At 48.9% G+C, this 57,087-nt stretch carries 55 protein-coding genes, 3 tRNA genes and 1 other RNA gene (2 of these 59 running past the window's edge); 31 read left to right on the top strand and 28 right to left on the bottom strand.

The window, feature by feature from the left end:
* Positions 1-1,548: the 3' portion of a phosphoenolpyruvate synthase gene (gene ppsA, locus AC3ISQ_RS10075; protein ID WP_489352816.1), read on the top strand. 831 nt of this gene lie to the left of the window's left edge; 1,548 of the gene's 2,379 nt are visible here — the last part of the coding sequence; its start codon lies off the left edge, out of view; its stop codon occupies positions 1,546-1,548.
* A gap of 81 nt (positions 1,549-1,629) precedes the next feature.
* On the opposite strand, the gene rprA is transcribed toward ppsA, so the two are convergent.
* The 3 genes from rprA to AC3ISQ_RS10090 form a co-directional block, all read right to left on the bottom strand.
* An RNA gene (rprA, locus tag AC3ISQ_RS10080) (antisense sRNA RprA) lies at positions 1,630-1,735 on the bottom strand.
* 159 nt (positions 1,736-1,894) lie between these two features.
* Positions 1,895-2,989, bottom strand: a complete 1,095-nt coding sequence (gene ydiK / locus AC3ISQ_RS10085; RefSeq protein WP_489352818.1) for an AI-2E family transporter YdiK — start codon at positions 2,987-2,989, stop codon at positions 1,895-1,897.
* A gap of 97 nt (positions 2,990-3,086) precedes the next feature.
* Complete coding sequence (locus tag AC3ISQ_RS10090) at positions 3,087-3,686, bottom strand: lipid-binding SYLF domain-containing protein (protein ID WP_489352820.1); 600 nt, start codon at positions 3,684-3,686, stop codon at positions 3,087-3,089.
* A gap of 198 nt (positions 3,687-3,884) precedes the next feature.
* Between AC3ISQ_RS10090 and ydiJ the strand changes: the two genes are divergently transcribed.
* Both ydiJ and menI read left to right on the top strand, forming a co-directional pair.
* Positions 3,885-6,941: a D-2-hydroxyglutarate dehydrogenase YdiJ gene (ydiJ, locus tag AC3ISQ_RS10095; protein ID WP_489352822.1), complete on the top strand. Its 3,057-nt coding sequence runs from the start codon at positions 3,885-3,887 to the stop codon at positions 6,939-6,941.
* Complete coding sequence (gene menI / locus AC3ISQ_RS10100) at positions 6,938-7,354, top strand: 1,4-dihydroxy-2-naphthoyl-CoA hydrolase (protein WP_489352823.1); 417 nt, start codon at positions 6,938-6,940, stop codon at positions 7,352-7,354. The genes ydiJ and menI overlap by 4 nt, the downstream gene beginning before the upstream one ends.
* On the opposite strand, the gene AC3ISQ_RS10105 is transcribed toward menI, so the two are convergent.
* The 5 genes from AC3ISQ_RS10105 to AC3ISQ_RS10125 form a co-directional block, all read right to left on the bottom strand.
* Positions 7,335-8,804 carry an MltF family protein gene (locus AC3ISQ_RS10105; protein ID WP_489352825.1) on the bottom strand — a complete coding sequence of 490 codons (1,470 nt, stop codon included), beginning with the start codon at positions 8,802-8,804 and terminating at the stop codon, positions 7,335-7,337. The genes menI and AC3ISQ_RS10105 overlap by 20 nt on opposite strands.
* Positions 8,805-8,870: 66 nt before the next feature.
* Entirely contained in the window at positions 8,871-9,239 is a 369-nt protein-coding gene (locus AC3ISQ_RS10110; RefSeq protein ID WP_489353221.1) for a hypothetical protein, read from the bottom strand.
* A 110-nt stretch (positions 9,240-9,349) separates the two neighbouring features.
* Positions 9,350-9,544, bottom strand: coding sequence for a hypothetical protein (locus AC3ISQ_RS10115; protein WP_489352827.1), 195 nt, complete (start codon positions 9,542-9,544; stop codon positions 9,350-9,352).
* 84 nt (positions 9,545-9,628) lie between these two features.
* Positions 9,629-10,672, bottom strand: a complete 1,044-nt coding sequence (locus tag AC3ISQ_RS10120; RefSeq protein ID WP_489352829.1) for a major capsid protein — start codon at positions 10,670-10,672, stop codon at positions 9,629-9,631.
* A gap of 31 nt (positions 10,673-10,703) precedes the next feature.
* Positions 10,704-11,063, bottom strand: coding sequence for a hypothetical protein (locus AC3ISQ_RS10125; protein ID WP_489352831.1), 360 nt, complete (start codon positions 11,061-11,063; stop codon positions 10,704-10,706).
* Positions 11,064-13,065: 2,002 nt separating this feature from the next.
* On the opposite strand from AC3ISQ_RS10125, the gene AC3ISQ_RS10130 reads away from it, so the two are divergent.
* The 8 genes from AC3ISQ_RS10130 to AC3ISQ_RS10165 all read left to right on the top strand — a co-directional run bounded on the left by AC3ISQ_RS10130 (position 13,066) and on the right by AC3ISQ_RS10165 (position 19,754).
* Positions 13,066-13,482 carry a hypothetical protein gene (locus AC3ISQ_RS10130; protein ID WP_489352833.1) on the top strand — a complete coding sequence of 139 codons (417 nt, stop codon included), beginning with the start codon at positions 13,066-13,068 and terminating at the stop codon, positions 13,480-13,482.
* 19 nt (positions 13,483-13,501) lie between these two features.
* Positions 13,502-13,708: a hypothetical protein gene (locus tag AC3ISQ_RS10135; protein ID WP_489352834.1), complete on the top strand. Its 207-nt coding sequence runs from the start codon at positions 13,502-13,504 to the stop codon at positions 13,706-13,708.
* On the top strand, positions 13,680-14,549 hold the full coding sequence (locus AC3ISQ_RS10140; RefSeq protein WP_489352836.1) for a hypothetical protein: 870 nt from the start codon (positions 13,680-13,682) through the stop codon (positions 14,547-14,549). The genes AC3ISQ_RS10135 and AC3ISQ_RS10140 overlap by 29 nt, the downstream gene beginning before the upstream one ends.
* A gap of 78 nt (positions 14,550-14,627) precedes the next feature.
* On the top strand, positions 14,628-15,221 hold the full coding sequence (locus AC3ISQ_RS10145; RefSeq protein ID WP_489352838.1) for a hypothetical protein: 594 nt from the start codon (positions 14,628-14,630) through the stop codon (positions 15,219-15,221).
* Positions 15,222-15,404: 183 nt separating this feature from the next.
* The gene (locus AC3ISQ_RS10150; protein WP_489352840.1) at positions 15,405-15,803 is read left to right on the top strand and encodes a hypothetical protein; all 399 of its coding nucleotides are present in this window, start codon (positions 15,405-15,407) and stop codon (positions 15,801-15,803) included.
* Positions 15,803-16,075, top strand: a complete 273-nt coding sequence (locus AC3ISQ_RS10155) for a hypothetical protein (RefSeq protein WP_489352842.1) — start codon at positions 15,803-15,805, stop codon at positions 16,073-16,075. The genes AC3ISQ_RS10150 and AC3ISQ_RS10155 overlap by 1 nt, the downstream gene beginning before the upstream one ends.
* A gap of 4 nt (positions 16,076-16,079) precedes the next feature.
* Entirely contained in the window at positions 16,080-18,149 is a 2,070-nt protein-coding gene (locus tag AC3ISQ_RS10160) for a tape measure protein (RefSeq protein ID WP_489352843.1), read from the top strand.
* 1,386 nt (positions 18,150-19,535) lie between these two features.
* Entirely contained in the window at positions 19,536-19,754 is a 219-nt protein-coding gene (locus tag AC3ISQ_RS10165; RefSeq protein ID WP_489352845.1) for a hypothetical protein, read from the top strand.
* Positions 19,755-19,824: 70 nt separating this feature from the next.
* Here AC3ISQ_RS10165 and AC3ISQ_RS10170 read toward each other — a convergent pair whose 3' ends face one another.
* Together AC3ISQ_RS10170 and AC3ISQ_RS10175 are read right to left on the bottom strand one after the other, a co-directional pair.
* Positions 19,825-20,208, bottom strand: coding sequence for a hypothetical protein (locus AC3ISQ_RS10170; protein WP_489352846.1), 384 nt, complete (start codon positions 20,206-20,208; stop codon positions 19,825-19,827).
* Positions 20,209-20,399: 191 nt separating this feature from the next.
* The gene (locus AC3ISQ_RS10175; RefSeq protein ID WP_489352848.1) at positions 20,400-22,127 is read right to left on the bottom strand and encodes a recombinase family protein; all 1,728 of its coding nucleotides are present in this window, start codon (positions 22,125-22,127) and stop codon (positions 20,400-20,402) included.
* Between the two features lie 551 nt (positions 22,128-22,678).
* Between AC3ISQ_RS10175 and sufA the strand changes: the two genes are divergently transcribed.
* From sufA to AC3ISQ_RS10210, 7 genes are all read left to right on the top strand, one after another.
* Positions 22,679-23,050, top strand: a complete 372-nt coding sequence (sufA, locus tag AC3ISQ_RS10180) for a Fe-S cluster assembly scaffold SufA (RefSeq protein WP_489352850.1) — start codon at positions 22,679-22,681, stop codon at positions 23,048-23,050.
* Between the two features lie 14 nt (positions 23,051-23,064).
* Entirely contained in the window at positions 23,065-24,564 is a 1,500-nt protein-coding gene (gene sufB / locus AC3ISQ_RS10185) for a Fe-S cluster assembly protein SufB (protein WP_489352852.1), read from the top strand.
* An 18-nt stretch (positions 24,565-24,582) separates the two neighbouring features.
* Positions 24,583-25,329 carry a Fe-S cluster assembly ATPase SufC gene (gene sufC, locus AC3ISQ_RS10190; protein ID WP_489352854.1) on the top strand — a complete coding sequence of 249 codons (747 nt, stop codon included), beginning with the start codon at positions 24,583-24,585 and terminating at the stop codon, positions 25,327-25,329.
* Entirely contained in the window at positions 25,304-26,590 is a 1,287-nt protein-coding gene (gene sufD, locus AC3ISQ_RS10195) for a Fe-S cluster assembly protein SufD (protein ID WP_489352856.1), read from the top strand. The genes sufC and sufD overlap by 26 nt, the downstream gene beginning before the upstream one ends.
* Positions 26,587-27,807 carry a cysteine desulfurase SufS gene (sufS, locus tag AC3ISQ_RS10200; protein ID WP_489352857.1) on the top strand — a complete coding sequence of 407 codons (1,221 nt, stop codon included), beginning with the start codon at positions 26,587-26,589 and terminating at the stop codon, positions 27,805-27,807. The genes sufD and sufS overlap by 4 nt, the downstream gene beginning before the upstream one ends.
* Positions 27,808-27,815: 8 nt before the next feature.
* On the top strand, positions 27,816-28,232 hold the full coding sequence (gene sufE, locus AC3ISQ_RS10205; protein WP_489352859.1) for a cysteine desulfuration protein SufE: 417 nt from the start codon (positions 27,816-27,818) through the stop codon (positions 28,230-28,232).
* A 280-nt stretch (positions 28,233-28,512) separates the two neighbouring features.
* Positions 28,513-29,526: a L,D-transpeptidase family protein gene (locus AC3ISQ_RS10210; RefSeq protein ID WP_489352861.1), complete on the top strand. Its 1,014-nt coding sequence runs from the start codon at positions 28,513-28,515 to the stop codon at positions 29,524-29,526.
* A gap of 120 nt (positions 29,527-29,646) precedes the next feature.
* On the opposite strand, the gene AC3ISQ_RS10215 is transcribed toward AC3ISQ_RS10210, so the two are convergent.
* The 6 genes from AC3ISQ_RS10215 to AC3ISQ_RS10240 all read right to left on the bottom strand — a co-directional run bounded on the left by AC3ISQ_RS10215 (position 29,647) and on the right by AC3ISQ_RS10240 (position 33,962).
* On the bottom strand, positions 29,647-29,883 hold the full coding sequence (locus tag AC3ISQ_RS10215) for a major outer membrane lipoprotein (protein ID WP_489352862.1): 237 nt from the start codon (positions 29,881-29,883) through the stop codon (positions 29,647-29,649).
* Positions 29,884-30,189: 306 nt separating this feature from the next.
* Positions 30,190-31,602 (bottom strand): pyruvate kinase PykF, encoded by a 1,413-nt coding sequence (gene pykF / locus AC3ISQ_RS10220; protein ID WP_489352864.1) that lies wholly within the window; start codon positions 31,600-31,602, stop codon positions 30,190-30,192.
* 517 nt (positions 31,603-32,119) lie between these two features.
* Positions 32,120-32,196: transfer RNA gene (locus AC3ISQ_RS10225), tRNA-Val, on the bottom strand.
* Positions 32,197-32,224: 28 nt separating this feature from the next.
* A tRNA-Val gene (locus AC3ISQ_RS10230) sits at positions 32,225-32,301 on the bottom strand.
* 28 nt (positions 32,302-32,329) lie between these two features.
* Positions 32,330-32,406: transfer RNA gene (locus AC3ISQ_RS10235), tRNA-Val, on the bottom strand.
* Between the two features lie 179 nt (positions 32,407-32,585).
* Positions 32,586-33,962: an MATE family efflux transporter gene (locus AC3ISQ_RS10240; RefSeq protein ID WP_489352866.1), complete on the bottom strand. Its 1,377-nt coding sequence runs from the start codon at positions 33,960-33,962 to the stop codon at positions 32,586-32,588.
* A gap of 213 nt (positions 33,963-34,175) precedes the next feature.
* Here AC3ISQ_RS10240 and AC3ISQ_RS10245 point away from each other — a divergent pair, with 213 nt between their 5' ends.
* Both AC3ISQ_RS10245 and AC3ISQ_RS10250 read left to right on the top strand, forming a co-directional pair.
* Positions 34,176-34,838 carry a riboflavin synthase subunit alpha gene (locus AC3ISQ_RS10245; RefSeq protein WP_489352868.1) on the top strand — a complete coding sequence of 221 codons (663 nt, stop codon included), beginning with the start codon at positions 34,176-34,178 and terminating at the stop codon, positions 34,836-34,838.
* Between the two features lie 15 nt (positions 34,839-34,853).
* A complete protein-coding gene (locus tag AC3ISQ_RS10250) occupies positions 34,854-35,150 on the top strand; it encodes an I78 family peptidase inhibitor (RefSeq protein WP_489352869.1) in 297 nt (98 codons plus the stop codon).
* A gap of 71 nt (positions 35,151-35,221) precedes the next feature.
* Here AC3ISQ_RS10250 and cfa read toward each other — a convergent pair whose 3' ends face one another.
* Positions 35,222-36,373 carry a cyclopropane fatty acyl phospholipid synthase gene (cfa, locus tag AC3ISQ_RS10255; protein ID WP_489352871.1) on the bottom strand — a complete coding sequence of 384 codons (1,152 nt, stop codon included), beginning with the start codon at positions 36,371-36,373 and terminating at the stop codon, positions 35,222-35,224.
* A 345-nt stretch (positions 36,374-36,718) separates the two neighbouring features.
* Positions 36,719-37,924 carry a purine nucleoside transporter PunC gene (punC, locus tag AC3ISQ_RS10260; protein WP_489352873.1) on the bottom strand — a complete coding sequence of 402 codons (1,206 nt, stop codon included), beginning with the start codon at positions 37,922-37,924 and terminating at the stop codon, positions 36,719-36,721.
* A 121-nt stretch (positions 37,925-38,045) separates the two neighbouring features.
* On the opposite strand from punC, the gene punR reads away from it, so the two are divergent.
* Positions 38,046-38,987 carry a DNA-binding transcriptional activator PunR gene (gene punR, locus AC3ISQ_RS10265; RefSeq protein ID WP_489352875.1) on the top strand — a complete coding sequence of 314 codons (942 nt, stop codon included), beginning with the start codon at positions 38,046-38,048 and terminating at the stop codon, positions 38,985-38,987.
* Here punR and purR read toward each other — a convergent pair.
* Positions 38,984-40,009, bottom strand: a complete 1,026-nt coding sequence (purR, locus tag AC3ISQ_RS10270) for an HTH-type transcriptional repressor PurR (RefSeq protein ID WP_489352876.1) — start codon at positions 40,007-40,009, stop codon at positions 38,984-38,986. The genes punR and purR overlap by 4 nt on opposite strands.
* Before the next feature lie 325 nt (positions 40,010-40,334).
* On the opposite strand from purR, the gene cydH reads away from it, so the two are divergent.
* A complete protein-coding gene (gene cydH / locus AC3ISQ_RS10275) occupies positions 40,335-40,424 on the top strand; it encodes a cytochrome bd-I oxidase subunit CydH (protein WP_489352878.1) in 90 nt (29 codons plus the stop codon).
* 62 nt (positions 40,425-40,486) lie between these two features.
* Here the strand turns inward: cydH and sodB are convergent, their stop codons facing one another.
* The gene (gene sodB / locus AC3ISQ_RS10280) at positions 40,487-41,065 is read right to left on the bottom strand and encodes a superoxide dismutase [Fe] (protein WP_489352879.1); all 579 of its coding nucleotides are present in this window, start codon (positions 41,063-41,065) and stop codon (positions 40,487-40,489) included.
* Between the two features lie 239 nt (positions 41,066-41,304).
* Complete coding sequence (locus AC3ISQ_RS10285; protein ID WP_489352881.1) at positions 41,305-42,132, bottom strand: C40 family peptidase; 828 nt, start codon at positions 42,130-42,132, stop codon at positions 41,305-41,307.
* Positions 42,133-42,522: 390 nt separating this feature from the next.
* On the opposite strand from AC3ISQ_RS10285, the gene AC3ISQ_RS10290 reads away from it, so the two are divergent.
* Positions 42,523-42,870: a Grx4 family monothiol glutaredoxin gene (locus AC3ISQ_RS10290; protein WP_489352883.1), complete on the top strand. Its 348-nt coding sequence runs from the start codon at positions 42,523-42,525 to the stop codon at positions 42,868-42,870.
* A 57-nt stretch (positions 42,871-42,927) separates the two neighbouring features.
* Here the strand turns inward: AC3ISQ_RS10290 and rnt are convergent, their stop codons facing one another.
* Both rnt and gloA read right to left on the bottom strand, forming a co-directional pair.
* The gene (gene rnt / locus AC3ISQ_RS10295; RefSeq protein ID WP_489352884.1) at positions 42,928-43,581 is read right to left on the bottom strand and encodes a ribonuclease T; all 654 of its coding nucleotides are present in this window, start codon (positions 43,579-43,581) and stop codon (positions 42,928-42,930) included.
* A gap of 100 nt (positions 43,582-43,681) precedes the next feature.
* Entirely contained in the window at positions 43,682-44,089 is a 408-nt protein-coding gene (gene gloA, locus AC3ISQ_RS10300; protein ID WP_489352886.1) for a lactoylglutathione lyase, read from the bottom strand.
* Between the two features lie 382 nt (positions 44,090-44,471).
* On the opposite strand from gloA, the gene idi reads away from it, so the two are divergent.
* The 5 genes from idi to AC3ISQ_RS10325 are packed head-to-tail and all read left to right on the top strand — an operon-like array spanning position 44,472 to position 50,071.
* Positions 44,472-45,020, top strand: coding sequence for an isopentenyl-diphosphate Delta-isomerase (idi, locus tag AC3ISQ_RS10305; protein ID WP_489352888.1), 549 nt, complete (start codon positions 44,472-44,474; stop codon positions 45,018-45,020).
* Positions 45,021-45,037: 17 nt separating this feature from the next.
* Positions 45,038-46,876, top strand: a complete 1,839-nt coding sequence (dxs, locus tag AC3ISQ_RS10310) for a 1-deoxy-D-xylulose-5-phosphate synthase (RefSeq protein WP_489352890.1) — start codon at positions 45,038-45,040, stop codon at positions 46,874-46,876.
* The gene (locus tag AC3ISQ_RS10315) at positions 46,873-47,850 is read left to right on the top strand and encodes an SAM-dependent methyltransferase (protein WP_489352892.1); all 978 of its coding nucleotides are present in this window, start codon (positions 46,873-46,875) and stop codon (positions 47,848-47,850) included. The genes dxs and AC3ISQ_RS10315 overlap by 4 nt, the downstream gene beginning before the upstream one ends.
* Before the next feature lie 12 nt (positions 47,851-47,862).
* A complete protein-coding gene (locus tag AC3ISQ_RS10320; protein ID WP_489352894.1) occupies positions 47,863-49,095 on the top strand; it encodes a terpene synthase family protein in 1,233 nt (410 codons plus the stop codon).
* Complete coding sequence (locus AC3ISQ_RS10325; RefSeq protein ID WP_489352896.1) at positions 49,058-50,071, top strand: Rieske 2Fe-2S domain-containing protein; 1,014 nt, start codon at positions 49,058-49,060, stop codon at positions 50,069-50,071. Before AC3ISQ_RS10320 ends, AC3ISQ_RS10325 begins: the two co-directional genes overlap by 38 nt.
* 39 nt (positions 50,072-50,110) lie before the next feature.
* On the opposite strand, the gene AC3ISQ_RS10330 is transcribed toward AC3ISQ_RS10325, so the two are convergent.
* The 4 genes from AC3ISQ_RS10330 to eptA form a co-directional block, all read right to left on the bottom strand.
* A complete protein-coding gene (locus AC3ISQ_RS10330) occupies positions 50,111-51,019 on the bottom strand; it encodes a GNAT family N-acetyltransferase (RefSeq protein ID WP_489352898.1) in 909 nt (302 codons plus the stop codon).
* A 208-nt stretch (positions 51,020-51,227) separates the two neighbouring features.
* Complete coding sequence (locus AC3ISQ_RS10335; protein WP_489353222.1) at positions 51,228-52,325, bottom strand: alkene reductase; 1,098 nt, start codon at positions 52,323-52,325, stop codon at positions 51,228-51,230.
* Between the two features lie 94 nt (positions 52,326-52,419).
* Complete coding sequence (locus AC3ISQ_RS10340; protein ID WP_489352900.1) at positions 52,420-53,019, bottom strand: TetR/AcrR family transcriptional regulator; 600 nt, start codon at positions 53,017-53,019, stop codon at positions 52,420-52,422.
* A gap of 94 nt (positions 53,020-53,113) precedes the next feature.
* Positions 53,114-54,751 (bottom strand): phosphoethanolamine transferase EptA, encoded by a 1,638-nt coding sequence (gene eptA / locus AC3ISQ_RS10345; RefSeq protein ID WP_489353223.1) that lies wholly within the window; start codon positions 54,749-54,751, stop codon positions 53,114-53,116.
* A gap of 240 nt (positions 54,752-54,991) precedes the next feature.
* Here eptA and AC3ISQ_RS10350 point away from each other — a divergent pair, with 240 nt between their 5' ends.
* From AC3ISQ_RS10350 to sodC, 3 genes are all read left to right on the top strand, one after another.
* Entirely contained in the window at positions 54,992-55,231 is a 240-nt protein-coding gene (locus AC3ISQ_RS10350; protein WP_489352902.1) for a DUF1289 domain-containing protein, read from the top strand.
* A 104-nt stretch (positions 55,232-55,335) separates the two neighbouring features.
* Positions 55,336-56,232, top strand: coding sequence for an aldo/keto reductase (locus tag AC3ISQ_RS10355; protein ID WP_489352904.1), 897 nt, complete (start codon positions 55,336-55,338; stop codon positions 56,230-56,232).
* A 98-nt stretch (positions 56,233-56,330) separates the two neighbouring features.
* On the top strand, positions 56,331-56,852 hold the full coding sequence (gene sodC / locus AC3ISQ_RS10360; protein WP_489352906.1) for a superoxide dismutase [Cu-Zn] SodC: 522 nt from the start codon (positions 56,331-56,333) through the stop codon (positions 56,850-56,852).
* Here sodC and AC3ISQ_RS10365 read toward each other — a convergent pair.
* On the bottom strand, positions 56,845-57,087 hold the 3' portion of the coding sequence (locus AC3ISQ_RS10365; RefSeq protein ID WP_489352908.1) for an FUSC family protein. Its footprint extends 1,785 nt past the window's final position; only the last 243 of its 2,028 coding nucleotides appear in the window; its start codon lies off the right edge, out of view; its stop codon occupies positions 56,845-56,847. The two genes, sodC and AC3ISQ_RS10365, sit on opposite strands and share 8 nt — an antisense overlap.

Below are 57,087 nucleotides of genomic sequence, written 5' to 3' on the forward strand. Positions count from 1 at the left end.
AAGCAAGTCCGTATTGAAGATGTGCCAGAAGAGCTACGCAATCGTTTCTCTCTCACCGATGACGAAGTGCAAGCGTTAGCGCACCAAGCCATGCTGATTGAAAAACACTACGGCCGCCCGATGGACATCGAGTGGGCGAAAGACGGTCACACTGGCAAACTGCTGATCGTACAGGCGCGTCCGGAAACCGTGCGCTCAAACGAGCAGGTGATGGAACGCTACCAGTTGAATGGCAATAGTCCAGTGTTGATCGAAGGCCGTGCTATCGGTCATCGCATCGGCGCGGGCCCGGTGAAAGTCATTCACGACATCAGCGAGATGGATCGCATTCAGCCGGGTGACGTGCTAGTTACTGACATGACCGATCCAGATTGGGAACCGATCATGAAGAAAGCGGCGGCGATTGTGACTAACCGCGGCGGTCGTACCTGTCATGCGGCGATTATCGCCCGTGAATTGGGTATTCCTGCTGTTGTGGGTTGTGGTCACGCGACCGACGTGCTGAAAGACGGTCAGAAGGTTACTGTTTCCTGCGCCGAAGGGGATACCGGTTTCGTGTATAGCGACATGCTGGATTTCAGCGTGCAGAGTTCAGAAGTGACCGAACTGCCGGAATTGCCGCTGAAGATCATGATGAACGTCGGTAACCCGGATCGTGCTTTTGATTTCGCGCGTTTGCCGAATGAAGGCGTCGGTTTGGCGCGTTTGGAGTTCATCATCAACCGTATGATCGGCGTGCATCCACGCGCATTGCTGGAGTTTGATCAGCAAACACCTGAGCTGCAAAGCGAGATCAAAGCGCTGATGCAAGGTTATGACCATCCGGTTGAGTTCTACGTCGGTCGTTTGACCGAAGGGATCGCGACGCTGGGTGCCGCATTCTATCCGAAGCGGGTGATTGTGCGTTTGTCAGACTTTAAATCCAACGAATATGCCAACTTGGTCGGTGGTGACAAGTACGAGCCGCACGAAGAAAACCCTATGCTGGGTTTCCGTGGTGCCGGTCGTTATGTGGCGGATAGCTTCCGCGATTGTTTCGCGTTGGAATGTGATGCGGTAAAACGCGTGCGTAACGAAATGGGGCTAACCAACGTCGAAATCATGGTGCCGTTCGTACGTACCGTGGCGCAGGCGGAAGCAGTGGTGGCAGAGTTGGCGAAGCAGGGGCTGAAACGCGGTGAGAATGGCCTGAAAGTGATCATGATGTGCGAGATCCCATCGAACGCCTTATTGGCTGACCAGTTCTTGGAACATTTCGACGGCTTCTCTATTGGCTCCAACGACATGACGCAACTGACCTTAGGGCTGGATCGCGATTCTGGTGTGGTGTCTGAACTGTTTGATGAGCGCAACCCGGCGGTGAAAGCGTTGCTTTCTATGGCGATTCAGGCAGCAAAACGTCACGGAAAATACGTCGGTATTTGCGGCCAAGGCCCATCGGATCACGAAGACTTTGCCGAATGGCTGATGGATGAAGGGATTGATAGTCTGTCTCTTAACCCTGATACCGTGGTGCAAACTTGGATTAATTTGTCGAAGAAAAAGTAATATTCCACTGACCGCTTAATGTTAAAAACCGCAATCGTAATAGGTTGCGGTTTTTTTATATTTTAGAATGATAAATTACAGATAAAAAAAAGCCCATCATAGGAGATGGGCAAAGACTACACACAGCAATTCACATGTATGGCATTACATATTTGGGTAAACTTGCTTTAAATCAGTCTATTAAAGCAAAGTATGGCAACCATACTAGATATTTTCGTTCAGTGAGTCATTAGGATTCGTCTTAATCAATTCAGTGGGTTAAGCTTATTTTTATTACTTTTTAATGACGGGTAAAATAAAACGGCGCTCATTTAATTGAGCGCCGTTGTTGGGGAAAGGCTTATTGTTACTCTTTACTGGTTTTGACCAAATCAGTATTCGTCGTCGGTGCTGGAGCTTCGGCTACCCAAGCGCTGACCAAACGATAAGAAACCGCCAGAACCACCGGGCCGATAAACAGACCAATCATGCCGAAGGCCAATAGCCCACCGATAACGCCAGAGAGAATGAGGATCATCGGTAGATCCGCACCCATGCGGATCAAAGCAGGGCGTAGGACGTTATCTAGCGTACCGACCACCGCACTCCACACCAACAGCACCGTACCAAAGGTGCTATCACCGGTCCAATACAGCCAGATAATTGCCGGTATCAGCACCAGCAACGGCCCCAATTGGGCAACGCAGCAGATGAACATCAATACCGTTAACAGCGTTGCCGCGGGAATACCAGCCACCGCCAAACCGATACCGCCAAGTACTGACTGCACCAGCGCAGTCACCACCACACCGAGCGCGACGGCGCGGATCGCCTGACCGGCCAGAATGACCGCTGCATCGCCACGTTCAGCCGCCAAACGAATGGCGAAATGGCGAATGCCCATAGCCAACTGTTCACCGCGTGCATACAGCAATGCACTGAATAACAACATCAAAGCACAGTGCAACAGGAAGCGGCCAATATGTGCGGCTTGCGAGACAAACCAAGTCGCCGTTTGTCCAAGATAAGGTTGAATTTTGGCAATCAGCGCCGCGCCGCCGGTATTAATCAGCGTATGGAAGCCGTTGTATAACTTCTCGCCAATCATCGGGACGGATTGCAACCAAGCCATATCGGGAATATGGAATTTACCCGGCTCTTTGGCCCAGGCGATTACCGGCCCACTATTATCGACTAGGCTGTTGATCAATAAGGAAATCGGTAATACAAACAGCAGGATCAGCAAAATCGTCATCACGATCACTGCCAATGAACGGCGGCCCCAAAATAGTTTTTGCAATTTCTTCAGCACTGGCCAAGTGGCGATGACCACCATGCTGGCCCAAGCGAAACCGAGAATAAAAGGTTGAACTACCCAGAAACAGGCGGCGATCAAGATGGCGATAATTAATACGCCAAAGATTATTTTTGGCAGGTCGTATCTGAACTGCGGTTGAGACATATGCAGGTTCTCATTTCTTGGATTCGAGTGGGTTATTATGCATATAGTTCGCAGTCCTGCGCACATTTTTACTGTGCGCAGGTAAAAAGTAGATGAATTATTTATTCAGTTCGTCATCTGGCCAATATTTAGAGCCATTCAGCATGGCTTGTACTGCCAAGCCTTTTTCGGTGATTTCATAAACGCTGACCTTGGTTTTCAGCGTTTTCAGCATTTCTTCAGAAGGGGCGACGGCACTGGCGGTTGCCCCTACTGGCGCAAGACCTTGGTCGTCATATTTTGCTGCTGCATTCGCATCGGCACCGACCACGAAGCCATCTTTAATGAAGTTGTTCATCGCTGTGCGATCGTGGAACACCATCACTCTTTTCAGCTCTTTAACGCCAATACCTAAACCGGCTCCAGCTTGTGCCATTTTCATGTAGGTATATTTGCCGCTTTTCAGGTCTTTAACTACGCCATAACCGCTACCGATACCGACGACAAAAATCTTGCTGCTGCTATTGGAAAATACGGCATAACCGACTGAATGGGCGATCTCATTGCGTACTTCTGGGTTGGTTTTATACAACTGAGTCAGTGTTGTCTCGCGCATTTGTTGGATGCTATTTCTTTGTTGGCTGGCAGTATCGCCTTTAGCGCTACAACCAACAGCCAGTACGATCGCCAAAGCGACCATTATTTTTTTAGCGTTCAATTTTGTTACCTCAAAAAGGTGAAAATTAGAATAATTAGCTGTTTGCTAAGGTAGTTTAAGCCTTTATCAGTGGCTTAGCATTAAGTAGTTATCTGCCGAATCGAAGTATGTTAGTTTTTAAGAATAACGATAAATAGGGGTAGGTCTGACAGTAGACCTGAATCAATAAAAACGAGACAGACAGGCTCAATAAAACGCATGATCCCACAGATTTCCCAGGCACCCGGCGTGACTCAAGCGGTGCTCGACTTTTTGGAAGCACTGAAGCAAAACGGTTTTAACGGCGATACCGCCACCAGTTATGCCGACCGTCTGACGATGGCGACGGATAACAGCATCTATCAGCTTTTACCTGACGCGGTGGTATTCCCGCGTTCAACCGCCGATGTGGCGTTAATCGCCCGATTGGCGGGGGAAGAACGTTTCAAATCGTTGGTATTTAGCCCACGTGGTGGCGGCACTGGCACCAACGGACAGGCGTTGAATAACGGTATCGTGGTGGACATGTCTCGCCATATGAATCGTATTCTGGAGATCAACGTCGAGCAGGGTTGGGTGCGGGTAGAAGCCGGGGTGATTAAAGACCAGCTCAATCAGTACCTAAAACCGTTCGGTTATTTCTTCTCGCCAGAGTTATCCACCAGTAACCGCGCTACGTTGGGTGGGATGATTAACACCGACGCTTCCGGCCAAGGATCGTTGGTCTATGGCAAAACCTCGGATCACGTGCTGGGTTTACGCGCCGTATTACTGGGGGGTGAGCTGCTGGATACCCGCGCTATGCCGACGGCAGTAGCGGAAACGATTGCTCAGGAAAATAGCGCCGAAGGGCGTATTTACCATACGGTGCTGAACCGTTGTCGTGAGCAACGCGCGCTGATTGTGGAAAAATTCCCTACACTCAACCGCTTCCTGACTGGCTACGATCTACGCCATGTGTTGAGTGACGATCTACACACCTTCGATCTCACACGTATTCTGACGGGTGCCGAAGGCACGCTGGCGTTTATCACCGAAGCGCGGTTGGACATCACACCGTTGCCGAAGGTGCGCCGTTTGGTCAACGTCAAATATGACTCTTTCGATTCTGCATTGCGCAATGCGCCGTTTATGGTGGCGGCCAAGGCGCTGTCAGTAGAAACCATCGATTCCAAAGTATTGAATCTGGCGCGTGAGGATATCGTCTGGCACTCGGTCAATGAGTTGATCACCAACGTGCCGGACAAAGAAATGCTCGGTCTGAATATCGTTGAATTTGCCGGTGACGACCTCGCGTTGATCGAACAGCAGATGAGTGCGCTTTGCCAACGGTTGGATGAATTGATAGGCGAGCAGCAAGGTGGGGTGATTGGCTACCAAATTTGTAGCGATCTCAGCGGTATCGAACGTATCTACAATATGCGCAAGAAAGCGGTGGGCTTATTGGGTAACGCCAAAGGGCAGGCCAAACCGATCCCATTCGCGGAAGATACCTGCGTTCCGCCGCAACATTTGGCAGATTACATCGTCGAGTTCCGCCAGTTGCTGGACAGCCACAACCTGAGCTACGGCATGTTTGGTCATGTGGATGCTGGTGTGTTGCACGTGCGTCCGGCGCTGGATATGTGCGATCCGCAGCAAGAAGTGCTGATGAAGAAAATCTCCGATCAAGTAGTGGCGCTGACGGCCAAATACGGCGGCTTGCTGTGGGGCGAGCACGGCAAAGGCTTCCGTGCCGAATACAGCCCGGCGTTTTTTGGCGAGACGTTGTATGAAGAATTGCGTCGTATTAAAGCGGCGTTCGATCCCGATAACCGTTTAAACCCAGGCAAAATTTGCCCGCCGCTGGGCGTGGATGCGCCGATGATGCAGGTGGATGCGGTCAAACGCGGCACTTTCGACCGGCAGATTCCAATTGAAACACGCAGCGCATTCCGTGGCGCGATGGAGTGTAACGGCAACGGTTTGTGCTTTAATTTTGATGTGCGCAGCCCGATGTGTCCGTCGATGAAAATCAGCGGCAATCGGATCCACTCGCCAAAAGGCCGTGCGGCTCTGGTGCGTGAATGGCTGCGTTTGCTGTCGGAGCAGGGCGTTGATCCGCTGGCGTTAGAGAAAGGTTTGGCGCAGCAGCGCCCGAGTTTGCGGGGGCTTATCGAGAGAACACGCAATAGCTGGCAAGCCAGCCAAGGGCAATACGATTTCTCCCATGAAGTGAAAGAGGCGATGTCGGGCTGTTTGGCCTGTAAAGCCTGTTCGACGCAGTGCCCGATCAAAATTGATGTGCCGGGCTTCCGTTCGCGCTTCTTGCAGCTTTATCACACTCGCTATTTGCGTCCGGCACGTGACTATATGGTCGCTGGTGTCGAAAGTTATACGCCATTGATGGCGAAAGCGCCGCAAGTGTTTAACTTCTTCTTCAAGCAACCGTTGGTGCAAAAACTGAGTCGCAGCACCATCGGCATGGTTGATCTGCCATTACTGTCCAGCCCGACGTTGCGCCAGCAACTTTCCGGCCATGCGGCGTTAAATATGACGCTGGAGCAACTGGAAGCGCTGAATCCACAGCAACGCGAGCAGCATGTACTGATCGTGCAAGATCCGTTCACCAGTTATTACGATGCCAAAGTGGTGGCGGATTTCGTCAAACTGGTGGAAAAACTCGGCTATAAACCGGTGCTGTTGCCGTTCTCGCCGAATGGTAAGGCGCAACATATCAAAGGGTTCTTGACGCGCTTTGCCAAAACGGCACGAAAAACTGCCGATGTACTTAATCGCGTGGCGCAGTTGGGAATGCCACTGGTCGGTGTCGATCCAGCATTGGTGCTGTGTTATCGCGATGAATATCAAGAGATCCTCGGTGATAGCCGTGGTGATTTCCAAGTTCAGTTAGTGCATGAATGGTTACAGAAATTAGTCGCCGAACGTGCAGAACAAGAAACTAGCGACGAGCCTTGGTATCTGTTTGGTCACTGCACCGAGACCACCGCGCTACCGGCCAGCGGGCAACAATGGGCGGCAATCTTCGCGCGTTTTGGTGCCAAGTTGGAGAACGTCAGTGTTGGTTGTTGTGGCATGGCAGGCACTTACGGTCACGAAACTAAAAACTTGCACAACTCACTGGGTATTTATCAACTATCATGGCAACAGGCGCTGCAACGTTTGCCCCAACAACGTTGCTTGGCAACCGGCTATTCTTGCCGCAGCCAGGTGAAACGAATTGAAGGTAACGGTGTGCGGCATCCATTACAGGCACTTTTGGAGATGATTGCGTGAAGCTGTGGAAACGTGAGGCAACACTAGAACAATTGAATAGCAAAAATGCAGACTGCATGGTCGGTCATGTCGGCATTAAGTTCACCAAATTGGCGGATGATTCTCTCGAGGCCACCATGCCGGTAGATCACCGCACCAAGCAACCATTTGGCCTGTTACACGGCGGTGCCTCGGTGGTTCTAGCGGAGTCTTTGGGCTCGATGGCGGGGTTTTTGTGCACCGAAGGAGAGCAGAAAGTGGTTGGGTTAGAAATTAACGCCAACCACTTACGAGCGGTGTTCGAGGGCGAAGTGCGCGGTGTGTGCCGCGCACTGCACGCGGGGCGTCGTCATCAGGTCTGGCAGATCGAAATTTTCGACGAAAAAGACCGCCTGTGCTGTACCTCCCGACTGACTACTGCGGTGATTGAATAACCGCTGGGCCTGCGGGTGCATCTGTCCGCAGGTCTTTTTGTTTCTGCTCGTTCTGTTGCTGTATCAACGTATAAGCCACGTAGTATTTGTAGATATTGCTGACGTATTGTACCGTTTCGCGCCCGATACGTGCGGCGGCCACGCGTTCCACGTTATTAAACCAGACGTTTCTATCCAACCCCTGTTTTTCTGCCTCATTGCGTAACTGCGCGATTCGGCGCGGCCCGGCGTTATAGGCGGCGAAGGTGAACAGCAGTTTATTCAGATTGGTCATCGGTTCGTTGGCAAAATAGCGGTCGACCATAAAACGGATATATTTCACCCCAGCATTGATATTAGGGTCGAGTTGGCGTACGTCGCCGACGTTCAGTTCACGCCCGGTGGCTGGCATCACCTGCATCACGCCGATAGCGCCCACTTTACTGCGAACTTTCTGGTTAAGACGTGATTCCTGATAACCCTGCGCCACCATCAACAACCAATCGATATTGTATTGGTCGCTGTATTTTTGGAACAGATCTCGCACTTGGATAAATTTTTTCAATTCGACGTCGCTGGTGGCGTTTTTCACCCATTGGGTGCTTTTCAGGTATTTCTTCAACTGGATATTGCCGAATTTACTGCCAATTTGATGTTTTTCACAAAATGCATCGAGCTGTGTTTTCAGTAATGGTGAGTCTTTACGCATTGCGAGTGCGATCTCGCCGTTGTCACGTAAAAACAGTTTTGGCTCTATCACGATATTCGGGAATATTTGTCCCCAGAATTGCGCTAGGTAGCGATCAACCACGCTGTATTGCACCAAACCGGCATTGAGCATTTCCAGCACGTCTTCCGGCTCGAAGTTACCCGGTGCACTTTGTATCAACACTGCAGGATGGTGCTCTTGCGCTAACGTTAGGTTGAGCTGTTGTAGGCTTTGATAGTAGCTGGTGGAGGGGTTAACAAACACTTTCTTGCCACTGAGATCGGATAACGCGGTGATGTCTGGCGCTTTATTGTGACGCACCAGTACCTCATGCACGCCACTCGCCAGTGGGGTGCTGAAGTCCACCAGTTTTGCGCGTTCGGGTGTGATGGTGAGATCGGCGGCAATTACATCGCCCCGGCCAGCGACCAGTTCGGGGATTAGGCGATCGCGTGCGGTGGGGATAAACAGCAGATGGATTTTTTCTGCCGGGCTCTTGATGCCTTTATTCAGCTGTTTGCCGAACTCTTGCATCATGTCGTACATCACCCCGCGCTGGGTGGTGTTGGCATCGAGAAAATAGAAAGTTTTGCTGTAGGGCACCAATACCCGGACGACGCGCCGCTTTTGCATCATGTCCAGATCGCCAAGGCGAACTTGCACGCTGGTATGCAATGTCAGCGGAGGCTCGGTTTCGGCTAGGGCAGGTGAGAATAATAGCCAGCATAATGCCAGCGGCAGACTATAGCGATACCAAGGCATAACCACCCCCGCAGGGTGAATAATCTGCCTTTGAGTATAGATGGTGAAAAACTAGCCTGCTGACTGTTATAGCTGGAAGGGAACCCGCTTGACGAAGTCTTTTTGAAAAGCGGTCGCCTTATCCCAGGTTCCTTCCAACGTATATTTCTGACAGATCAACCGTAAGGTATGGCGAGCAAAGTGATAACTCTGTACGCGAAACAGTTGGCAACGCTGTGGGTTGTTGATCTCGATAATCAAACGGTTATGCAGTTTGCTCAAGGAGTGTAAATAACTCTCGTCATCCCCATTTTCCAAGCACAGGTTAGCCATATTCAAACTGATATTGTTGTAACGTTTCAGATGGTTAACATTGCATTCTGGCCGTTTTAGCGCCGCTTCCGCCATAAAGAAATCAACTGTGGCGTCACGGATATTGAATTTGTAGTCATCGATCTTCGTTGATGTAACTTACACAACAATAGAGGATCCTTGGATTGCAGGCAACTGATCACTGAAATTCAGGCAACAAAAAAGGCCCCAACCATTACGGCGGGGCCTTCTTATTAATTCTGTTTGGCTTTCTTGGCTTGCTCTTTGAAGTGCTTCACGGCACGTTCGAAACCATTTTTCTTCTCGTACCGATGGAATTGATTTTCATCAAAACCCATCAGACGACACAGCGCGGAGCGGTTGATCACTTCTGGTGTGAAGTGCTGGAAGAGTTGGAAACCCAAACTATCATTAATTGAAATTTTCATTATTCACCTCGTTAATTAAAAGTATCAATGAATGAAGCCTAGAAACAACAGCGGGGGCGCTAGGCCCCCATCTGCACAAGAGAATTAAGCTTGACTCTCTTTGATGCTCAACTTCATTTGCATGTTAGGGCGTAGATTCAGCGGCAAGTGGCTGAATTCCTGTTCCATGTGGATCATGCCGTGGTCATCTACACGAGTCCAACCATAGCGAGCCTGAACGCCACCCTGTGCAACGGTTTGGTGACGACTGCAAGGCCCTTGAATCATACGCATTGGGTTTACATCAGTACGGGAGAACTTAGGCAACATTAGACCGGCTTTCTCGTCCAACTCGTAGCGGTCATCATCGATCAGGATGAAGCGCATGTTCTGCCAATCGAAGAATTCGAAGCCTGCGATCAGTTGGTTGGTGTATGCGTTCTTAGGAGCACCGGCGACATTGTACTGAGTCAGTTCGCGGTTGTAGGCGTTGGTGCGGATAGAGTCGTACAACTCAGCGCCAGCGAATACCACCAGACCCTCTACGAAGCTACGAGCGCCACGCAGTTCCCGGTTCAAGGCACGACGTGCCTTGTTAAACTGGGTGGTCAGTTCGTTGGTATTCAGAGCACCAAAGTCAATTTCTTGGCTGATCGGTGATTTACCGGTGACGGCAGAGAAGTCCACGTTTCCCGCATCGGTATGGATCGCCTCGGCCTTACCTTGGAACACTGCCATAGATAGATCTTTCTCAACACGCTCTTTGTAATCGATATTGAACCGATCCGCCCGAGCAGCGATACATTCTTCAATGGTCATTTCCTTGCCATCGATAGCGCTGATTTTGCCTTGCCAGTCGTGCGGACGGATGCTTGCGGTTTGGTGAACCACTGGAAGCTCCGCTTCGTACATGGTCGCCTTGTCGATAACAACGGCGTTGGTATCGGTGCCGTATCTGTCATTCTGTTCTAACTCTTTAGCTTCACTTTCCACAATATCCGCAACGCGTGCGCTCGGGGATTTGCTTGGCGATGTGGCGAACAGGTCTAGCTCTTGCAGCAGGAAGTTACCGCTACGTTCTTCTTTGAACGGTGCCACAAAGTCATAGCCTTCATAATCGCGTTTCAAGTCTTTTACAGTCTTAGCCATCTTGATTAATTCCTTCTAAAAATTGGGTTGATTACGCTTTGTAAAAATCAGCGTTGGTTGCCAGACGGATAGAGCCACTTTCTGTGAGTTTGGTCAGTGCTTCTTTTTTGGCGGCTGCGTCGGCAGCGTTCAGACGGAAATCAGTGATCACAACGTGGCGATCCACAATTCGGATGGTCTTTTCTGTACCGGCGGAGCGGTCAGACAGACAGACGATAGGATTAGCGTCACCAGCTTTGAACAGTTCCAAAGTGTCTTTAGACAAGATATCGCCGACGAAAACATCTTTCGGTAGGCTGACGCCTTTCAGTTCGGTACGGCTGAACAAGTCAGACGCGGTATCAACGAGAATGTCGCCCATAGTGGTAGGCTGATATTCAAACTTTTGCATTTGAGATCCTTACTATTGATTGAGGTTATGCCCGAACGAAACGGGCCTTTGTGGGGTGTGAGTCCACAGGGTGTGGCAGGGTGCCACCATTGCGAGTGCAATCAGGTTGAAGATCGTTGTGTAGTTTGTGGGGAGGGGGAGTTAGGTTCCCGTGGGCTTTTACACCCACAGGATTTATCACACCAACCACAACCAACAAGATCCCCATAGGGAGGGTGGCAATCTTTAGATATGCCAAGAGAAACCCACACGCCTAGCTGGCTGGCAACACTCGGAGAGAGCGGGCATGTGGGCTTGTCTTGGAACATAAAAAGAAGGGCTGTGATTAGCAGCCCTCAAAGGAGATTGAAACTAATGGTGAGTTGGTTTCTGTTGTATGCCCTCACCACTACCACCGGGGAAGCTTGGAAGCAAAGACACACACAGAAAACGGCGGGGTTACCTGCCGGAAACAGTTCAAGGTTTTGCGCCCGTCTGTTTATTGCTGTTGGATTATTGAATGGATCACCAACAACTACCGGCATTGCACCGGCTAGACTCTGTGAAGAAAGATTTGAAAGCTGCACACTTTTGAGGGGCAAGAATTGCCCTTTCTTGTGGTCACTCTTGCTGCTGAGTAAACAGAAGAAAGGGCGGGCCAGCGACGGCCCGTAACCTTGTCTATTAGGAGATATTCGCCTTGCGTAGGGGCAAACATCCTTAAACACTATGCTCGATAATGCTTAAGGATGTCCCCGGCGGGAGGAGACCCCGCCGGACATCCCCGGATTTTCACTGGCTAAAGCTATGTTTCCGTATTCCTCGATAAGGAGATATAAACGTAGAGTGCGTTACTGGTGAAGGTTTTTTCTCTCAGTCTATATATCTATTTTATCAAAATAATCAACGAATTGCAAGATTTTATGCAAAATATGTTGACGTAATGTGTTTTGTGTGTTTTTGGTGTGCGGCATAATCCAAGGGGTAGGGTTGTCAGCGCCGGGATAGTCCTATAGGTACGCCCGGGGCGAGTCCAAAGTGTGCCGTAGGCTTCCAAAGGTGGGAGGGATGATCCAAAGGTTGGAGGATTCCACACTTAGAGGATTCCACACTGGCAGGTTTCCAAAGTTGGGGAGGTTTCCAAAGTGACGCCTGAGAGGCTGACCAAGTAGACAGTTAATAAGCCAAGTCGACCCTTCAACTCAGATCATGAAGTGAAAATATTTCCCCATAACGGAAAAGATGAAGTGAAAATATTTCCCCATAACTACCCTCATGAAGTGCAATTTTTTCACCCTATAAGAACATTAATTAAAACACCAACACCATAACGGCATTAGAACACAAGGGCCAAGGTCAAGAGCGGGAGAGATTGAAAGGGATAATGGTTGATTGGTTTGTCTCTTGGTAAGCATCTTCCAGATGCGCCTCTTTGGAAGCGCTTGCTCCAGCAAGCAAGACCCTTTGGACACCGTAGCGATGCGAAGGTGACTCATGGGCGGCGGCGGGGGCATAACCGCACACGGTAACCGTATACGCCAGCCACACAGACAGAGGCACACCACAGGAAGAGCACAGCGGCCCACAGTGGCGTTTAAACAGCTTAACCCATCCAACCACGCCACCAAGACCAGAGAGCGCCGCAGAGGCTATTTCAGCGCGTTCTAGATAAACCCACACAGAGTACGTTCCAGAATATCCCACAGAGTGCGTTCCACGCTGATCTTCTCAGAGCTTACCTGTGTGGAGTTTTTTAGACAGAAGACTCTTACTTATGATCTCTACTCGCTCCTGCTCGTAGACGCTACGCTAACCCCTGATCTTTATAAATGATCATCAATTAATCACTCGCTAATATCGCTCGTAATTCTTTGATGATCATTTATGGCAAGAAGTCAAGAATAAATTTCAATTTTTGTTGACAGATGCAACAATGTATGGTAAAATGATCACTGTTGATTGAGATTCAATTAAATATAGTTCATCAATATTAGCATACCACACACAGAGGAGATTGCAAGCAATGAGTGATAAATATTCTGTATCCGCCGTGGCCCGCCGTTTGGCGAATGGCGATGTAACAAAACGTAGTTTGCAGCAGCAGGCTAGCCGATTCCGCCGTCAAGGTCGCCACGACTTAGCGGAAAACATTGTAGAGGCGATGAGCCAAGAGGTTGATCAATATCCGAACTTTACAGCTCAAGCGTTGAGACTGGCAGACCGGGCGGAACCAATGACAGCAGACGAGATATTACAACTGCGTCTGACTCTGGATATGTGGAACGGCTCAACCGTCCTGACTGACACGCTGGTTGCTTACCAGTCGTTCTTTGAGGCTCGAGGGATGGAAGTCAGCACAAGCGACCTGTTCACTATCTGGGCATTGGAAAAAGCCGGGGAGTTTGAAGAGTTGACCGGCGAATCAATCGCACGCCAATAACTAAGAATAGGGGGGAGATATGTTGGGCGAACGTAGACATAACAGCAACACCGGGAAAAATGAATTTGTCGTTTCCTGCAATGTGGGCCTAACCAAGGCCCTGCACACTTTAGCCGCAGCTAAGGGTGTTTCAGTTCAATCATTAATCCGTGACGGTATCCGCCACATCGTAAACATTAACTCAGAAGAGGCCAACAATGACCACAGCACCACAAGCAGTAAATAATTCACCAGTAGTTACAGTTTCAACCACAGTCTCCGAGAAGTACAAACGCAGCGACTTTATCAAGGTTGACCAGTACATCCTCCACGCTACTGAAGTTAACGGCATCAAGTTGACCGGAAACATGAAGTTGGTATACATGGCGATGCTGAGTTATCAGCGGGACAATAAGAAGGTTTTCTACACAATGGAAAAGATTGCCGTCATGTGTGGAATCACTGACCGTTCAGCTAAAACCTTAGTCCAGACCATGACTGACGCCGGACTTATTAATGAAGTTCAACGCCGTGCAAGAAAAGCTAACGTATACAATCTTAACGAGTACGTGATCCAAGAAGCTGTGAGGAGTGAACAAAATGCAAGCCATCCAACTGCAAAGCGTAAACCTAAGCTCTCTATTGTGGAAAGTGAAGAACAACCTAACGATGCTGATCTCTACAACGGCGGGGATGATGTTCAGTCTTGCGATCCTCTTCCAGTTATCACCGATGTAATTGATTCAGTCCAACCAAAAGAAGAGAAGGCAGCAAATGATTCTGTTTTACCTGTTGATGGTAGTGATAACGATAGGAGCGATGAAGTGATTACAGTAGACGTTAAAGACGATTTGGATCTGTATACACAGATAGCGGATAACTTCGGGGTTAAATACAACCTGCCCGAGATTATGCACATGTGCCGTGGTGACCGTGTAAAGGCCGCTAAGCGATTGAAGGGGGAGATCGATACATTCCACTTTAACGCCAAACAAAGTGAACAGCAGCCCGCACAGCTCGTTATAGATGGTGATTTTGATTATGACCTAGACGAGGAGACAGCGGACGAGGCTGGTTATGCCTTTTAACGGATTCTTTTAACTTTTCTAGGTTTCGTTAGGTTAAATTTCTACAAATTAATCATACCACAATGGGAGAGGGGCGCAATGACTAATCCAGTAATTTCAGCAAGTGAAGAGAACGCGATCGATAACATGGCTAACCGCCTGATCTGCAAGCCACTGACCAAGACCAAGGTTAGAGGAATGAACCTGTCGCCACAACAGATTGAACGGATTCGCCGGGCCTGCATCTGGGGTTACACACCGGAACAGATTTGCAATATGTTCCACGCTGATTTGGCTTTTGTGTTGGAACAACGAAAAAGCTTTAACCACCGCCTCCGTGCCCGATTTCAGATACCCGTTGGGTGCCGTGTTCACATGTGTATGGTGATGAACGAGGAAGGGAAGAGCATCGCGGAGATTGCAAAACTGATGAGTCTCAATATCAAGACTGTGGAACGCTACCTCACCGAATACCCATATTCTCCGGTACTGGCTCGCACCATGCGTCATTGGTCTGAAATTTTGGAGTCGCTGAACGGCCCCCGCCCGTTGAATGTAAGTTCACCGATTTATAAACCAACCAAGGCAGCTAAAGCCGATGAGAAGAGCAGTAAGCTGGCTACAAGTGGTTTTGATAAGGATCAGAGGATTAAGCGAGCTACAAAACGCAGATTATCGGCAACACATCATTAATCACTTATTTTGCGATATGTGGCTAAGGGCATTCAGTCCGCGCCACATCGTGATCCTGTACATAGCCTATCAAGCTCTCTCCCAGCTCTACCCGCAGTAATCCCAACACAAGCGCCACCCTAAGCACCATAACAGCACTAACTCCCATAAGCACCCTACACCTAATTTTAAGGAGCATTACCCATGTTTAAATCATCAATCGCCGACCTGATCAAAACTGTGGAAATCCACGTTCAGGCCCACCGTAAAGCCGCAGAGGCGGAAATGGTAGACAAGCCCCGCCAAGACCTCGAGAAGAGCACACAGGACGCTCTAGCGGCCCTGATTGAACGTAACAAAGACCTATTGAATGATGATCTGCCAGAGGATAAAGGCCGCAAGGTCAAATCCCGTGGGATTGCACTCTGTCATGTGGATCAGGGTTACAGCGCCAACCAGCGCCCTGTATCACTACTGACCAAATCTAAGGAAAGAATGGTCAAGGTTGAGATCTGCAAGGCCGGGATAACCGTTTTGACACCAGAGCAAGAAGCCAACCTAAAAGGCATCCTCGCAACTCTGAAAATGAAGGGTACAAACTAATGAAATCAAATCCCTACATTAATTTTGATGTGGTTTGCCCGGTCCAACTCTTCAACCTTACGCAACCAGACCCGAAAGTTGATCAGTTGCTCCCTCGTGTACTGGGTAAGCGTCCTACTCAGATTGTGGATTCTGTAAAGCGTCACCTGATTACCCTGGCTGATTTGGAGTTGATCCGATCTGACCTAACCATGAATCGACCACAGACCAAGATCAATAAGCTGACCGCCGCATCTGTGGGTTTGGCTATTTCAGAGATTAAAGGAGAGTAACCAAATGGCAGGGAACAACGTAGTTGTTAAAACAGTGAACCGCGTAGTATATGAAAGTGATAAGAATTCCTACGCCAGAACTGTAAAACAGATCCGCAGCATCAAAAAAGAGTGGGAGAAAGCCGGAAAGGTGATGGGTAAGACCACCAACGGGACCCGCCCAACAGGTGGGGAACGATTCAAACAATCCGAGTATACCCGCCGAACCAAGGCAGCAAGGGCAGAAGCGGCAGCAGCCAAACAAGCAGCCCGTGAACAGGTTCAGGCAGAACGTAAGGTTCAGCAGATCCGCGCCAAGTCTATTCGATTCAATACAGCCGCATCAGCTTATAACCTGACCGGTAAACAGCGTACAGAATCCCTTTCCCAATTTGGTGATCTGACTCGTCAATTCCACCAAGGCAAGCTTGCGGTGGGTGAGTACAACGCAGCGGTTAGCAAGCTTCAATCCACCATGCGCCGCCAAGGCAAGGTTGGTATGAAAGGGCAGATTCTGCCTGTGACCGCCCGGGTTACCAAGTTGGACACCTCACTTATTCAGAGTGCAGGTGGAGCAATCACCATTGCGGCAACTGTGGCGCTTGGTGGTTCCATCATGAATACAGGCCAAGATCTGCAATCAATGGAATCAGGGCTAACAGCCGTCACCGGGTCAGCAGATAAAGCCGCCAAAGAGATGCAATATCTACGTGATCAGGCTAACCGTTTAGGCTTGGATCTTATTGGTACAGGCAAGGATTACACCAAGTTCCTAGCCGCCGTTGGTGATAAGGCTACACAGAAGCAAACACGGACACTGTTTGAAGGCGTTTCCGAGTATGGCACTGTACTAGGAGCCACAGCAGACGATCAGAGCCGTGCACTGAAAGCCCTTAACCAGATGTATTCTAAAGGCACTGTGCAGGCCGAAGAATTGAAAGGTCAATTGGGTGATGCGATCCCGGGCGCTGTAAGCGTTTTTGTTAAGGCGCTACAGAAGACCCAGAACAACGCCAACCTTACAGAGAAAGACCTCTTCAAGATGATGGAAACGGGTCAACTGTTGGCTAAAGACATACTCCCGGCTGTTGGTGATGAGTTCAAGGCATTGGCTCGTAACGGCGGGGCACTGGATAAGGCTATTAACTCCAACCGTGCTAGCTACCAACGCCTTAAAACTGCCATGCAGGCATCTATGGGGGCATTCTTTGAAGGTGGGTTTGGGTCAGCCCTTACCAACGCTTTTGATACCATATCAGCCGCGCTGAACAACAACGCAGACACCTTTAAATTCTGGGGTGACCTTGCCGGGAACGTAATCGAGGGCGCTACTGATGCATTTGGATTGCTGTACAACACAATCGTATTTGTGGCGAGAGCCGGAGCAAGTTACCTTGAAGATATGGGCGTCTCATTCGAAAGCCTAAAAGGTTGGGGAGAAATGGCGGCTTATGCGCTTGGTGTAACCCTGTTTGCCGGTAGCATCTGGAAGCTTGGCGGGGCCTTGAAGTGGATTATCGGATTTATCAACCCACTGACTAAGCTACTTGGGGTCATGAAAGGCATTGCAGCTTTAGGCGGCATCGAGGCGGCTACCTCTGGCGGCGTCTCTGGTAAAGACCCTAAGGGAACCAAGCCAACCAAACAACCATCTAAGTTTGGTAAGCTTGGCAAAGGTGCTTTGCTCGCTGGTGGTAGTGCTGTAGGTGCGGCAGCTATGAACCCTTACACCTATCCTGTAGCTTTAGGCGGATATGCTCTGGTTTCCGCTGACAACGCCACCAGAGAGGCAGACGGGTTAGGCTTGCTGGATTCTATCGCGGCTCGTTGGAAAGCTGGCGGGTGGGCCAACTTTGATGCCAACAAGATTGCAGCGGATGCGCTCAAACCAACCATTAACCTTGATCCGGTTACCTCAGGCAGTGCTCTAATGAATAACTACCGTAACCCTGTGAACCCACTACCACAAACTCACAAGCTGGAGGTAACAAGCAGGGTCGAAGTTGTTGACGGTGCTGTTAAAGGTCTGGTGCAGGGCGTGATGGATGATCGAGAGACACAGCAGATCAACATGCTATTACAAGGCAGCAATTGACAGTGAACTTGGGGCTTACTAATTTTAAGGCTTACCTGTGAAAGGGTAGGCCTTTTCTTTTGCCTATAGCTCGGCTAATTATTGAGCAAGACCAATGTCCATATTGTGGGTGGAACCTTGAATTATGGGTGAAACCTTGAAGGTATCCAGCGGTAAAACCGCCATGTCTAATTATCGGATTAAATCGCATTAAATCGAATTAAATACAGTTTAATCGTGGTAATGATCTGGCTAATTGAACGTAAAGTAATCAATCTTATTGTGTGGACCTGCACCCTCAAAACTGGTTAGACTCTCCCGGAAGGTTTACTATGTGGAAGAAAATCCAATGCAATTAATAACATATGTAGTTATCTCATGCGGAAAATATACCGTGCAAAAATAATTGCAGAGGGGTATAAAAAGGGTGTGGTGTAGCAAAACACGCTTTTCGCTCTTATTGTTTTTTCTTGCCCAAAAAGGGCCTTTTCAGGCCAAAAAGGGATACGCTGGCAGTCTTGCCCGTTTACGGGTGCAAGCCTACGGCATTGCAGGGCGTGGCCCCTTTAGGCGCACCAAAGGCCAAAAAGCAAATGGCAACCACTCGCATTAGCTTAGAGAGTCGAACCGGCTACGGGCCGTTAGGGAAGGTTTTGGAGGGTTGGAAGCATAAGCGGGTGAAGTCCCTAAAAGTATCAATATCACGATTTCGGGTTGGACTTACCCACAGCCTGATCGACTTATCCACATTTCAAGTTATCTCTGTTAAATCTGGCCTGTTCTGCCCTTGGTTGTTGTCTCAGAATTGGCGTAGCGTTACCAAATGGATTTAGAGGGTAGAAAGGCAACTGGTCGGGGTTGTTGCAAAGGTGCGCTTAAGAGTCATTATGTTAAATAGCCATTCAAAAAGTAACCAATCACCAGATCAAAACCCAGTGTTTACGCGGTCTGCGTGGGTAGGGAGCCTTTAGCGGGGCTACTCCCTGCATCGCACCGATGCACCCGTGTACAGGCGGCAGTAGAGGCTAATCAGCTACCTACCAACTGTGCACCGGCAGCGGCAGCGGCACCAGTAAGCCAGACACGCTAGAGCGCTCTGTAACGGCTTGTGTGAGATTTAAAGTTTAAGGTATGGATTGGTATTCAGGTTCAAGATGGATTCAATACGGAGGTGTACAGGAGGCCTGATAGGGTGTTAGAGCATTGCCCTGCTGATATTTGGAGAACATAAGGTAAATAAGTAGACCCCCCCATTCTGGGTGCCTAGCAGCTCGGTTTGTACACCGATAAATACCCGGATAATCATCAGAAAGTCCCCGGATATTTCCCCATACACCCACCTGAAGAGGTGGCCCGTTTTAACCGGGTACCCCATACAGAGAGAAAGAGATAGGGAGTTAGAGCACTATGAAAATGATCACTGTGAGAATGATCATGCTGTTGGCTGGCGTGATGTCCGTATCGTCCGCATATGCCGGTAAGATCACCATGAGCAATCCGACAAGTGAGAAGCTCTCCAACGGCAAAACGCTTTGCATCTACGAGGATTCGATCCGCAGCTTCCAGTACGTCACAAAGGGTAAATGCCCTTACGCTAAGACATTCGACACTGAAAATGGGAGTTAGGGAAAGCCAATCATACCTGATTGGCCTATGTGATTATTGTTCGTAATCTGATGCTTAATTTTTATTCTTACTATTTATGATCGTCTTCAATGCTTAGGCCCAGTTGATCAGATACCCATGGTTGAGATCTTCCAGAAAACGCGCCGATCACTTTTTGAGTGGAAAGTGAGGAAACCTCCTCTAAAGCTTCATTGGCTGTGCTACCGGAATTTCTGAAAACTAAGTGTGTTGTATGTTCTTTCTTAATCACCATTAGGCCATCTGTGGATACTGTTGCGGTACCTGAAGCGTCTTGACTGAAATAGGTGCCATCGGTAAAACGCGCTTCACATATGCCTTGTTGCTGCATATCTTGAATTATCGATTCTCCTTGCTCGACAGCGACTGTTGGCTCAACACCATTTACGGTTGTTTTTAACACGGCAGGTCTAGGCTGATCATTATCATCCGACATTAAATATCTCCAGTTCACCACTTTATTGCGATCTGCATCTTAAAGATCCCAATATTAGAAATGTTTGTCAATCATATGGTGTGAGCCTGATCTACATATCAACCTATACAATCAACCACCGGTAATAATTCTTTCAATGGTGGCCTGTGGGTATATCTTGATGTAATCCCTAGGGCCTGTGGGCTGGATAATTACCTCCTCGCCCACATCAAGCCCCCGTCTATGGGTGGTAGTCCCATCTCATCAACTATCTTAGTTATGGCGACATCAAACTTGTGTGGGTCTCCAACGTCTGGGAGTGGCTGACCGTCGGATCCTATGCTTACTACAGTTTCCTTGTAGTGCCCTTTGTTGGCGGCAACAAACGCGTGCACGGTACGGAACGGACTCCCCTTGATGGTGTAAACAATGGCTAGCCCTCTATCCTCCCGTTTGTGGATTGTGCAGGACTCAATAACAGCCCTTACAGCTTCACGCAGTTGCAAGCGTAGCGGGTGATTCAGGTCTGCTAGGACGTTGGGCCGGATCTGTAGGATAAAGTCTGTAATCTTGTCGATTGCTCCGCTTTCAGACTCAGAGAGGAGGGCCAACCTGTTCAGCCTTTCCACCTCCAACAATTTGGAATCCTTCACTTTGGATAATGCCCCCATACGCTCAACCAACGGGGCCAGATTGCCGCCTAACGTGATTGCGTTGGTGATGTTTTCAATCTGTGACTCAATCGCCTGTAGGGCCTCCTGTGCGCTCTGTATTGATTCCTTGATGTCGTCACCCTTGGCATTGCCGCCTAACGTGTAATCCATATAGCCGCGTACCAGTGCCGGGACTAATGTCCGCTCCAATATATCCAACCCAATAGACCACGCTTTGCAGTTGCCGATCCGGTCCTTGCCGTTGGCGCACATGTAGCGAATCTTTCCTTTAGTGCCGATCATGAATGTCATAGCGCCCCCACAGTGCCCGCACTTCAATACCCCCAACCCAGAGAGCAAAGTGATCCGGGTTTTCTTAGGGCCTTGCGTTAGCTTGTTGTTCTCGTTCAAGTCTTGCAACAGAGCAAACTCTGTAGGGCTGCACAGTGCCGGATAGTAGTTCTCTAGGGTGTAGGTAATATCACCCGCGTTAATGGTGCGTTCACCGATCAGCGTTCTCGAGGTTTTCATACGGCGGAGCAGGGGATAGGACCACTTTCCCAGATTGTCCGGGTTGTTGGTTGCTTTGGTGACTCGTACAGGCGGGGCGTCGTAATGCTCATTGAGGTAATCACACACAGCATGGGCTGAATACCCATCTAGAAACAGCTCTACGGCCTTCCTAGCAGCTTCCCACAGTGCGGGGTGGGGTTGTACTGCTGTATGCTTGTCGCCGCTGGCATCGACCCACCAGACGTGTGATCCGGCTGTTTTAATGGTGGTTGGCAAGCCTGCTTTGTGGCGCTCCACTAGTGCGGCGATATTGCCGTACACGCGTTTCTGTTTGGTGGCGGATTCCTCATTGGCTCGACTGAATAGCAGGATTGACAACATTAGATCGGTAGGATTGGCTGTAACTGATTGCCTTGTGTATATCCTGCCATCCATCCCGGTGACAACCGTAAGGCCCAGCTCCAGAAGGTGGGAAAATAACTTGTTGGCGGTTAGGATATCTTGACGGCTCAGGCGGTCGAGGTTCTCCACAAATAGATAGCTGTCGTTTGGTATGGCTCCACTTTCTACGGCCTGTATGAAGCCGCCTAAGGCCCCCTGTGTGGTGTTCTTGCCACGATACGCAGACAAGCCAGCGTCCAGCAGTTCCACAAGCTCCAAATTGTGGGAGTGGGCGAACTCTTTCGCCTTGGCTGTCTGCCTATCGAGGCTTGTCCCTTTGGATTGCCTGTCAGAACTCCAGCGGACATAGCTATATAATTTACGTTTGGTCATGTGGGCCTCTTTCGTCATTTGCCTAGCTTAATCTATTTAGTTTTCTAAATCACACTAGGTTTACTCAGCAGCCACGCATTGAACGAAGTATTCATTTATCCACGCCTGAATCAATCTTAATGATAATCATTATCATATTTATGTTCACTGAAACGATCAATCGCTAAGTGAAGATTTTTTATCGGATCTCGCGCAGAAGCCCAATTTGACCAGCAGCGACTAAACTTAAATGAGTGGGCTGGCAGTTTTTTAGCCAGCGAGGGGCACGTTTAAATCTAGACAACATGCAGAAATAGGTATTTTCTATGAATGTTTAAAACGGAGATTAACGACCGTAGTGGACTAAGCGAAATAGCACGAATATATCAATAAATTCATAGGGATATTGGCTATCATTCTTACTTGGGGTTCGGCTGTGGTGGTTCGAAAACGATCGCCAAACTGCATACCCGCGTAAAACAAACGGTTGAAGTGATAATTGTTATCACTAACATAGTCAGTAACTGGAAGATAATCAGTATCTGGGTTGGCATCACGACGAGGTAAATCTTATGCAAACGGAAACTGTCGGTACTTTTTCCCTAGATGAAAATGTCTGGCAAGGCGTTGCGCTTAGCGACAGCGCGGTAAAGCAAATTATCAAACTGATGCAGCAAGACTCGCAGGTCAAAGGGCTGCAACTCGGGGTGAAGCAATCGGGCTGTGCCGGGTTTGCCTATGTGTTGGATCTGACACGTGAGCCTGCTGCTGACGATCTGCTGTTTGAACGTGACGGTGCCAAATTATATGTGCCGTTGAAAGCGATGCCGTTTATCGACGGTACCACGGTAGATTTTGTCCGTGATGGGCTGAATCAGATATTCAAATTCAATAACCCCAAAGCCCAACATGCCTGTGGGTGTGGTGAGAGTTTTGGCGTTTGAGCGATGCAATCAACATGACACGAAGCAATGTAGAAACAACCGATGATGTGCAGGCTTGGGTCAGCGATGGTCGCTATAAAGAAGGATTCTTTACCCAACTGGCAACTGATGAGTTGGCCAAAGGGATCAACGAAGAGGTGGTGCGCGCGATTTCTGCCAAGCGTAACGAACCTGAGTGGATGCTGGAATTCCGCTTACAGGCTTATCGTGCATGGCTGGAGATGGAAGAGCCACATTGGTTGAAAGCGAATTACGACAAGCTGAATTATCAAGATTACAGTTATTACTCCGCGCCGTCCTGTGGCAGTTGCGACGATGCTTGCGGTTCGCAGCCGGGAGCGGAACAGCAACCCGGTGTGGCACTCACGGAAAATAATTATCTGACCAGCGAAGTCGAAACGGCGTTCAATCAGCTGGGCGTTCCGGTGCGCGAAGGTAGCGAAGTGGCGGTGGACGCGATTTTCGACTCGGTTTCTGTTGCCACCACTTATCGCGAAAAACTGGCAGAGAGCGGGGTAATTTTCTGCTCGTTCGGCGAAGCGATCCAAGAATATCCCGAACTGGTGCGCCAATATCTCGGCCGCGTCGTTCCACATAACGACAACTTCTTCGCCGCGCTGAATGCTGCTGTGGCCTCAGACGGGACTTTCGTCTATGTGCCAAAAGGCGTGCGTTGCCCGATGGAACTGTCGACCTATTTCCGTATCAACGCCGCTAAAACCGGCCAGTTCGAACGCACTATCTTGATCGCCGATGAAGGCAGTTATGTCAGCTATATTGAAGGCTGTTCGGCTCCGGTTCGCGACAGTTATCAACTGCACGCGGCGGTCGTGGAAGTGATCCTGCATAAAGATGCCGAAGTGAAATACTCCACGGTGCAAAACTGGTTCGCGGGGGGCGAAAGTGAAGGCGGTATTCTGAACTTCGTCACCAAGCGTGCGCTCTGTGAAGGTGCAGGTTCTAAAATGTCTTGGACGCAGTCCGAAACCGGTTCGGCGATTACCTGGAAATACCCGAGTGTGATCTTGCAGGGCGATAACTCGATCGGCGAATTTTTCTCGGTGGCGCTGACCAATGGGCGTCAACAGGCCGATACTGGTACTAAGATGATCCACATCGGCAAAAACACCAAGTCGACCATCATTTCTAAAGGCATCTCCGCTGGGCACAGTCAGAACACTTATCGCGGGCTGGTCAAGATCCTGCCCGGTGCAGAAAACGCGCGTAACTTTACCCAGTGCGACTCGATGCTGATCGGCCCCAATAGCGGGGCGCATACTTTTCCGTATGTCGAAGCGCGTAACAACAGCGCCCATCTGGAACATGAAGCCACCACCTCGAAAATTGGTGATGACCAACTGTTTTATTGCTTGCAGCGTGGCATCAGCGAAGACGATGCGATCTCGATGATCGTCAATGGTTTCTGTAAAGACGTTTTCTCCGAGCTACCGTTGGAATTCGCGGTGGAAGCACAAAAACTTTTGGCCATTAGCTTAGAACACAGCGTCGGTTAAGCACCCCAAGGACACAGCATGTTAAGTATCAAAGATTTGAAAGTTAGCGCAGAAGGGACGGAGATCCTTAAAGGTCTGAGTCTGGAAATTAAACCGGGCGAAGTTCACGCGATTATGGGGCCGAATGGTTCCGGTAAGAGCACGCTTTCCGCTACGCTGGCTGGCCGTGAAGAATATGAAGTGACCGCCGGTGAAGTGACCTTCAAAGGCAAAGACCTGCTGGAGTTAGATCCAGAAGATCGCGCGGGCGAAGGGGTGTTTCTGGCGTTCCAGTATCCGGTGGAAATTCCCGGCGTCAGCAACCACTTCTTTTTACAGACCTCGGTCAATGCGGTACGTAAATATCGTCAACAAGAACCGCTCGACCGTTTCGATTTCGCCGATTTTATCGAAGCTAAAATTGAGTTGCTGAATATGCCGGCTGATTTGTTGACTCGTTCGGTCAACGTCGGTTTCTCCGGCGGCGAGAAAAAACGCAATGACATTCTGCAAATGGCGGCGCTGGAGCCGGATTTGTGCATTCTGGATGAAACCGATTCTGGGTTAGATATTGATGCGTTGAAAATTGTCGCCAATGGCGTTAACTCGCTGCGTGATGGTAAACGCGCTTTCATCATTGTCACTCACTATCAGCGTATTTTGGATTACATCAAACCCGATTATGTCCACGTACTTTCTCAAGGGCGTATTGTGAAATCCGGTGATTTCTCACTGGTGAAACAGTTGGAGGAGCAAGGATATGGCTGGCTTACCGACCAACAATAACTCACATGCCTTGCAGCAGCTTTACAGCCTGTTTGAAACCCGTGGTGGTGAACATTCCGCTCATGCGTTGGCGCATTGGCAACAGGCGTTGCGTCTGGGATGGCCAACACGTAAGCATGAAGATTGGAAATACACCCCGCTGGAAGGACTGTTGGAGCAACGTTTCTTAACGCCGCAAGTGCCAGAAATCACCGTAGCTCAGCGTGATGCTTTGGCATTGCCGATCGAAGCTTATCGGTTGGTGTTTGTTGATGGATGCTTCAATGCAGAGTTGAGCGATCGAGATCTGGGCGATTACCAGTTCGAAATCGCTAACTATGGCAGCCTGCTGGCTTTGCCTGATCCGATACAACCAGAGATTTTCCTGCATCTGACCGAAAGCTTGGCGCAGGAAACTAGCCTGATCCGTTTAGCGGCAGGTAAAGCACCTGCACGTCCGTTGTATTTACTGCATATCAGCAGTGGTCATGGCGGTGAAGGGGAAATCAACACCGTTCATCATCGCCATCATTTGGAAATTGCCCGTAGCGCACAAGCGGAAGTGATTGAGCATTATGTCAGCCTGAACGATCGTGCCCACTTTACCGGTGCACGCCTGACCGCCAGTGTGGATGACAATGCGCAACTGCGTCACAGCAAACTGGCGTTCGAAAGCCAGACAAGTTACCACTTCGCCCATAACGATCTGGTGATTGGTCGTGACGCGCAGGTGAAAAGCGATAGCTTCCTGCTGGGCGCGGGACTAACGCGACATAACACCAGCGCACAGTTGAATGGCGAAGGCGCTAATTTGGTGATCAATAGTCTGGTGCTGCCGGTTGGGAAAGACGTGTGCGACACCCGCACCTACCTGGAACACAACAAAGGTTATTGTGAAAGCCGTCAGTTGCATAAAACCGTGGTCAGCGATCGCGCCAAGGCAGTATTCAACGGCATGATTAAAGTGGCACAACACGCGCTGAAAACCGACGGACAGATGAACAACCACAACCTGTTGTTGGGCAAAGTGGCAGAGGTAGATACCAAACCTCAATTGGAGATCTATGCCGATGACGTGAAATGTAGCCACGGTGCGACCATTGGGCGTATCGACGAAGAACAGATGTTCTACTTGCAGTCACGCGGTATTGACCGCCAAGCGGCGCAGCAGATGATTATTTTCGCCTTTGCTGCTGAACTGACCGAAGGCATTGAAAACGAAACACTCCGCGAATGGGTGTTAGCGCGTATTGCTCAGCGCTTGCCGAAGGAGGTTGCATGAGTTATCCGATTGAACGCGTGCGGGCAGACTTTCCTATTCTGGCGCGCGAAGTTAACGGCCAGCCATTGGCCTACCTCGACAGCGCTGCCAGCGCGCAGAAACCGCAATCGGTTATCGATCGCGAGCTGAATTTTTATCGTCACGATTACGCGGCAGTGCATCGCGGTATTCATACACTGAGTGCCGTCGCCACGCAGCAAATGGAAGCGGTGCGTGAGCAGGTGGCGAGCTTTATCAATGCCGCCTCGGCGGAAGAGATTGTGTTCGTTAAAGGCACCACCGAAGGCATCAATTTGGTGGCGAACAGTTTTGGCCGCCATCTGTTGCAAGTGGGCGACAGCATTATCATCACCGAGATGGAGCATCACGCCAATATCGTCCCTTGGCAGATGTTGGCAAAAGAACGTGGCATTGAATTACGCGTGTGGCCGTTACAGCCAGATGGCACCTTGGACTTGGCTCTGTTGCCAGCGCTGATTGATGACACCACCAAACTGCTAGCTATCACCCAGGTTTCTAACGTGTTGGGCACGGTTAATCCATTGGAGCAAATTATCCCCGTGGCGCAGGCCGCTGGGGTAAAAGTGTTGGTGGATGGCGCGCAGGCGGTGATGCATCAAAAGGTGGATGTGCAGGCGCTGGGATGTGATTTCTACGTGTTCTCCGGCCATAAGCTGTACGGGCCTTCCGGTATCGGTATTTTATATGGCAAGCAAGATCTGTTGCAGCAGATGCCGCCGTGGGAAGGTGGTGGTTCGATGATCCAACAGGTTAGTCTGACTGAAGGTACCACCTATGCCGCGCCGCCGTGGCGCTTTGAAGCTGGCTCACCAAATACTGCCGGTATGATGGGTTTAGGCGCTGCGATTCAGTATGTGGATGAGTTAGGGTTGGATGCGATCCACGATTACGAACAATCGCTGATGCACTATGCGCAAGAAGCTTTGCAGCAGGTGGCGACGTTAAAAATCTATGGCCCCGCCGAACGCAGCGGAGTGATCGCGTTCAATCTGGGTAAACATCATGCCTTTGATGTTGGAAGCTTTTTGGATCAATATGGTATCGCCATTCGCACGGGGCACCACTGCGCGATGCCGCTGATGGCGTATTATCAAGTTCCGAGTATGTGTCGTGCTTCGCTGGCGTTATACAACACTCGCGAAGAAGTCGATCGGTTAGTGGCTGGGTTGCAGCGCATCGAAAAATTATTAGGTTAGAGGGTGTTATGGCAAATCTGCCAGACAAAGAGAAGTTGGCGCGTAATTTTTCCCGCTGTCTGAATTGGGAAGAAAAATACCTGTATGTGATTGAGCTGGGGGGCAAACTACCCGCGCTGGAAGACGCGGATCGTTTGGCGCAGAACCTGATTTCTGGTTGCCAAAGCCAAGTGTGGATTGTGATGCGTAAAGATGAGCAGGGCGCAGTGGCGTTCCACGGTGATAGCGATGCGGCGATCGTCAAAGGATTGCTGGCCGTGGTGTTTATTCTTTATCAACAAATGACGCCGCAACAGATTGTCGATTTCGATGTACGTCCTTTCTTCGCCGAGTTAGCACTCAGTCAGCACCTCACGCCTTCTCGCTCGCAAGGCTTGGAGGCGATGATCCGCGCAATCCGCACTAAAGCCGCTCAAATACGCTAAATCCTATTCGGCTTGCTTATGTCAGCAAGCCTTTACATTCCCCAGATTAACAATCTGACAAAGCCTTATTTATAGGTTTTTCAAGCGTTTGCTTGTTTACAGTGTATTGACAATCTACGTAAATAATTACGTTATAACATGTTGATTTCTAGACAACTTATTGCCATTGGTAACATTGTTGCTACTATGGTTCGGGTGTTTGTCTGATTTTTCCGATTTACCTGATGGCAAGTGCTCGTTAGCCTTGTGGCCAAACCGTAATAAGACTGTAGGGAAGATAATGAAACGTGCGTTGACTTTAATGGGTGTGTTATTGGCTACGGCGCTGGCCGGTAGCCACACGGCCAGTGCAACGGAGTATCCGTTGCCACCGGCAGATAGCCGTCTGATTGGTGAAAATACCACTTATACCGTGCCGAACGATGGCAAGCCTCTGGAAGCCATTGCCGCCAAATATGAAATTGGCTTGTTGGGCATGCTGGAAGCCAACCCAGGTACCGATCCTTTCTTGCCGAAACCCGGTACGGTGCTGACTATTCCAACCCAGATGCTGCTGCCCGATACCAAGCGTGAAGGGATTGTGGTCAACCTGGCGGAACTGCGCCTGTATTACTATCCGAAAGGCGAGAACAAAGTGATTGTTTATCCGATCGGTATTGGCCAGACAGGGATGCACACGCCGCTGAAGGTGACTTCTGTGAGCCAGAAGATCCCGAACCCAACGTGGACACCAACGACCAATATTCGTAAACGTTATGCCGCTAAAGGTGAAATCCTGCCTGCGGTGATCCCGGCAGGACCGGAAAACCCAATGGGACTGTTTGCTATGCGTCTATCAATGGGGAAAGGGCAATATCTGATCCATGGTACCAACGCCAACTTCGGTATCGGTATGCGCGTTAGCTCTGGCTGCATCCGTCTGCGGCCAAATGACATCGAAAATTTGTTCAACATGGTACCGAAAGGCACTCGTGTGCAGATTGTCAATAATCCGGTGAAGATCTCGGTCGAGCCAGACGGCAAACGTTATGTGGAAGTCCATCAGCCGTTGTCGAAGACGGAAAATGATGATCCACAGACCATGTCGATTACCCTGTCTAAAGCTGATAAGAGTTTTGTGGCAGACGCACTGACCGATAAAGCGATGTTCGATAGCGCACTGGAGCGTCGCTCTGGCATGCCGGTATTGGTGAGTGAAGGGCAGAACCCTGCAGATGTCTCTCTGACGCCTACAGCGGCTCCAGAGGCGGCTAAGAGCACATCAGAAGCAGCTGGTATCACTGAAGTGAATTAATTGGCTAGAAGGCTTACAAGAGCTCAGCAATTGCTGGGCTTTTTTTATCGTCAAAGAAAGGGTAAATAGCAGGCAAAAAAACGGCGCACAATGTGCGCCGTTTCAATTACCAGATCAAACTTACTTTTTGTAAGATTGAGCTTGGTTGTCCAGACGCTGGTTAGCACGTGCTGCGTCGTCTTTAGCTGCTTGAACGTCAGAACGGATTGCGTTCACGTCGTTGCTCAGTTGGTCAACTTTAGCGTTCAGAGTCTGAACGTCTGAAGACAGTTGATCAATTTTAGCGTTGCTTGAGCAACCAGCCAGCAAAGTAGAACCCAGGATTACCGCGCCCAGTACCAGTTTAGTACGATTCATTATAACACCCTCTAGATTGAGTTAATCTCCATGTAGCGTTACAAGTATTACACAAACTTTTTTCGAAAGAGAATAAATTTTTTGTATTGATGCGCTTTATTTTGATCGTTCGCTCAAACTTGCATCTTCTTTTGCAAATTAGTTAAAAAAACGAGGCAAAACAGCCGGATTCTATCGGACTGCTCCGATTTGTAATGAGTCAAATAATGAGCAATTCATGCGGAATTTTTAGGTGATGAGTTTATTGTGGTTAAAAAAAACGCCGCGAAGCGGCGTTTTGGTCAAAAAACTTCTGTCACTTTTTGATTACAACACGTGAACTGAAGCAGTATTAGTGGTGCCGCTTGGTACTAATGCACCAGAAACCATTACCACAACGTCGCCTTTTTGTGCCAAACCGCTAGCCAACGCCGCTTCTTTACCCAAACGATAGAAATCGTCGGTAGAAGCAATTTCTTTGACCATCATAGGAACCACACCTTTGCTCAGAATTAACTGGTGCGCGGTGATTTCGTTGGTGGTCAGAGCCAAGATCATGGCATCTGGGAAGTACTTACGCACGGATTTAGCTGATTTACCGCCGCTGGTAGCAACGACGATCAGTGGTGCTTCCAGTTTCTCGGCAGTTTCTACTGCGCCGCGGCAAACCGCTTCGGTGATACGCATTTTACGGTTGTCGTTAATGCTGTCGATGCGGCTAGGCATCACGCGGTCAGTACGCTCACAGATGGTTGCCATGATGGTCACGGATTCCAGTGGGTATTTACCCTTGGCGCTCTCACCAGACAGCATCACTGCGTCAGTCCCATCCAAGATGGCGTTGGCCACGTCACCCGCTTCTGCGCGAGTAGGACGTGGGTTTTTGATCATGGAATCCAGCATCTGGGTGGCAGTAATGACCACTTTGCGTGCGCGGTTACATTTTTCGATCATCATCTTCTGCGCGAAGATCACTTCTTCAACCGGGATTTCAACACCCAGATCGCCACGAGCGACCATGATGCCGTCAGAAGCTTCGAGGATTTCGTCGAAGTTGTTCAGGCCTTCTTGGTTTTCAATCTTGGAGATGATTTGGATGTGTTCGCCACCGTGAGCCTTCAGGTGCTCGCGGATTTCCACTACGTCGGAACGCTTACGGATAAAGGAAGCAGCAACAAAGTCGACGCCTTGTTCGCAACCGAAGATCAGGTCACGTTTGTCTTTTTCAGCCAATGCTGGCAGTTGGATAGAAACGCCTGGCAGGTTAACGCCTTTGTTTTCGCCCAGATCGCCGTTGTTCAGTACTTTACAAACCACTTCTTTGTCGGTCACGTTAGTGACTTCCATACCGATCAGACCATCGTCGACCAGCACGGTGTTACCGACTTTTAGATCAGCGGTGAAGCCGCTGTAGGTCACAGCCACGCGCTCAGCATTGCCGATCACCGCTTGATCGGTGGTGAAGGTGAAGGTTTGACCTGCAACCAGAGAGGCATCTTTGCCGCCTTCCAGTTTCATGGTACGAATTTCTGGACCTTTGGTGTCCAGCAGGATACCGGCGCTTTTACCGGTTCTTGCCATTACGGCACGCATGTTTTTAATGCGGTTGCCGTGTTCTTCGTAGTCGCCGTGGGAGAAGTTAAGGCGCATGACGTTCATGCCAGCATTCAGCAGGTTGGTCAGCATTTCTTCCGATTCAGTTTTTGGGCCGATAGTACAAACGATTTTGGTCTTTTTCATGACGTTTTTTTCTACAAGTTGTGATGGATTAAAAAATGATAAAACCGAGGGTTAGTAGCCTGTGGGGATAGGTTTTAAACCGCCAGTATGGAATTTGATACGAACCTGATGGTGCAAAACATTGTCTTGCTGGTACAAAACATAGTTAAGGATAGGTGACCGCAGTAGAAATGGGGTGGAAAAATTCAGCCCGAGTTTGGGCGCGAGGTGACTGCGCAAAGTCGTGAGATGAAATGTGGTTGTTATTGCGTTTTCGCAGATCAAGGGCTGAAACCATTCAACTGAAAGACGTTGCGCATTATAAAGGCTAACCAGCGGGAAACAAAATAAAAAACCTGCGAACAAAGCAGGACAAGTCAAAATAGCAGCAAATGTGGCGCAAATGCAAAGCAGAAGAGGGATGTTGTTGCGCAAATAGCCTTGCTGTAAATCAGGCTTATTGTTTTGGCGAATAATAACGATGATTTTTATCAGTAAGGAAAATATAAATAGGGAAGGAGGAAACGGTAAGTAAGAATGGTGCGTTCGAATGGACTCGAACCATCGACCCCCACCATGTCAAGGTGGTGCTCTAACCAACTGAGCTACGAACGCATCGGGTATTTCAATTACTGCAGAGATATGGTGCGTTCGAATGGACTCGAACCATCGACCCCCACCATGTCAAGGTGGTGCTCTAACCAACTGAGCTACGAACGCATCGGGTACTTCAATTGCTGCAGGAATATGGTGCGTTCGAATGGACTCGAACCATCGACCCCCACCATGTCAAGGTGGTGCTCTAACCAACTGAGCTACGAACGCGATGTCTTCCTGGCTATCATGGCTGACAGCGGGGACGAATATTAACGGGCTGCCCGGTTGCTGGCAAGGGGAAAAACGCAAATTTACTCGGTATTTCACGCGATTGCTGCGCTTATGTGCAGCATGGTGGATTTTGCGACAAAGAAATAGCGGCTGGCGTCGAAACCAGCCGCCGGAACTTAACGCGCTGCGCGTTGCATGATCAATGCAGGGGATTGTTTTTGCAACCAACGCATACGCAGCGCCATCATAATTGCCGAGAAGGTCAACCCGATGATAAAACCGAACCAGAAACCGCTTGGCCCCATCGCCGGGACGATATAATCGGTCAGCGCCAAAAGATAGCCGCTTGGTAGCCCCAGCACCCAATAGGCGACAAACGTAATATAGAAGATGGAACGAGTATCTTTATAACCACGCAGTACACCGCTACCGATGACCTGAACGGAATCCGAAATTTGATAGATTGCCGCTAACAACATCAGGTGCGAAGCCATCGCGACTACCGCCGGACTGTCATTATACAACAGAGCGATCGGCTCACGCAGGCTGGCGGTGAACAGTGCGGTGCAGCAGGCCATCAAGATACCCACGCCGATCGCGGCATAGGAGGCAACGCGAGCGCCTTCCACCGAGCCCGATCCCAAGCTGTGACCGATACGGATAGTGGCGCTAACGCCCAACGATAGCGGCAGTACAAACATCAATGAACTGAAGTTCAGGGCGATCTGGTGACCTGCCACCGCGACGATCCCTAACGGCGAAACCAACAACGCCACGATGGCAAACAGTGTCACCTCGAAGAATAGAGCCAATGCGACTGGCATACCGATGCCAATCAAACGTTTCAGCACCGCCCAATCTGGCGCACGGCTGCAATCTGCTGGGGCCTTAATATCACGTTGTGAAGGTGCGCGGCTGACATACCAACGCATCATCAAGAACATCACCCAATACACGCTGGCGGTCGCGACACCACAACCGACACCGCCGAGCTCCGGCATACCGAACTTGCCATAGATAAAGATGTAGTTAATTGGAATGTTGACCAATAGACCAAGGAAACCAATCACCATACCGGGTTTGGTTTTTGACAAACCTTCGCATTGGTTACGCAAAACCTGGAAGCATAGATAACCCGGTGCACCCCACATTAATGCGTGCAAATAACCGACGGCTTTACTGGCCAGTTGCGGATCGATGTTATGCATCATGCCGATCAACAGATGGCTGTTATACAGTACGGCAATAATTAGCACCGAAACACCACAGGCCAGCCAAAAGCCTTGATGCACCTGATGAGCGATGCGGTCGCGTCGTCCTGCCCCATTAAGTTGGGCAATGACCGGAGTGAGAGCCAATACCAAACCGTGGCCGAACAGGATCGCCGGTAGCCAGATTGAGGTACCCACCGCAACGGCCGCCATATCGGTAGCGCTATAGGCACCAGCCATAATGGTATCGACCACGCCCATCGCCGTTTGTGATATTTGCGCGATGATCACTGGGATAGCGAGGGCTAATAAACTACGCGCTTCAACGAAGTACTTCTGCACGCATACACCTTATTTCGAATAATTGAAGGAAAAAGGGTTGCCAAGAGGGGACAACAATAAAAAGTAGCGGGATAATCTCAAAAAGATTGTACATTCTTACTGATAGTAAGCAAATGCTACGAGGTTTTTATTGCGTCAGGATTTGGTTTTCTGCTCTAACTGGGGCAAACTTGTCATAGATGATTTTGACGCATTCAAGTAAAAGAGGTACACATGTTTACCGGTATCGTACAAGGCACCGCGCCATTGGTTGCTATTGATGACAAACCCAACTTCCGTACCCATGTTGTTGAGTTACCAGATGAACTTTTGCCTGGCCTAGAGTTAGGCGCTTCGGTAGCGCATAACGGTTGTTGTTTGACCGTCACCGCCATTGAGGGCAATCGCGTTAGTTTTGATCTGATCAAAGAAACTTTGCGCCTGACTAACTTGGGCGATCTCAAGCTAGGCAGTGTGGTAAACATTGAACGAGCCGCAAAATTCAGTGATGAGATTGGCGGGCATATAATGTCTGGTCATATTATTTGTACCGCAGAAATCAGCAAAATTTATACATCGGAACATAATCGCCAAATTTGGTTCAAGATAGCCGATGCTGAATTAATGAAGTATGTGTTACATAAAGGTTTCATTGGTATTGACGGTATCAGTTTGACCATTGGTGAAGTGGTCGGTAAGAAATTCTGCGTGCATTTAATCCCGGAAACATTGGCTCGAACCACTCTGGGGAAAAAACGACTGGGTGATAAAGTGAATATTGAAATCGATCCACAAACTCAAGCGGTGGTGGATACAGTGGAGCGCGTACTTGCTAGTCGTGAAGCGACGTTGGTAGCCGCAGCCAAACATGATGAAGTGCATATTGATGGTCAATAATAAGGAGGAAGGATAATGAAGTTATTTGGGAAAACATTGATGTTGGCGGGTGTGTTTGCGTTGGCAGCTTGTAACAGTACACCAGAAAAAACCGCTACTGCGCAGCCCGTTGTTGATGCCGATGACACTTGTGGTGCAGCACAGTATCAAAGCTACGTAGGCAAATCACTTTCTGATTTGCAAGGTGTTCAAGTGGATGGTCAGGTGCGTGCCATTCCGTATAACTCGGCAGTGACAATGGATTTCAATTTAAAACGCCTGAACTTCTTGGGTGATAAAGACGATAAAATTAGCCGCGTTTATTGCGGCTAATTAATCGCAACAGTAAAAACAACCCCGGAATATGGAAAATCTGCACCGGGGTTTATTGTTTCATGGTTGGTTCAGCGTGGAGTGCGTAATCCGCCCTCAACACCTTTCGGGCTGAATAACACTTGCCAAAGCTGAATATCACGAGCGCGAAACGCGCCGGCGCAGGCATTCAGGTAATAACTGAACATGCGCTCGAAACGCTCGGAGTAATTATCGACCAGCTGTGGCCATGCCTGTTTAAAACGTTCGAGCCAAACCATCAACGTGCGATCGTAATCAGCACCGAAATTGTGCCAATCTTCCATCACAAAATGTCCTTCGCTGACATTGGCAATATGACGCACGGACGGTAAACATCCATTCGGGAAGATATATTTGTCGATCCACGGATCAACATGCATATCTGTCCGATTAGAGCCAATGGTATGCAACAGGAACAGACCGTCTGGTTTTAAATTACGTCCGACAACGTTGAAATACGTCGGGTAATTTTTCGGCCCTACATGTTCAAACATACCGACCGAAACGATACGGTCAAACTGACGGTGCAAATCGCGATAATCTTGCAGTAAGATCTCGACGTCCAATCCCGTACACCGTGCTTGCGCCAGCTTTTGCTGTTCAGCAGAGATGGTGACGCCGACCACGGAAACGCCGTAGTTTCTGGCTGCATATTCAGATAATCCGCCCCAACCACAGCCGATATCTAGCAACGTCATGCCCGGTTTTAACTGCAACTTCTCGCAGATCATCTGCAGTTTGGCTTCCTGCGCTTGCTCCAACGTCGTGGCATCTTTCCAAAAGCCGCAGGAATATTGCATGTGGCTGTCGAGCATTCGGGTAAACAGATCATTTCCCAGATCGTAATGCTCTTTACCGACGATCCAAGCACGTTTTTTCGATTGCAGATTGGTTAACCGTGCAGCGGCAACGCGTAGGATGTCTTTAAAGCGGTGGGGGATTTTTTTCTCTAACCCGGCAGCGACCACATGTTGGAAGAAAATATCCAACCGTTCACACTCCCACCAACCATCCATATAGCTTTCGCCTAACCCCAGAGAGCCCTCTTGGAGCACACGCTTAAAAAAATTGGGATTTTTGACCTGAATATCGAAGGGACGTGAGCCGTTAATTTCAATATTGGCCTGGCCGAGCAGTTCATAAACAATAGGGTACCATTGGTTATCTTGAATGCTCAGGTCTTCTATACACGATGAACTCATAGCTTCTCCACCACCTTTCTTCCGACTTTATGACCCGCCAGGAAAAAGCTTAGTCTATTTCTGCGGGCACATGCGTATACCTACGAGAACTGAGCCCGTGGCGTCCGATATCCGACATGAACAGAGGGAAAAGTTAAGAATGCTCCCTGAGCAATATACGCAGGGTAAACGCATTCTTAAATAAACCGTGATACGGCAAGCGTACACAGTGGCTACTTGTGATAAAAGTATTCTAAAAGTGTTATTTTGAAAGATCAGCTTTGAGTATATGCCTGCCGGAGTACTGACTCAACCGTAAATCGCACTGGGCAGACATATACATTAAGTGATTATTAATGCAGGTAATTATGACGCGGAGTTAGCATGCTCTTGCTGAGTTACCATTTTTGACTCAACCACTTTTCCCCGTTGGATAACATAACCCAACGCGGCTAAAACAACGGTAGAAACCATCACTGTTACCGTCGCCAATAAAGGTTGGGCGATAAAGGCTGAAACCACCATACTGGCGACGAAACACAGCCCCAACTGCAAAGTGTTCTGCAATGCGGCGGCTTTACCGGTACTTTTTGGGAATGGCATTAACGCGTTGGACACCAAAATAGGGTAGCTCGCACCGTTGACCAGAGCCATCAAACAGAATGGGATCAGCAATGTCGTCAAGGTTGGTTCAGTCATTACGGCGACCAGATATAATGCAACCATACTGATACCGTAAGAAACCAATAGCCATGGCAGTAATGCATTACCGTTGATGCGGCTCAATGCCATACGGCAGCCATAACCCCCCAACAGGAACGCCAGCGTTTGTGGTACATAGCTCAAACCGATATCACTCGGGCTATAACCCATTTCACCGAGGATAAACGGTGAACCCGTCAGCCAAGCGAAGAAACCGGCAGAACAGGCAGCAAAGACCATCACGTTGCCACTAAAGACTGGAGACTTCAGCAATTGCATAAAACTGATGTTGGATTTTCTCTCTGCTGCGGTCTGCTTTTTAGCGCTTTCTTTTAGCAGTAACGTCGGAACCATTAACAGAGCGGTGATCCCAAGCAACACGGCGAAAATGACGCGCCAGCTAAAGTGGTTCAACAACCAAGCACCTACCAGCGGAGCCAACGCTGGTGAAAGCGCAACCAACGGCATAATGGTTGCGAACATGCGGCTGGCTTTATCATCGCGGTAACGGTCAACAACGATCGCCTGCCAAGTTACTGCCGCAGAACACACGCCGATCGCTTGGACAAAACGCAGTGACCACAGTTGAACAGCGGTTTGTACCCACAGCATGCCCAAACAACCCACAGCGAACAGTGACAAACCGATTAACAGTACCGGTTTGCGGCCTAATTTATCGGAAAGCGGCCCCCACAACAGTTGTGCGAAAGCAAAACCTGCTAGGAAGATACTTAAGCTGGCGCTAATGGCTCCAGCAGAAATTTGCAGTTCCTTTTGCATCGCGCCGAAAGCAGGCAAATACATATCGGTGGCTAAGTACCCCAACATACTCAGCCCGGCAAGGTAAAACATGAATCCAAAGTTCTTCATTTGTTTCTCGTTAGAATTAATGGTGATGCAGGTTTGCGACGCGGCAGTGTATATGACTGGATCTTTGCTTGTGAAACGGTAATATTCGCACAGTGCTGTGAAAAAAATTGAAGGCAATATTATGTGGTCCGAATACTCGCTAGATGTTGTTGATGCCGTAGCGCGAACCGGTAGCTTTAGTGCCGCTGCGCAGGAATTACATCGTGTACCTTCCGCAGTCAGCTATACGGTACGCCAATTGGAACAATGGTTGGCCGTTCCGTTGTTTGAGCGACGCCATCGAGACGTTGAATTGACGCCTGCTGGCGCGCTATTCATCCAGGAATCACGTGCTGTTATCAAAAAAATGCTCGAAACACGTCGACAGTGTCAACAAGTGGCGAACGGTTGGCGTGGTCAATTGAAAATAGCGGTAGATATCATCGTTAAACCACAACGCAGCCGTCAACTGGTAGTGGATTTTTATCGCCAGTTTCCTGATGTGGAGCTGTTAATTCAGCCCGAAGTGTTTAACGGTGTTTGGGATGCGTTGGTCGATGGGCGAGCGGAAATGGCGATTGGCGCGACCCGAGCCGTGCCGGTTGGTGGCGGTTTTGCCTTCCGCGATATGGGATTTATGAATTGGTTGTGTGTGGCGAGCCCGCAACATCCATTGGCCGCGATAGCAGGGGAATTGCATGACAACCAATTGCGGCCTTACCCGGCATTAGTACTGGAAGACACGTCGCGCAATCTGCCAAAACGCGTGACTTGGACGTTAGATAACCAGCGACGTTTGATTGTCCCTGATTGGTCATCGGCGATAGATTGTCTACGTGGTGGTTTGTGTGTGGGGATGGTTCCGGCTCATTTGGTTCTGCCGTTGGTACAAAGTGGTGAGCTGGTGGCGTTGCAACTGGGTCAACCTTTTCCTCCGAGTTTGTGCTGTCTGACTTGGCAGCAGAATGCTCAATCACCGGCGATGGAATGGTTGTTGGAGTATTTGGGAGATAGCGAGACGTTAAATCAGGAGTGGTTTAATGAACGGGAGCCGGGGGAGATGCTCCCCCAACCTAACAATTAACGGCGGTAATCGATAAATGGGCCGTCGGTCACTGAACGACGCTCGACCAACTTAGGATGGACTTCGATCACCTGTGATTCTTCACGTTTGCTGATAATGCGATCCAGCAACATAGTAAAGGCCATTTCACCCAGACGTTCTTTGGGCTGATGAATTGTCGTCAGCGCTGGGGTGAAGTAGCGCGCATTGCGCACGTTGTCATACCCGATCACCGAAATATCTTGTGGTACGCGCAAACCCAACTCATCGGCGGCACAAATCGCGCCCATCGCCATAATGTCACCGCCGCAGAATACCGCGGTTGGGCGATGTTTTTGCGATAAAATTTGGTGCATGGCTTTGTAACCAGACTCCGGTTCGAAGTCACCCTGAACAATCCATTCGTCCCGCACTTCAATATGGGCTTCTTGCAGCGCCTTTAAAAAGCCCTGATGACGGCCACCGCCAGTGTTACGGGATAATTGGCCGGGAATTGCGCCAATGTCGCGATGACCACGTTCGATCAAATAACGACCGGCCAAGTAACCACCGGCAAAGGCGTTATCAATAATGGTATCGGTGAAATCGCCGCGCGCCGCGCCCCAGTCCATCACCACCATTGGGATATTGCGATAATCCTCCAGCATGCCGAGCAGTTGATCGGGATATTCCGAACACATCACCAACAGACCATCAACCCGCTTTTGTGCCAGCATTGCTAAATAAGCCCGCTGTTTGTCGAGGTTGTTGTGGGAGTTACACAGGATCAGCGTATAGCCTTTGCTGTAGCAGCTATTTTCAACCGCTTCGATCACTTCGGCAAAGTAAGGAGCTTCGCTGGAGGTTGCCAGCAAACCGATCGATTTAGTGTGGTTAACCTTCAGGCTACGTGCGACCGCGCTCGGTGAATAGTGCAGATCTTTAATCGCGGCCCAAACGGCAGTTTTGGTATCTTCGGCGACGAAACGGGTCTTATTGATAACGTGCGAAACGGTGGTGGTGGAAACGCCCGCGCGTTTGGCCACATCTTTGATCGTTGCCATGTAGAAAGTGACTCCTAAATCTACTTGCATGCAGCATGTAAATTGGTTGTTAATCGTTTGCCTACGTAAAACCTTCTCCAGAACAGCGAAAACTAAGTTTTTAGTGTTGAAGTCGCGAATCGCTTGACTGGGAGGGACATATTTGCCGGTACGCAGTTGTGAACTGCGAATTCTGTCGCAAATTGAGCAAAAGTGGAAGAGGTAATCCATATTATAAGTCGAGAAATGATCACAAGATTTTACCCGCGAACTGTGGGAAAATACTTCGACGTATAAATGCTGTGGATTCTACGCAGCTTATCGCTAATTCGATGAGGAGCTTTTAATGGATACCGATCTGAAAATGTCGTTGATCACTACCGTGTGTGCATTGGCGATGATCATTGCTTTCGCTTTTACTGCCGTGATGCATTAATTCATACCAGCAATAAAAAGGCGCAGCACTCAATTGGCTGCGCCCGATCATTTTCCCGCGATTTACGCCAGATTTTCTGCTACAAACTTCCAGTTTACCAATGCCCAGAAGTGATCCAGGTAGGTAGGGCGCGCATTGCGGTAGTCGATATAGTAAGCGTGTTCCCACACATCCACAGTCAACAGCGCTTTGTCTTCACCCGTCAGCGGGGTTGCCGCGTTAGAGGTGTTGACGATCGCCAGTGAGCCGTCGGCTTTTTTCACCAACCAAGTCCAGCCCGCACCGAAGTTACCGATGGCAGATTTGGTAAACGCCTCTTTGAATTCTGCGAAAGAACCGAAAGATTTGTTGATCGCATCTGCGACTGCGCCAGTAGGTTCACCGCCTGCGTTTGGTGCCAAGCAGTGCCAGTAGAACGTGTGGTTCCAAACTTGTGCTGCGTTATTGAACACACCACCGGTAGAGGTTTTGATGATCTCTTCCAGTGATTTGCCTTCGAACTCGCTACCTTTCACCAGATTGTTCAGGTTCACCACGTAGGCGTTGTGGTGCTTGCCATAGTGATACTCTAGAGTTTCTGCGGAAATGTGTGGTGCGAGAGCGTCTTTCGCATACGGTAATGCAGGTAATTCAAACGACATTGCTTTCTCCTTTATTTATATACAGCGCTATTGTTCCAGTGGCTTATCGCCAAGTTGGCGACAGGCAGGAAAACAGAATTGTTATAATATTTTTATGGATATTAATTTTAACAACTTTCTGGGTGAAAAAAAGGTTTAAAAAGGGCGGTTAGACTAATTGGTTAAAGCATCGGCAATGGTTTACAACATAAAGGGAAAAGGCTGGGTGGAGTGTCCAGCCTTGGAGGATTGTACGGGAATCAACGAATGGTTTTCGGCGTCATCACTCGGCGAGCACCGATATAGTGATCTTGCCAATAATCGTTATTCAACTGGCTGATACGGATATCTTCACCGGTACGTGGTGACTGGATAAATTTGCCGTCGCCGAGGTAAACCCCAACATGATCGGCGGTGCCACGATTGTTGATGCGAAAGAACACCAGATCGCCACGTTCCAATTCGCTTTTCTTGATCGGTGCCGCGTCGCGTAAATGGTACATCTCATTGGCGGTGCGTGGCATTTTGATTTTCACCAGATCTTTATAGGCGTAATAAATCAAGCCGCTACAGTCGAAACCGGTATTGGGTGAAGTGCCGCCCCAACGATAAGGTTTGCCCATTTGGTTCATCAACTTGGCCATTGCGGTTTGCTTGGCGCGCTGATAGCGCTTTTTGTGCGCAGGGCTAAGTTTCAGTGGCTTATCATTACCGGCCAGTTTGGCTGTTGCCATGCCAGCATCACGATGACGGCCATAACCTTTCTTGTAGCCTTTTTTCGGTGGCGTAACGTGGTTTTTAGCAACGCGGGTAGTTTTGGTTTTACTGGTTACCGTTTTTGCGGTTTTTACGCTCTTACTCTTCGTCACTTTTGCCGTTTTTGTGATCTTTTCTGGTGTGGTCGCTTTGGCTTTTTTGGTGGTTTTGGCAGTTTTGACGACTTTCTTTTTCTTGCGGTCATCCGGACGTACATCGTTGACATGACTCTTACGTTGTTCTGCAGCAACACGAGCCTGTGGCGCAGCATGCGCCAGATTAAAAAACAGCTGTGTAAACAACAGCACAAAAAGCGTCACAATCACACGCATGTCGACGTCACCAACCTTGGCTTTAGAACAGAAAAAGAATGAGGCACAGTATTCCCGAAATTCGCGATGTTAAACAGCGCAGAACACAAAAATATTAGGTCATTTTGTGAGAAAACGTTAATAACATTTTCTTAGATAGAAAATCAGGCATTTGACGTATGAAAAAACATCAAAAACAGCATCATAAAACATTAATGCTGAAACAGGGATCGCCAAATATGTTAGTGAAATGATCTGATCAAAAATGTTATTGTAGAGGTATGTTTTAAGCTGAACGTGTCGCTGGAATAAATCCCTGCAAAAGATGGTGTTTTCTTATCACAGTTTCAGCCGTTACAATACCTGCGTGATGTATGTTGTAGCCATAATATGGCCTGAGGAAGCAATAAAATGACGACGACGATTGAAAAAATTCAACAACAGATTTCTGGCAACCCGATTCTGTTGTACATGAAAGGCTCACCAAAACTGCCAAACTGTGGTTTCTCTGCTCAAGCGGTACAAGCATTGAGCGCCTGTGGTGAGCGTTTTGCTTATGTTGATATTCTGCAAAACCCGGATATTCGCGCAGAATTGCCGAAATACGCTAACTGGCCGACCTTCCCGCAACTGTGGGTTGATGGCGAGTTGGTCGGTGGCTGCGATATTATTATTGAGATGTATCAACGTGGTGAGTTGCAGCAGTTGATCAAAGAAACGGCTGCAAAATACCCAGCTAAAGAAGACCAACAGTCTTGATTTGAGTCGGTTAGATAATGAATCGGGCGGTTCCTGTAAAGGTACCGCCCGATTTTTTTATTCGACGTTTCCTTCTGGGGTCGCCAATGGCCAACCCCCCAGACGTTTCCAACGATTAACCAATTCGCAAAATAGTAGGGCGGTCTGCTCAGTATCGTACAGCGCGGAATGCGCTTGAGTACTGTCAAACTGCATCCCCGCTGCGATACAAGCTTTGGCTAACACCGTCTGCCCTAAAACCAAACCGCTTAAAGCTGCGGTATCAAAAGTCGCAAACGGGTGGAACGGGTTGCGTTTCAATCCTGCGCGCTCGGCGGCGTTCATTAGGAAACTGTGGTCAAAATTGGCGTTGTGCGCCACGATAATCGCCCGATTGCAGTTCTGCTCTTTCATCCCTTTACGGATGGCTTTGAAAATCTCATGCAGTGCGTTGTATTCACTGACCGCGCCACGCAGTGGGTTGTGCGGGTCGATACCGTTGAATGCGAGGGCTTCAGGTTGTAGATTCGCCCCTTCAAAAGGTTCTACGTGAAAATGTAGGGTTTCATCTTGTTGTAACCAACCTTCAGCATCCATCTTCAACGTAACAGCGGCGATTTCCAATAGTGCATCAGTTTTGGCATTGAAACCGGCGGTTTCTACGTCAATCACTACCGGGTAAAAACCACGAAAACGGCCACTCAGGGCGTTAAGATCACTTTTTTCGGCCATCAGTTTCTTATCTTCATCAAATTCAGCCGGTCATTATGACAAATTTCTTGTCAGGTTGCAGCGTGGATAAAAGTCAGGGCGCTAGAATGCGCCCTGTAACTCAGTTGCCGAGGCCGTGCCCAGCATGTTTGTTTTCGATCAGTTCAATTTTATAACCGTCTGGATCTTCTACAAAAGCAATCACCGTAGTGCCACCTTTGACCGGGCCAGCTTCACGAGTGACTTTGCCGCCGGCTTTGCGGATGTTGTCGCAGGTCGCCGCAACATCATCAACACCCAATGCCAAGTGTCCAAACGCAGTGCCCATGTCGTAGCTATCGACGCCCCAATTGTAGGTCAGCTCGATCACTGCACCTTCACTTTCATCACTATAGCCGACAAACGCCAGCGAGTATTTGTACTCGGTGTTTTCGCTGGTACGCAACAAACGCATGCCTAATACGTTGGTATAGAACTCGATGGAGCGTTGTAGTTCGCCGACGCGGAGCATGGTATGGAGTAGGCGCATAATTTCCTCTGATTGGCTGGCCGTATGAACGGCATGTATGAAGTGAGATGGGGCAGTATAACGTTGCCACCACAGTGATTTCAATGCGCTATCGCAGTGAAAATAGTGACGTTTCTTTGGTGACAATGTCACAATTAATTGTATTTAACTCAATATTTATTTATTTCACTGCGATATTAATTACCAGGCTAATTATAATGAGCTGTTGATAATTGTTTTGTTTTTATTAAATTTAATCGATTTTTATTTTACTGTTTTATAACGATAATCCTATTAATCGTAAAATTTCTCTTTCGTTAATTTGACAAAGTTTTTTTTTGTACTTTAGTAATATTGTTGTTTTATTTTATAACGCACGATTCTCTATTTAAAAGGTCATGATATGGAAGAGATGCTAATTCTTGTTGATGAAAATGATAAGTTTATCGGTTCTGAAAAGAAAATGCCGATTCACCAGCAAGGATTATTACATCGGGCGTTTTCGATATTTATATTTGATAGCAAAGGCAATTTGTTATTACAGCAACGTGCTTCGGGTAAATATCACTCTGCCGAACTGTGGACTAATAGTTGCTGCGGTCATCCGCGTGAGGGGGAAGAGACTTTGGAAGCGGCTCAGCGGCGCTTGCAGGAAGAAATGGGTTTTAAGTGCCCGTTGATCAGGGTCTCAAGCTTAATCTATTGCGCTGAAGTTCCTGGTGGTTTAACTGAAAACGAATATGACCATATTTACCTTGGATTATACAATGCTAACCCGCAGGTGAATCCTGATGAAGCAAAAGACTGGAAGTGGATGGATCTATATCAGCTTTATCAGCAAGTGAATCAACAGCCTGAGAATTTCACCATCTGGTTTCAAAGAATATTAAAAGATATCCCTTTGGAAAAATTTGAGCAGTGGCAGAAAGACCACTTGCGCAAAACGAATTAAAAGGTAGGTGTTTCCGTATGAATACCTTATTGGATTCTGTTCATTATCCGTCGGATTTGAAAGGTTTGTCGCAAGACGAATTGATTAAAACCGCCAGTGAGTTACGCCATTTTTTATTATCCAGCGTAGCGAAAACGGGTGGGCACTTGGCCGCGAACCTTGGCGTGGTGGAATTAACCCTCGCCTTACATTATGTATTTGATACGCCAAAGGATCGTATTGTTTGGGATGTCGGGCATCAATCTTATCCGCATAAAGTTATTACGGGGCGTCGCGAACAAATGGCGAAGTTACGTAAATCCGGCGGTATTTCCGGTTTCCCACGGCGCGATGAATCACCTTATGACGCTTTTGGCACCGCGCATTCCAGCACCTCAATTTCAGCGGTGTTGGGGATGGCATATGCCGCACGTTTGCAGGGGGAAGAGAGGCATTGCATCGCGGTTATCGGCGATGGAGCCCTGAGCGCGGGTTTGGCGTATGAGGCAATGAATAATGCCTCTCTGTGCCCGGATATGCGCCTGCTGGTGATCCTCAATGACAACGATATGTCGATTTCGCCTTCGGTAGGAGCATTAAAACAGCATTTGGCAGATTTGCAACGTGGGCAAAATGGAGCGTTGTTCAGCGCGTTGGGGTTTGAATACAGCGGCCCGATTGATGGGCATGATTTTGCTGCACTGATCCCAGCGTTAGAGCGAGTCAGTCAACGTTCTGGCGTGCAGTTGCTACATGTGGTGACACGAAAAGGAGCCGGTTTTCCTCACGCAGAGGCCGATCCGGTGGGTTATCACGCGCCCGCTAAATTCTGCCCGCAGCAAGGCATTATTCCTTCTGCGCCGGGAGCGGTTAATTACACCAAGATTTTCAGTGACTGGCTATGCGATGAAGCTGAACGTGATCCTAAGGTGGTGGCGATCACCCCAGCAATGCGTGAAGGTTCCGGGCTGGTGGCGTTCGAAAAACGTTTTCCCGAACGCTATTTTGACGTCGGTATCGCCGAGCAACATGCGGTGACTTTTGCCGGCGGCTTGGCCGCCGATGGAATGAAACCGGTATTGGCGATCTATTCGACTTTCCTGCAACGCGGTTATGACCAACTGATCCACGATATCGCCATTCAGAACCTGCCAGTGACCTTTGCTATCGATCGCGCCGGTGTGGTCGGTGCCGATGGGGCGACGCATATGGGGGCTTTTGATCTGGCTTATCTGCGTTGTGTACCCAATCTGGTGGTGATGTGTCCGGCGGATGAAAACGAGTGTCGGCAGATGCTACATACCGCATTGAATCATTCAGGCCCGGCGGCGGTGCGTTATCCCCGTGGTTGCGGGCCTGGAGTGGTGCCATTGAAACAAATGGCAGTATTACCGCTGGGCAAGGCACAGGTTTGTCGTATTGGTCAACGTATCGCCATCTTAGCGTTTGGTTCGATGCTGACGGCCTGTCGGGAAGCCGGTAAACGGCGCAATGCCACGGTGGTCAATATGCGTTTTGCCAAACCGTTGGATGAAACGCTGTTGCATCAACTCGCTCGAACTCACGAGGTGATTGTGATAGCCGAAGAAGGCTGCATCGCCGGTGGTGCGGGTAGCGCCTGTCTGGAAAGCCTCTCTGCTGCTGGAATATTAGTGCGCACCTTGTTGTTAGGGTTTCCAGATAACTTTATTGAACATGGTGAGCCGGCGGAACAACTGGCCGCCTGTGGTTTAGATGCTGATGGTATCGAAAACGCCATCGTCCGCTTTATAGCGCCGCCAGTGATGGCGCTCGTTGCTGGTGTGAGAAATTTCACCGATGAAAAACCATCTTTTTTGCCTGAAAAACAGAGCATTTATCGAGGAGAACAGCCATGAGCAATTTGTCTGAAGCGCAATATCCTGATCCGGTTTATCTGCAAAGTCTGCCATATCAGGTGATTCGTGACCAAAATACCGACAGTTATGAGGCCAAAGTCGTACAGACCTACTGCGAAGATCCCGAGCATTGGCGTAAAGCCATCGGCGATACCCTGTTGTTCCAGTTCGGTGTGTATGACGATCCAAAACCGCTGGTGTTACCTGTTAGTAGTCAATTGAAACCGACGGCATCACTGGATGAATCCAGTGTGCGTTATTTCGAACAGCAATTGTTTTTGGCGGGTGTTACCGGTAGCGATCGCCCTGCGATGAAACGTATTTTAGATATTGGCTGCGGATGGGGTTATATCCTCAAACATCTGGCTGAGCGTTTCCCTGAATGCCAACGGCTAGATGGGGTGAATGTGAGTGCCCAACAACTCAACTATTGCGCCAAATTCCATAAAAGTCAGGGGTTGGAGAACCGTATCAACTTATATCTGTGCAATGCACAAGATGTTGATCGGTTGCCTGATCCCGATGATTTGTACGATCTGGTGATCATTCGCGGAGTGATCTCACATTTCCCTAATGCACTGTATGAGAAAGCCATGAGTGCGCTGTATAAGCGTGTTCGCCCTGGCGGGAAAGTGATTATTTCCGACAATTTGTACAACATTGAGCCGGATAATTATCAGTCCGATACGCCGGATGTTGTTGACCGTTTGGCCTGTCGTCACCAGAAAACGCCGGCGTATTTCGAAAAGGTGCTGGAGGACAGCGGATTTGCGGTGAAGGATTTCCGAGTATTGCCATCCAATATCGATGTGGCTCGCTGGCTAATCGAGTCGAAGAAAAATATCGAAAGTCATTTCCCTAATGGTGTTGATGGCGCATTAGAAGAACTCCGTGTATTGGCAGAAAACTGGTCGGTGGCGTTGCTGAAAAATAAAGTCTCGACCTACAGCGTGATTGCGAAAAAAACCGTATAACAGTGAGGACTTATGTCTCTAATTACATTACCGCCAATATATTGTCCATTTAAGCATCAAGAAAACCCTAATGTGGCGCAATTTGATAAGAACACCGCTGATTGGCTTGAATATTGGGAATTATATTGGGATGAAGAACAAAAGAAACGTATGGTTCGGCCGGGGTGGGGGCGGTTAGCTGCACTGGCTTATCCTACGGGGTCAAATGAGTTAATCCAATTGGCTTCTGATTGGATGGCTTGGGCATTTGCTTATGATGATGAATGGTGTGACGAGGGACCCGTAACAAAAAAACCGGAAACGATGATCATGGCCAGCGCTTATATGAATCGAGCGATGGAATGTCCGGAATATCCGGTAGAAGCGACCGATCGTTATTCGTTATCGATGCAAGAATTACACATTCGCTTAGCGCGTCACGCGACACCCGTGCAGGTCAATCGGGTTGTAGAGGCGCAGAAAGGTTATTTTCTGGCGGAAATGGTGAAAGCGGGCTGTATGAATCCGACGCTGGATCAATGTACTTTTCTACGTTTAGCTGGGGGCGGTGGGATGGTATTCCCGGTATTACGACATGTCGTTGCCGGTATACATATTACACAAGAAGAATATCTGGATCGGCGTTTATACGCCATGACTGAAATGGCGGCGTCATTAGTCGTTTGGGAAAATGAAATATTTTCTTATGCGAAAGAAAGTATGCGAAATAGTTTGGATAGCCGCGGGCATAATTTGGTCGATGCCATCTGTCGCAATTTTAATTTTGCTGAGCCAATGGCAGCACTCCGCTGGCTTTATCAAATGCATGACCGAATCATGGGGTTATTCGTCCGCTTACGGGAAGAAATGTTGCAGACCGCTTCACCCGAGATCGCGCGTTATATTGCCGCTTTGGTCGACTATCAAACCGGAATACTTGAATGGCATCGTACTGATGAACGTTATCGGTATCTCAATTCAGACAAGAATCGCCCGTGCTTTGATGGGGGAATGTCGGCTGATCAACCGCTAGATAAAAGTGTGGAGCCGGTTCCATTACCCTCTATTGCTTGGTGGTGGGAATATGATCCGGCGAAGAAATCAGGAGGTGCACAACGCTATCACCCGAATCATTTGGTTGAGCAAGCTAGAGAAGTCGGCAGAAAATTCAATGACAAGCAGCAACCTTACCAACATAAAGCATGGGAGCCTGTAACCGATGGGGCAAATGACGCGGCAACTCAATCTGGAAATGCAACAGCGTAAACCGTTGCCTTATCCCAACGGTTGGTTTGCAGCTTGTTTTAGTCATGAGTTAAAGCCCGGCACGGTATTAACCGTGCCTTTTATGGGACAGGAACTGGTGTTGTACCGTACACAAACGGGTGTGGTACGGGTTATTGATCCCTATTGTCCACACCTAGGCGCTCATTTGGGGCACGGTGGGCGAGTTGAAGGGGAAAGCATCGTTTGTCCTTTCCATGGCTTGGCTTTTGGTTTAGATGGCCGTTGTGTTCGCACCGCTTGTAATTCGGTACCACCCAAAGCGGCATTGAGTGTTCGTATTGCCCAAGAGGCTCGGGGGATGGTGATCGTCTGGCATGATTCTGAGGGTCGTGAACCCTGGTGGGAGTTGCCAGAGTTGGATCTGCAATATTTTTCCAACCCAAGCGGTAGTTGTTACCACCTGAGTGGTTATGCACAAGATATGTCAGAGAACAGTGCTGATGCAGTGCATTTCGCCTGTGTTCATGGTTTTACCGATGTGGTGATGACGCACCAGATTGACGGTCCTATCATGGAGATGAACATGAGTGCTCGTTGGCGCAATATGCCATTGCAAATGAAATTACGTAATTATGGTGTGGGGCATGTATTAGGAGAAAGTGATGTTCCCAGTTTGGGAGTTCAGGTGAAAACACTCGCTTTTGGTACACAAACCGGCCCACTAGACTGGACGTTTCGTTGGGCTGATGTGTTACGCATTCGTCGTTGTGATGCGATGCCAAGCGTATTACGCACCGCACTATATAGTGTGTTGATCAAATTGGCACATCGCTGGTTTGTCCAAGTTGTCAGTGAGGATTTTCCTATCTGGCAACATCGCCGTTATGCGAATAATCCACATCTCATGGCGGGTGAAGGAACGATGGGGGCTTTTCGCCATTGGAGTACGCAGTTCTATCCTGGGCAAGAGATGAAGAGCAGCGACAATATTATCAAGGTTAGCCGTATTGGCTAACCTTGATGCAACTCGAATTATTTAGAGTATAGAGCCTACTTATAATACCAGCGCGCGTCCAACTGGGGCGCGATAACACCAACGATCTTTATAGTCGGCGGTGGGTTTGCCAAACGAATAGCGCATAGTCTTATTTTTACTCTGGCAAAGTTCAAATGCGGCTTTGACATTAAGCCAAGTCACAATGGTGCCAGGGCTGAATTTATTCAGGTCAGTATCTACGCCGCCATTAATATAATCAAATGCGATCCAGCCTGGACTTTCTGCTGTGGTAATTAACTGGAAAGCACAGGGTTTTCCGTTCATGACTAATACGTGACCAAATATATGGTGGCGCAAATTCTGAATGAAATCGAACAGTTCTCTAACGTTATTAGGTTCAACACCCCAACGGATTTTAAATAGCTCTAAATAAATATGGGTTAACTCTTCAGCACTGTATGAGGCCTGATCACGCACTTCACCACCCGCAGCGATAAACTCTCTTAATTCTTTATTTCTGCGTGATTTTGTTTTTGATGAAAAGCCGTCTTTAGCCAAGCAAATTTCTCGACCACTATTTAACCGGAATGAGACGTTGCGAAAGTTACGTTGGTTAAGTGAAGATAGGCTTTTTGACTTAAAGGGCAGTGTCGCTCGCATGGTTGGGGCGAAGGGGAGTATTAATTCATCATGCGCGATGGGGTATTTGGAAAGGTCAAATTTTTTGAAGGCTTCATGATCAGAAGCGAGAAATTGCTTGCCCCAGATACAAAATGAGCCCAACAATCCGCCGTTCTTCCCTCGTTTGATATAGTAGCGAGGGTTGCAATTCGTTCTCTGGTGAAGAAATTTCAAAATATTAGGGTGCGTGGAGACATTGCCACCATAGAGATCGTAGCAATGCTGATAGTCACTTTCGTTGCCAACTTCCCAACGAGTCACTTTATTTTTAATTCTAAATAACATAATGGTAAATCCATTCTACCGGATGAAGTGGAGTGCTTTATTCGGTACACGTGTGTTTCAGCTAAGCAAAAGCAGGCGGAGTCCCACCCAAGGTGGCACTAGAGTAAGGGTTTTACCGGAAATTTTCCAGTTAGATGATGGGATTTACGACAAGAAAGCCAGACATAATTTAATGTCTGGCTTGGTAATATTCACCGTGTGAATTTAATTACAACGTTGGATAATCGGAGTAGCCTTCTGCGCCACCGCCATAGAAGGTTTCTGGTTTTGGTTCGCTCAGTGCTGCACCTTGTTTGAAGCGCTCGACCAGATCCGGGTTGGCAATATAGCTGCGACCAAAGGCAACGGCATCGATAAAGCCTTGATTTATAAGCTCTTCTGCTTTTTCCGCGGTGTAGGCACCTGCGCCAACGATCACCCCCTTGAAGTGCGCGCGCACGGCATCACGGAAGGCAGTAGAGTACGGTTTACCGCCAGCCCAGTCTGGTTCAGAGATATGCAGGAAAGCGATGTTACGTTTATTCAACTCTTCGATCAGATACAGCGCGGCTTCCTCCTGATCCTCACCGTTATCCAAACCGTTAAATGGTCCAAGTGGGGAGATGCGAATCCCAATGTGCTCTGAACCCCATTCGGCAATGGTGGCATCGACCACTTCCAGCGTTAAACGCGTCCGGTTTTCGATACTGCCACCGTACTGATCGGTGCGCTGGTTAGATGCGGGTGACATAAATTGATGCAGTAAATAGCCATGCGCCGCGTGTAATTCAATGAAATCGAAACCCGCTTCACGCGCGTTGGCGGTGGCTTGGCGGAAATCGTTTACAATTCCTGGGATCTCCGCGGTTTCCAAAGCTCGTGGGGTAGAGGTCGGTTCACGAACCCAAGCTCCGTTGGCATCACGAATAGTGGTACGCGTACCGGCGTTAATTGCTGAAGGTGCTACCGGTGCTTGTTGGCCAGGTTGCAAACTGGAGTGAGAAATACGACCTACGTGCCATAACTGTACAGCGATATGGCCGTTTTGGTCATGGACCGCCTGAGTGATTGTTTTCCACGCGGCTATTTGTTCCGGGGTATGCAAGCCGGGTGCACCAGCATAGCCTTTCGCCTGGAAAGAAATCTGTGTCGCTTCCGTGACGATCAATCCAGCGCTGGCGCGTTGTGCATAGTATTCAGCCATCAACGGCGTTGGAATATCACCCGGTTCGATACTGCGCAGGCGTGTCAGTGGTGCCATAAATACACGGTTAGGCAGTGTTACCGAGCCAACCTTGAGCGGGGAGAATAATTTTTCAATCTTCATCATGCATCCTATTAATAGACTGGTCGACTAGTAAAAATAAAACAGTAATCCTACAACAGTAATCTCTTGGTAAAACCGGGAGTTAGTTTTATACCTACGGCGTAGGTAACAGCAGTTCAATGGTTTCTAATGCACTCGTCAGTGGTGACACCGAACGGCGAATTTTGGCTCGCAGTGAAGCACCGAGCCACAGCGCATACAACGTTTCCGCCATAGCAGCTGGGCTGAGTTTAATGGTCAGTGAACCTTCGCGAACGCCGCGCTCAACGGTGTCTTGTAAACGATCCAATACTTGAGCTGAACCTACTTCCAGTGCATGGCGCATCGGTTCTGACAGATCGCTCACTTCAGCAGACAACTTCACCGCCAGACAAGAATTGTGGCACTCGCTGCGGCAGAAGAAATCGATAGATCGGGCGTAATAGCTCAATAGTTGCTGACGAGCATTGCGACCATCATCGGCGAACAATTGCTCGATCTCACGATCGTAAAGCTCGAAATAACGCTGCAGCATCGCTTCACCGAAGGCTTCCTTCGAGCGGAAGTAATGATAAAACGAACCTTTGGGCACACCTGCGGTGTTCAGCAATTCACTGAGCCCCATGCCGGTAAAACCTAGGCGTAGGCTGAGTGTCTCGCCAGTGGCAAGCAGATGTTCACGGGTGTCCGGGTTGCAATGTGTATTCTTTGTCATAGTGGGATGAGCATAATAGACCGATTGGTCTAGGTCAAGTTGGTGATAAAAAAACCGGCGATTAACGCCGGTTCGAAAGGGTGATAGTAACGTATCAACCTGCGCTGCGACAGCGTTGCAGAATGTCTAAACTAGGCTGATATTCTTTGGTTTGAATATCCAGCATACCTAGCATGGTGTGGAACAGGTTGTCTTGCGAGATTTCATCTTTCTCGGCCATGGTGTTCAAACATTGTCGGTTGATGCCGAAATTGCGTTGATAATCAGCCGACATCCACATCATGAATGGGATATGTGTTTGTTGACTCGGTGCGAACAGATAAGGCGTACCGTGCAGATACATACCGTTCTCACCTAAAGACTCACCGTGGTCGGAAAGATAGACCATCGCGGTATTGAAACGGTCACTATATTGCTGCAACAGCTTGATGGTGCTATCCAGCATCGCATCGGTATACAGGATTGAGTTGTCATAGGTGTTGACCAACTGTTCAGGTGAACAATCCTGGATTTGGTTGGTGTTGCAGGTTGGGGAGTACTTTTGAAATTCCGGCGTGCTACGGCGGTAATAAGCCGGGCCGTGGCTGCCCATTTGGTGTAATACAATCACGCCATCGCCTTTCAAACCGTCAATATAGTTATTCAGTTTGTGCAGCAATACGTTGTCCATACAAACATCACCGTCGCAATCTTGCGGCAATTTCATTTGTGTCATGTCGACATGTGGCACGCGATCGCAGGCACCTTTACAACCGCCATCGTTTTCACGCCACAACACGTTGACGCCAGCGTGTGCCAATACGTCGAGCATACCTTCCTGATGACTGGCTAAGGTCGCGTCATAATCTTTGCGCGGCATGTTGGAGAACATGCAAGGAACCGATATTGCCGTCTCAGTGCCGCAAGAACTGGCGTTTTTAAAATACACCACGTCGTCTTGCTTTAAACGCGGATTGGTTTCTCGTTGATAACCGCCGAGAGAGAAGTTTTCCGCCCGCGCGGTTTCACCCACCACCAAGATCACTAGCGTTTTCTTTTGCTGTCCGCTAATCAACGGACCTTTCTTAGCATCCTCGCCAATTTTTATCAGCGGTAAGTTACGGGTGAAATAGCGATGTTGAGTGTACTTAATGGTACCCGCAACAAAGTTCGACGGCGTGAGCATTTTCACCACGCTTTTGTTATTGCGGATCAACGACGCATAATCTTTATAGAAGAAGGCGGCAATGAGTAGAATGATGACGACAGAGAGCATCACGTTCGCGGCACGAATGCCGAGCATGTACCACCATGGGCGCGTTTGGCGGATATGAGTAAAGCAAACTATGACCGCAGGCAGAATACCCAATAGTATCAGCCACAGTCCCATACGCGGCGTAAGCAGGGCGGTGGCCTCTTGCGAATTGGTTTCGAAGGCGTTTTGCATCATATTGCCGTCGATCACCACACCGTAACTGAACATAAAGTAGTTGGCGGCGGCGCTACCGATCAAGAAGATGATCATCAACGGTTTACGTAGGAATGGGATCATCAGTACGCTGAAAATAATGTTCAACGCACAGAAAATCACTACCGGCATGGTGGCAGCGAAAATCAGGTTTTGAAGGCTAGTAAAACTGATATATGACCATGCTTGATGCAAGAATAGGGCGTTTTGAAATAAGGTGAAAAACAAGGAACTGGCAAGAATAAATCCCAGACTATTGCATTGTAAGCGTTGACGTAACCACATTGCCAAAATTGCATCCTATTTACTGTAATACGGTGAAATTTACAGGATGCAGATTAAGATAACCTTAATGGTTGATAATATTGTTGCGTCGTTTACTTTTGGTTTAAATTCAGGCTGCCGATGACAGCCGGATGCGTGTAGTCAGCAGTAGGGGAACATTTTCGCCGAGATAACGAAAAGCGACTTGCCAGCGGCGTCGATGGCGTCTTCACTTAAGGCAGGACACAGGAGGACGGACAGGTGGCACAGCAACTTGAGTTTTTCGATATTCCCAGCCCGTGTCGGGGGATTTGTCAGGCCGACGATCGCGGCTTCTGTCGGGGTTGTATGCGCAGTCGTGAAGAGCGTTTCAACTGGATGAGTTTTGACGATGCGCAAAAACGCGATGTGCTGCGCCTGTGCCGGCAACGTTTTCTGCGCTTACAACGTGCTAATAAGCAAGCGGAAGAACAGCCACCGGAACAACCTTCACTGTTTTAGTCATTTTTATGATCTCGCTACGACTCTGCGTTTCCTCCTGTTCGCACGCTTGTGTATGCTGCTAACCAACTTTTAATTCTTAAATAATTCGATGAGGTTTGAACATGGTGAACCGTACTAAGCTTGCACCACAGGGGCCAGAATTCTCACGTATGATTTGCGGCTACTGGCGGCTGATGGAGTGGGGTATGACGCCACAGCAACTGCTGGCGTTTATCGAACAGCATATTGAGCTGGGCATCACCACGGCGGATCATGCGGATATTTATGGCGGTTATGAGTGCGAGAAAGCGTTTGGCGAAGCGGTGCGCTTGAAACCGTCGGTGCGCCAACAGATGGAGTTAGTGACAAAATGTGGTATCGCCACCACCGCCAAGCCGGGGAACCCGATCGGTCATTACATTACTGACAGCAAACATATCGTAGATAGTGCCGAGCAGTCCCTGAAGCATCTACATACCGATTATCTCGATTTGCTGTTGATCCACCGCCCCGATCCGTTGATGGATGCTGATGAAGTGGCAGAAGCTTTTGTCGGGTTGCATAAGAGCGGCAAAGTGCGTCATTTCGGCGTTTCTAACTTTACGCCAACCCAGTTCACTCTGTTGCAATCACGCTTGCCGTTTTCACTGGTGACGAATCAGGTCGAAATATCGCCAATCCATCAACCGACCATTCTGGACGGTACGCTCGATCAATGCCAACAACTGCGCATCAAGCCAATGGCGTGGTCATGCTTGGGCGGTGGTCGTTTGTTTAGCGATGCGGAATTCCACTTTTTGCGTGAAGAGTTGCAAACTGTGGCGCAAGAAATTGGCGCAGAAACTATCGAGCAAGTGGTCTACGCCTGGGTGATGCGTCTGCCCTCTGCACCGCTACCGATCATCGGCTCTGGCAAAATTGAGCGTGTGCGCAGTGCATTGAAGGCGGAAAAGCTGGAAATGAGTCGTCAGCAGTGGTTCCGTATCCGTAAAGCGGCATTAGGCTACGACGTTCCTTAATCATTCCTGCCGGGCAGTCACCGCCGCTCGGCTCATGTAAAAACGGATTATTCCCCTATACTGAGTATTCTGTAACAGCCATCTCAAGGAGAGAATTGATGAAACGTTATTGGTATGCGGCATTAGGTTTAGCGGCTTGTGGTGTCGCGCAAGCGGCAACGGTGGATGTTGAAATGCATTTGGTGACTGCCGAAGGTATTGGGCAGGACATCGGCAAAGTCGCCATCAGTGAAACGCAATACGGTTTACTGTTCACCCCAGAACTGAAGGAATTACCGGCGGGGGTACATGGTTTCCACGTGCATGAAAAAGGAAGCTGTGAACCGGGTATGAAAGACGGTAAAGCGGTGGCCGCTTTGGCTGCCGGTGGGCATTTCGATCCACAGAAAACCGGCAAACACCTCGGGCCGTATGCTGACGGTCATTTAGGTGATTTACCGGCCATTTATGTCACTGACAATGGTAAAGCTAGCGATCCCGTTCTGGCTCCTCGCTTGAAAAAAATCAGCGAAATTGAAGGCAAAGCGCTGATGGTTCATGCGGGTGGTGATAACCATGCCGATCACCCTACGCCATTAGGCGGTGGCGGGGCTCGCTTCGCCTGTGGTGTGATCAAGTAACTGCGAGCGAATTATCCTGTACTGGCGGCGTGGCTTGTTGTAACTGTTGTAATGAACAAACCAACCGCCAGATGAGTCCTGCCAATTCACGCGCCGCCTGATCGGGGTGGTGCGCCAATGAATCACTCATTCGCTGTAATTCTTGCAAAGTCGCGTCGAGAGAACGGTGCTGTATGCCGTGTTCGGTCATGATGCCGCGTAAATGATGAATGCAAACATCGCGCACGGCCGAGAG

Source organism: Serratia sp. KH_031 (genome assembly GCF_057839655.1).

What these genes read in the sequence shown, in the direction of transcription:
- ydiK (WP_489352818.1), bottom strand. Translation starts at nt 2,989, where the DNA reads ATGTCTCAACCGCAGTTCAGATACGACCTGCCAAAAATAATCTTTGGC.
- ydiJ (WP_489352822.1), top strand. Translation starts at nt 3,885, where the DNA reads ATGATCCCACAGATTTCCCAGGCACCCGGCGTGACTCAAGCGGTGCTC.
- AC3ISQ_RS10105 (WP_489352825.1), bottom strand. Translation starts at nt 8,804, where the DNA reads ATGCCTTGGTATCGCTATAGTCTGCCGCTGGCATTATGCTGGCTATTA.
- AC3ISQ_RS10115 (WP_489352827.1), bottom strand. Translation starts at nt 9,544, where the DNA reads ATGAAAATTTCAATTAATGATAGTTTGGGTTTCCAACTCTTCCAGCAC.
- AC3ISQ_RS10120 (WP_489352829.1), bottom strand. Translation starts at nt 10,672, where the DNA reads ATGGCTAAGACTGTAAAAGACTTGAAACGCGATTATGAAGGCTATGAC.
- AC3ISQ_RS10125 (WP_489352831.1), bottom strand. Translation starts at nt 11,063, where the DNA reads ATGCAAAAGTTTGAATATCAGCCTACCACTATGGGCGACATTCTCGTT.
- AC3ISQ_RS10130 (WP_489352833.1), top strand. Translation starts at nt 13,066, where the DNA reads ATGAGTGATAAATATTCTGTATCCGCCGTGGCCCGCCGTTTGGCGAAT.
- AC3ISQ_RS10135 (WP_489352834.1), top strand. Translation starts at nt 13,502, where the DNA reads ATGTTGGGCGAACGTAGACATAACAGCAACACCGGGAAAAATGAATTT.
- AC3ISQ_RS10140 (WP_489352836.1), top strand. Translation starts at nt 13,680, where the DNA reads ATGACCACAGCACCACAAGCAGTAAATAATTCACCAGTAGTTACAGTT.
- AC3ISQ_RS10145 (WP_489352838.1), top strand. Translation starts at nt 14,628, where the DNA reads ATGACTAATCCAGTAATTTCAGCAAGTGAAGAGAACGCGATCGATAAC.
- AC3ISQ_RS10150 (WP_489352840.1), top strand. Translation starts at nt 15,405, where the DNA reads ATGTTTAAATCATCAATCGCCGACCTGATCAAAACTGTGGAAATCCAC.
- AC3ISQ_RS10155 (WP_489352842.1), top strand. Translation starts at nt 15,803, where the DNA reads ATGAAATCAAATCCCTACATTAATTTTGATGTGGTTTGCCCGGTCCAA.
- AC3ISQ_RS10160 (WP_489352843.1), top strand. Translation starts at nt 16,080, where the DNA reads ATGGCAGGGAACAACGTAGTTGTTAAAACAGTGAACCGCGTAGTATAT.
- AC3ISQ_RS10165 (WP_489352845.1), top strand. Translation starts at nt 19,536, where the DNA reads ATGAAAATGATCACTGTGAGAATGATCATGCTGTTGGCTGGCGTGATG.
- AC3ISQ_RS10170 (WP_489352846.1), bottom strand. Translation starts at nt 20,208, where the DNA reads ATGTCGGATGATAATGATCAGCCTAGACCTGCCGTGTTAAAAACAACC.
- AC3ISQ_RS10175 (WP_489352848.1), bottom strand. Translation starts at nt 22,127, where the DNA reads ATGACCAAACGTAAATTATATAGCTATGTCCGCTGGAGTTCTGACAGG.
- sufA (WP_489352850.1), top strand. Translation starts at nt 22,679, where the DNA reads ATGCAAACGGAAACTGTCGGTACTTTTTCCCTAGATGAAAATGTCTGG.
- sufB (WP_489352852.1), top strand. Translation starts at nt 23,065, where the DNA reads ATGACACGAAGCAATGTAGAAACAACCGATGATGTGCAGGCTTGGGTC.
- sufC (WP_489352854.1), top strand. Translation starts at nt 24,583, where the DNA reads ATGTTAAGTATCAAAGATTTGAAAGTTAGCGCAGAAGGGACGGAGATC.
- sufD (WP_489352856.1), top strand. Translation starts at nt 25,304, where the DNA reads ATGGCTGGCTTACCGACCAACAATAACTCACATGCCTTGCAGCAGCTT.
- sufS (WP_489352857.1), top strand. Translation starts at nt 26,587, where the DNA reads ATGAGTTATCCGATTGAACGCGTGCGGGCAGACTTTCCTATTCTGGCG.
- sufE (WP_489352859.1), top strand. Translation starts at nt 27,816, where the DNA reads ATGGCAAATCTGCCAGACAAAGAGAAGTTGGCGCGTAATTTTTCCCGC.
- AC3ISQ_RS10210 (WP_489352861.1), top strand. Translation starts at nt 28,513, where the DNA reads ATGAAACGTGCGTTGACTTTAATGGGTGTGTTATTGGCTACGGCGCTG.
- AC3ISQ_RS10215 (WP_489352862.1), bottom strand. Translation starts at nt 29,883, where the DNA reads ATGAATCGTACTAAACTGGTACTGGGCGCGGTAATCCTGGGTTCTACT.
- pykF (WP_489352864.1), bottom strand. Translation starts at nt 31,602, where the DNA reads ATGAAAAAGACCAAAATCGTTTGTACTATCGGCCCAAAAACTGAATCG.
- AC3ISQ_RS10245 (WP_489352868.1), top strand. Translation starts at nt 34,176, where the DNA reads ATGTTTACCGGTATCGTACAAGGCACCGCGCCATTGGTTGCTATTGAT.
- AC3ISQ_RS10250 (WP_489352869.1), top strand. Translation starts at nt 34,854, where the DNA reads ATGAAGTTATTTGGGAAAACATTGATGTTGGCGGGTGTGTTTGCGTTG.
- cfa (WP_489352871.1), bottom strand. Translation starts at nt 36,373, where the DNA reads ATGAGTTCATCGTGTATAGAAGACCTGAGCATTCAAGATAACCAATGG.
- punC (WP_489352873.1), bottom strand. Translation starts at nt 37,924, where the DNA reads ATGAAGAACTTTGGATTCATGTTTTACCTTGCCGGGCTGAGTATGTTG.
- punR (WP_489352875.1), top strand. Translation starts at nt 38,046, where the DNA reads ATGTGGTCCGAATACTCGCTAGATGTTGTTGATGCCGTAGCGCGAACC.
- purR (WP_489352876.1), bottom strand. Translation starts at nt 40,009, where the DNA reads ATGGCAACGATCAAAGATGTGGCCAAACGCGCGGGCGTTTCCACCACC.
- cydH (WP_489352878.1), top strand. Translation starts at nt 40,335, where the DNA reads ATGGATACCGATCTGAAAATGTCGTTGATCACTACCGTGTGTGCATTG.
- sodB (WP_489352879.1), bottom strand. Translation starts at nt 41,065, where the DNA reads ATGTCGTTTGAATTACCTGCATTACCGTATGCGAAAGACGCTCTCGCA.
- AC3ISQ_RS10285 (WP_489352881.1), bottom strand. Translation starts at nt 42,132, where the DNA reads ATGCGTGTGATTGTGACGCTTTTTGTGCTGTTGTTTACACAGCTGTTT.
- AC3ISQ_RS10290 (WP_489352883.1), top strand. Translation starts at nt 42,523, where the DNA reads ATGACGACGACGATTGAAAAAATTCAACAACAGATTTCTGGCAACCCG.
- rnt (WP_489352884.1), bottom strand. Translation starts at nt 43,581, where the DNA reads ATGGCCGAAAAAAGTGATCTTAACGCCCTGAGTGGCCGTTTTCGTGGT.
- gloA (WP_489352886.1), bottom strand. Translation starts at nt 44,089, where the DNA reads ATGCGCCTACTCCATACCATGCTCCGCGTCGGCGAACTACAACGCTCC.
- idi (WP_489352888.1), top strand. Translation starts at nt 44,472, where the DNA reads ATGGAAGAGATGCTAATTCTTGTTGATGAAAATGATAAGTTTATCGGT.
- dxs (WP_489352890.1), top strand. Translation starts at nt 45,038, where the DNA reads ATGAATACCTTATTGGATTCTGTTCATTATCCGTCGGATTTGAAAGGT.
- AC3ISQ_RS10315 (WP_489352892.1), top strand. Translation starts at nt 46,873, where the DNA reads ATGAGCAATTTGTCTGAAGCGCAATATCCTGATCCGGTTTATCTGCAA.
- AC3ISQ_RS10320 (WP_489352894.1), top strand. Translation starts at nt 47,863, where the DNA reads ATGTCTCTAATTACATTACCGCCAATATATTGTCCATTTAAGCATCAA.
- AC3ISQ_RS10325 (WP_489352896.1), top strand. Translation starts at nt 49,058, where the DNA reads ATGACGCGGCAACTCAATCTGGAAATGCAACAGCGTAAACCGTTGCCT.
- AC3ISQ_RS10330 (WP_489352898.1), bottom strand. Translation starts at nt 51,019, where the DNA reads ATGTTATTTAGAATTAAAAATAAAGTGACTCGTTGGGAAGTTGGCAAC.
- AC3ISQ_RS10335 (WP_489353222.1), bottom strand. Translation starts at nt 52,325, where the DNA reads ATGAAGATTGAAAAATTATTCTCCCCGCTCAAGGTTGGCTCGGTAACA.
- AC3ISQ_RS10340 (WP_489352900.1), bottom strand. Translation starts at nt 53,019, where the DNA reads ATGACAAAGAATACACATTGCAACCCGGACACCCGTGAACATCTGCTT.
- eptA (WP_489353223.1), bottom strand. Translation starts at nt 54,751, where the DNA reads ATGTGGTTACGTCAACGCTTACAATGCAATAGTCTGGGATTTATTCTT.
- AC3ISQ_RS10355 (WP_489352904.1), top strand. Translation starts at nt 55,336, where the DNA reads ATGGTGAACCGTACTAAGCTTGCACCACAGGGGCCAGAATTCTCACGT.
- sodC (WP_489352906.1), top strand. Translation starts at nt 56,331, where the DNA reads ATGAAACGTTATTGGTATGCGGCATTAGGTTTAGCGGCTTGTGGTGTC.